General features: G+C 64.7%; 41 protein-coding genes, 1 tRNA gene and 1 pseudogene. 24 read left to right on the forward strand and 19 right to left on the reverse strand.

Going from position 1 to position 49,844, the window contains the following annotated elements; all coding sequences use genetic code 11:
- Positions 1–42: 42 nt before the first annotated feature.
- The 4 genes from CFR72_RS10625 to CFR72_RS10640 are packed head-to-tail and all read right to left on the reverse strand — an operon-like array spanning position 43 to position 5,402.
- A complete protein-coding gene (locus CFR72_RS10625) occupies positions 43–1,755 on the reverse strand; it encodes an ABC transporter substrate-binding protein (protein ID WP_110913925.1) in 1,713 nt (570 codons plus the stop codon).
- Positions 1,752–2,372 (reverse strand): SCO family protein, encoded by a 621-nt coding sequence (locus tag CFR72_RS10630; protein WP_171790026.1) that lies wholly within the window; start codon positions 2,370–2,372, stop codon positions 1,752–1,754. The genes CFR72_RS10625 and CFR72_RS10630 overlap by 4 nt, the downstream gene beginning before the upstream one ends.
- Positions 2,372–5,161 carry a DNA polymerase I gene (gene polA / locus CFR72_RS10635; protein WP_110913926.1) on the reverse strand — a complete coding sequence of 930 codons (2,790 nt, stop codon included), beginning with the start codon at positions 5,159–5,161 and terminating at the stop codon, positions 2,372–2,374. The genes CFR72_RS10630 and polA overlap by 1 nt, the downstream gene beginning before the upstream one ends.
- A gap of 16 nt (positions 5,162–5,177) precedes the next feature.
- The gene (locus CFR72_RS10640) at positions 5,178–5,402 is read right to left on the reverse strand and encodes a zinc-finger domain-containing protein (RefSeq protein ID WP_110913927.1); all 225 of its coding nucleotides are present in this window, start codon (positions 5,400–5,402) and stop codon (positions 5,178–5,180) included.
- Positions 5,403–5,473: 71 nt separating this feature from the next.
- Here CFR72_RS10640 and CFR72_RS10645 point away from each other — a divergent pair, with 71 nt between their 5' ends.
- Together CFR72_RS10645 and CFR72_RS10650 are read left to right on the forward strand one after the other, a co-directional pair.
- Positions 5,474–6,592, forward strand: a complete 1,119-nt coding sequence (locus tag CFR72_RS10645; protein WP_208630017.1) for an alpha/beta hydrolase — start codon at positions 5,474–5,476, stop codon at positions 6,590–6,592.
- A gap of 58 nt (positions 6,593–6,650) precedes the next feature.
- Positions 6,651–6,727, forward strand: a tRNA-Arg gene (locus CFR72_RS10650).
- A 672-nt stretch (positions 6,728–7,399) separates the two neighbouring features.
- On the opposite strand, the gene CFR72_RS17555 is transcribed toward CFR72_RS10650, so the two are convergent.
- The gene (locus CFR72_RS17555) at positions 7,400–7,669 is read right to left on the reverse strand and encodes a hypothetical protein (RefSeq protein WP_167400355.1); all 270 of its coding nucleotides are present in this window, start codon (positions 7,667–7,669) and stop codon (positions 7,400–7,402) included.
- 268 nt (positions 7,670–7,937) lie between these two features.
- Here CFR72_RS17555 and CFR72_RS10660 point away from each other — a divergent pair, with 268 nt between their 5' ends.
- Positions 7,938–8,348, forward strand: a complete 411-nt coding sequence (locus CFR72_RS10660) for a hypothetical protein (protein ID WP_233044418.1) — start codon at positions 7,938–7,940, stop codon at positions 8,346–8,348.
- Between the two features lie 7 nt (positions 8,349–8,355).
- Here CFR72_RS10660 and CFR72_RS10665 read toward each other — a convergent pair whose 3' ends face one another.
- Genes CFR72_RS10665 through CFR72_RS18300 form a run of 4 tightly spaced genes read right to left on the reverse strand, consistent with a single transcriptional unit; the run spans position 8,356 to position 11,107 of the window.
- A complete protein-coding gene (locus CFR72_RS10665; RefSeq protein WP_110913929.1) occupies positions 8,356–9,255 on the reverse strand; it encodes a metal ABC transporter solute-binding protein, Zn/Mn family in 900 nt (299 codons plus the stop codon).
- 33 nt (positions 9,256–9,288) lie between these two features.
- Complete coding sequence (locus CFR72_RS10670) at positions 9,289–10,161, reverse strand: metal ABC transporter permease (protein ID WP_110913930.1); 873 nt, start codon at positions 10,159–10,161, stop codon at positions 9,289–9,291.
- On the reverse strand, positions 10,158–10,997 hold the full coding sequence (locus CFR72_RS10675) for a metal ABC transporter ATP-binding protein (RefSeq protein ID WP_408869972.1): 840 nt from the start codon (positions 10,995–10,997) through the stop codon (positions 10,158–10,160). Before CFR72_RS10675 ends, CFR72_RS10670 begins: the two co-directional genes overlap by 4 nt.
- Positions 10,976–11,107: a hypothetical protein gene (locus tag CFR72_RS18300; RefSeq protein WP_279629164.1), complete on the reverse strand. Its 132-nt coding sequence runs from the start codon at positions 11,105–11,107 to the stop codon at positions 10,976–10,978. The genes CFR72_RS10675 and CFR72_RS18300 overlap by 22 nt, the downstream gene beginning before the upstream one ends.
- Before the next feature lie 354 nt (positions 11,108–11,461).
- On the opposite strand from CFR72_RS18300, the gene grxB reads away from it, so the two are divergent.
- Positions 11,462–12,106 carry a glutaredoxin 2 gene (gene grxB / locus CFR72_RS10680; RefSeq protein WP_110913932.1) on the forward strand — a complete coding sequence of 215 codons (645 nt, stop codon included), beginning with the start codon at positions 11,462–11,464 and terminating at the stop codon, positions 12,104–12,106.
- 109 nt (positions 12,107–12,215) lie between these two features.
- On the forward strand, positions 12,216–12,554 hold the full coding sequence (locus CFR72_RS10685) for a hypothetical protein (RefSeq protein WP_110913960.1): 339 nt from the start codon (positions 12,216–12,218) through the stop codon (positions 12,552–12,554).
- Between the two features lie 14 nt (positions 12,555–12,568).
- Here CFR72_RS10685 and CFR72_RS10690 read toward each other — a convergent pair whose 3' ends face one another.
- Positions 12,569–12,781, reverse strand: a complete 213-nt coding sequence (locus tag CFR72_RS10690; RefSeq protein ID WP_040512651.1) for a hypothetical protein — start codon at positions 12,779–12,781, stop codon at positions 12,569–12,571.
- A gap of 172 nt (positions 12,782–12,953) precedes the next feature.
- Between CFR72_RS10690 and CFR72_RS10695 the strand changes: the two genes are divergently transcribed.
- A complete protein-coding gene (locus CFR72_RS10695; RefSeq protein WP_110913933.1) occupies positions 12,954–13,808 on the forward strand; it encodes an acid phosphatase in 855 nt (284 codons plus the stop codon).
- A 314-nt stretch (positions 13,809–14,122) separates the two neighbouring features.
- On the opposite strand, the gene CFR72_RS10700 is transcribed toward CFR72_RS10695, so the two are convergent.
- Positions 14,123–16,210: an AAA family ATPase gene (locus CFR72_RS10700; protein WP_244182253.1), complete on the reverse strand. Its 2,088-nt coding sequence runs from the start codon at positions 16,208–16,210 to the stop codon at positions 14,123–14,125.
- Positions 16,211–16,494: 284 nt separating this feature from the next.
- Here CFR72_RS10700 and CFR72_RS10710 point away from each other — a divergent pair, with 284 nt between their 5' ends.
- Positions 16,495–17,160 carry a preprotein translocase subunit YajC gene (locus CFR72_RS10710; protein ID WP_110913936.1) on the forward strand — a complete coding sequence of 222 codons (666 nt, stop codon included), beginning with the start codon at positions 16,495–16,497 and terminating at the stop codon, positions 17,158–17,160.
- A 190-nt stretch (positions 17,161–17,350) separates the two neighbouring features.
- Here the strand turns inward: CFR72_RS10710 and CFR72_RS10715 are convergent, their stop codons facing one another.
- The 3 genes from CFR72_RS10715 to CFR72_RS10725 all read right to left on the reverse strand — a co-directional run bounded on the left by CFR72_RS10715 (position 17,351) and on the right by CFR72_RS10725 (position 21,036).
- Positions 17,351–18,337, reverse strand: a complete 987-nt coding sequence (locus CFR72_RS10715; protein WP_110913961.1) for a hypothetical protein — start codon at positions 18,335–18,337, stop codon at positions 17,351–17,353.
- Positions 18,338–18,930: 593 nt separating this feature from the next.
- Positions 18,931–19,854 (reverse strand): glucosamine inositolphosphorylceramide transferase family protein, encoded by a 924-nt coding sequence (locus CFR72_RS10720; RefSeq protein WP_110913937.1) that lies wholly within the window; start codon positions 19,852–19,854, stop codon positions 18,931–18,933.
- Between the two features lie 33 nt (positions 19,855–19,887).
- Complete coding sequence (locus tag CFR72_RS10725; RefSeq protein ID WP_110913938.1) at positions 19,888–21,036, reverse strand: acyl-CoA dehydrogenase family protein; 1,149 nt, start codon at positions 21,034–21,036, stop codon at positions 19,888–19,890.
- Between the two features lie 360 nt (positions 21,037–21,396).
- Here CFR72_RS10725 and panB point away from each other — a divergent pair, with 360 nt between their 5' ends.
- Both panB and CFR72_RS10735 read left to right on the forward strand, forming a co-directional pair.
- Positions 21,397–22,212, forward strand: a complete 816-nt coding sequence (panB, locus tag CFR72_RS10730; RefSeq protein WP_110913939.1) for a 3-methyl-2-oxobutanoate hydroxymethyltransferase — start codon at positions 21,397–21,399, stop codon at positions 22,210–22,212.
- 64 nt (positions 22,213–22,276) lie between these two features.
- A complete protein-coding gene (locus tag CFR72_RS10735) occupies positions 22,277–23,623 on the forward strand; it encodes an MFS transporter (RefSeq protein ID WP_110913940.1) in 1,347 nt (448 codons plus the stop codon).
- Positions 23,624–23,741: 118 nt separating this feature from the next.
- Here the strand turns inward: CFR72_RS10735 and CFR72_RS10740 are convergent, their stop codons facing one another.
- On the reverse strand, positions 23,742–26,219 hold the full coding sequence (locus CFR72_RS10740) for a TonB-dependent receptor (RefSeq protein WP_208630016.1): 2,478 nt from the start codon (positions 26,217–26,219) through the stop codon (positions 23,742–23,744).
- A 207-nt stretch (positions 26,220–26,426) separates the two neighbouring features.
- On the opposite strand from CFR72_RS10740, the gene phoU (CFR72_RS10745) reads away from it, so the two are divergent.
- The 5 genes from phoU (CFR72_RS10745) to CFR72_RS10765 all read left to right on the forward strand — a co-directional run bounded on the left by phoU (CFR72_RS10745) (position 26,427) and on the right by CFR72_RS10765 (position 31,510).
- Positions 26,427–27,194, forward strand: a complete 768-nt coding sequence (gene phoU, locus CFR72_RS10745; protein WP_110913963.1) for a phosphate signaling complex protein PhoU — start codon at positions 26,427–26,429, stop codon at positions 27,192–27,194.
- Positions 27,191–27,979, forward strand: a complete 789-nt coding sequence (locus tag CFR72_RS10750) for a response regulator (protein ID WP_110913941.1) — start codon at positions 27,191–27,193, stop codon at positions 27,977–27,979. The genes phoU (CFR72_RS10745) and CFR72_RS10750 overlap by 4 nt, the downstream gene beginning before the upstream one ends.
- Before the next feature lie 45 nt (positions 27,980–28,024).
- Positions 28,025–29,326: a sensor histidine kinase gene (locus tag CFR72_RS10755; protein WP_110913942.1), complete on the forward strand. Its 1,302-nt coding sequence runs from the start codon at positions 28,025–28,027 to the stop codon at positions 29,324–29,326.
- A gap of 138 nt (positions 29,327–29,464) precedes the next feature.
- On the forward strand, positions 29,465–30,637 hold the full coding sequence (locus CFR72_RS10760) for an OprO/OprP family phosphate-selective porin (RefSeq protein WP_110913943.1): 1,173 nt from the start codon (positions 29,465–29,467) through the stop codon (positions 30,635–30,637).
- 411 nt (positions 30,638–31,048) lie between these two features.
- Positions 31,049–31,510 carry a MucR family transcriptional regulator gene (locus CFR72_RS10765; RefSeq protein WP_244182255.1) on the forward strand — a complete coding sequence of 154 codons (462 nt, stop codon included), beginning with the start codon at positions 31,049–31,051 and terminating at the stop codon, positions 31,508–31,510.
- Between the two features lie 92 nt (positions 31,511–31,602).
- Here the strand turns inward: CFR72_RS10765 and CFR72_RS10770 are convergent, their stop codons facing one another.
- Positions 31,603–32,055 carry an Rrf2 family transcriptional regulator gene (locus tag CFR72_RS10770; protein WP_110913964.1) on the reverse strand — a complete coding sequence of 151 codons (453 nt, stop codon included), beginning with the start codon at positions 32,053–32,055 and terminating at the stop codon, positions 31,603–31,605.
- A gap of 80 nt (positions 32,056–32,135) precedes the next feature.
- Between CFR72_RS10770 and hmpA the strand changes: the two genes are divergently transcribed.
- Positions 32,136–33,344: an NO-inducible flavohemoprotein gene (gene hmpA / locus CFR72_RS10775; RefSeq protein ID WP_110913945.1), complete on the forward strand. Its 1,209-nt coding sequence runs from the start codon at positions 32,136–32,138 to the stop codon at positions 33,342–33,344.
- 192 nt (positions 33,345–33,536) lie between these two features.
- Here the strand turns inward: hmpA and CFR72_RS10780 are convergent, their stop codons facing one another.
- Positions 33,537–34,193, reverse strand: coding sequence for an IS1595 family transposase (locus CFR72_RS10780; protein ID WP_110913946.1), 657 nt, complete (start codon positions 34,191–34,193; stop codon positions 33,537–33,539).
- A 65-nt stretch (positions 34,194–34,258) separates the two neighbouring features.
- Complete coding sequence (locus tag CFR72_RS10785; protein WP_110913947.1) at positions 34,259–36,685, reverse strand: TonB-dependent receptor; 2,427 nt, start codon at positions 36,683–36,685, stop codon at positions 34,259–34,261.
- A gap of 365 nt (positions 36,686–37,050) precedes the next feature.
- Between CFR72_RS10785 and CFR72_RS10790 the strand changes: the two genes are divergently transcribed.
- The 3 genes from CFR72_RS10790 to CFR72_RS10800 all read left to right on the forward strand — a co-directional run bounded on the left by CFR72_RS10790 (position 37,051) and on the right by CFR72_RS10800 (position 43,017).
- Positions 37,051–39,570, forward strand: a complete 2,520-nt coding sequence (locus CFR72_RS10790; protein ID WP_110913948.1) for an excinuclease ABC subunit UvrA — start codon at positions 37,051–37,053, stop codon at positions 39,568–39,570.
- A 247-nt stretch (positions 39,571–39,817) separates the two neighbouring features.
- Positions 39,818–40,720: a LysR family transcriptional regulator gene (locus CFR72_RS10795; protein WP_110913949.1), complete on the forward strand. Its 903-nt coding sequence runs from the start codon at positions 39,818–39,820 to the stop codon at positions 40,718–40,720.
- A 257-nt stretch (positions 40,721–40,977) separates the two neighbouring features.
- Positions 40,978–43,017: an FUSC family protein gene (locus CFR72_RS10800; RefSeq protein ID WP_110913950.1), complete on the forward strand. Its 2,040-nt coding sequence runs from the start codon at positions 40,978–40,980 to the stop codon at positions 43,015–43,017.
- A 97-nt stretch (positions 43,018–43,114) separates the two neighbouring features.
- Here CFR72_RS10800 and CFR72_RS10805 read toward each other — a convergent pair whose 3' ends face one another.
- Entirely contained in the window at positions 43,115–43,327 is a 213-nt protein-coding gene (locus tag CFR72_RS10805) for a hypothetical protein (RefSeq protein WP_110913951.1), read from the reverse strand.
- Positions 43,328–43,548: 221 nt separating this feature from the next.
- Here CFR72_RS10805 and pstC point away from each other — a divergent pair, with 221 nt between their 5' ends.
- The 6 genes and pseudogenes from pstC to CFR72_RS10835 all read left to right on the forward strand — a co-directional run.
- The gene (gene pstC / locus CFR72_RS10810) at positions 43,549–44,523 is read left to right on the forward strand and encodes a phosphate ABC transporter permease subunit PstC (protein ID WP_110913952.1); all 975 of its coding nucleotides are present in this window, start codon (positions 43,549–43,551) and stop codon (positions 44,521–44,523) included.
- 15 nt (positions 44,524–44,538) lie between these two features.
- A complete protein-coding gene (gene pstA / locus CFR72_RS10815) occupies positions 44,539–45,447 on the forward strand; it encodes a phosphate ABC transporter permease PstA (RefSeq protein ID WP_110913953.1) in 909 nt (302 codons plus the stop codon).
- On the forward strand, positions 45,447–46,250 hold the full coding sequence (gene pstB, locus CFR72_RS10820; protein WP_110913954.1) for a phosphate ABC transporter ATP-binding protein PstB: 804 nt from the start codon (positions 45,447–45,449) through the stop codon (positions 46,248–46,250). The genes pstA and pstB overlap by 1 nt, the downstream gene beginning before the upstream one ends.
- A 19-nt stretch (positions 46,251–46,269) precedes the next feature.
- Complete coding sequence (phoU, locus tag CFR72_RS10825; protein WP_110913955.1) at positions 46,270–46,974, forward strand: phosphate signaling complex protein PhoU; 705 nt, start codon at positions 46,270–46,272, stop codon at positions 46,972–46,974.
- A 245-nt stretch (positions 46,975–47,219) separates the two neighbouring features.
- Positions 47,220–48,230 carry a phosphate ABC transporter substrate-binding protein PstS gene (gene pstS, locus CFR72_RS10830; protein WP_110913956.1) on the forward strand — a complete coding sequence of 337 codons (1,011 nt, stop codon included), beginning with the start codon at positions 47,220–47,222 and terminating at the stop codon, positions 48,228–48,230.
- A 193-nt stretch (positions 48,231–48,423) separates the two neighbouring features.
- Positions 48,424–49,746, forward strand: a pseudogene (locus CFR72_RS10835) (OprO/OprP family phosphate-selective porin); the annotation flags it as partial.
- Positions 49,747–49,844 lie beyond the last annotated feature (98 nt).

The following is a 49,844-nucleotide window of genomic DNA, read 5'->3' on the forward strand; positions in this document are numbered from 1 at the left end:
TGAAAGGCCACATCAACAGGCCTTACAGAAGACCGCACACGATCACACGTCAATATGGGTCAGAAAACTCTTGCATAACGGACGGCAACCACAGAAGAAGATCATGTGGTACAGGGTGGTATAGAAATAATTTCCCAGCCGCTTTGACACCAGGTCCACATAGTTCATGTGGATGACAGGAACCCCGGGGGATTGCTGGGTGATCAGGTCATTGGCCTGCATCCACAATGCGCGCGCCGCGTCGGGATCGACGGTTGCACGCGCACGGTCCATCACCTGCTGCACCTGCGCGTTGCAGAAGCCGGAGATGTTGATCGAACTGTCGGAATGGGGATGGAAATTCTCGCACCCTAACAGCGTGTCGAGGAAGTTGGAGGGCGAGGGATAGTCCGCATACCATTCGCGCAGGCTGATCTGCACATGGTTGTCGGTATTTTCGATATAGGTCGAATGGATGGTCTGCGACACGCTGCGGACATGCGCGTTGTAGCCGATGGCCTGCAGCATGCCGCGCACATAGGTCCCCATGCTCATGTCCACGGCGTTGGCCGCGACGACCAGTGTCACGTCCTGCCCCGCCGTACCGCTTTCGCGTACCAGTTGGCGGGCGCGTTCCAGATCCGGCCCCCGCCATGCGGGCGCGGGATGGCCGGGGGAGGCATCGCGGGTATAGGCGCACTGCCCGTCATTGGGCAGCAGGCCGGGCGGCACCATCGAACATAGCGGCGTGCCCAGCGCGCTGCCACCGGCCAGGATGCTCATCGCCCGGCGGTCGAGCGCGTAATTGACCGCCTGACGCGCCTTCAGGTTGTTGAATGGCGGCAGATTGACGTTCATCGGCAGGAAATACAGCCCGTACAGGGGCTGTACATGCACCTGCGCGGTATAGCGCGCGCCCAGTTCGCCCAGACGGTCCAGCGGCTTGTTGCCAAAGGCCCAGTCGTACTGCCCGTTTTCCACCGCCGTGACCCCGTCCTCGTCCGACAGGCCGAAATCATAGGAAATGGCATCGACGTAACCGTCTGGCTGCGCGTCGTTGTTCCATGCGTGGAAATAGGGATTGCGCGCCAGTTGCATATGCTGCTGCGGGTCATAGGCGACGATATGGTATGGCCCCGTGCCGGGGATCGGGCTGTTGCCCACGTCATGCAGCGGCGTGTCGGCCGGCAGGATGGAGGCATGGGGGAAGGCGATCTTCTGCGGGAATTCCGCGTCGGGTTCCTTCAGGCGGATGGTGATGCGCCGGGTTGCGGGATCGGTCTGCACCCCGTCGGCCAGGGTGCAGTGCGCGGGGTCGCGCATGCAGTCGTCCGAACCGATGATCCCGCCATAGAACGAACCCGCCGTCGGGCTGCCGACGATGAAGATCCGCCGCAGCGACGCCACCACGTCGTCAAGCCCGACCTCCCGCCCGTCGGAAAAGCGCACGCCACGGCGCAGGGTGAAAATCCATGTCTTTCCCCCGTCCGGTGTCTCGGGCAGGGATTCGGCAAGGTCGGGGACCAGTTCGCTGCCGGCCGGGCCCTGTGCCTTGCGGAAGTTCAGCAGCCCGTCATAGACGACATTGAACAACCGCATGTACATGGTGGCATAGTCGATCTGCGGGTCCAGCGTCCCGGCGGACGCCCGCGACGTCAGCCGCAGCGTCCCGCCCCGGTGACTGTCCTGCTGGTCCTGCGCATGCGCCGTCCCCCCGCCGTGCAGGCAGGTCATGCCCGCCACGGCCAGGGCAAGGCCCAGTCGGAGTGGCGTCATTTCTGGGCTGCCATCAACTGCTCGATGCGATCGGCAATCTCCTGCCCCGTGGCGGTCGTGGGGATCGTGCCGGAATACCGTTCGGTCGGCGACATGATGACGATCTGCGACGCCGGTTCCATCATGTAATCCCCACCCTCAAGCGGCTGGCGCACATAGGGGGCATGATATTCACGGGCCACGGCCTCGATCATCTTGGGCGATCCCGTCATGCTGAACAGGCGCGGGCCAAAGCGCAGCGTGTAGGTGCGCAGCACGTCGGACGTGTCACGCATGGGGTCGAGCGAGATGAAGATCGGCGCGACATAGCGCGCCTTTGCCGGGCCGAGGATGTCCATCGCCTTGGCCATCGCCGCCATGGTGGCCCCGCACTGCGTATCGGGGCAGTGGGTGGAGCCGAAATAGACCAGCATCCAGCGCCCGCGGAAATCGCTGTCGAGCACCGATCCGTCCGCCCCGTTGACCAGGCGGAAGGACCCGCCGACCTCGTTGCCATAGGTGGTCAGCGGCGGGGCCATCCGGTCGAAGATGCGGTAGCCCACATATCCCACCAGCGTTGAAACCGTCAAAATCACCACCGTGACGATAAGGATAAACCTGTCGCGTTTACTCAGCATCAGTGTGCGTCCGCCCAATTCGTTCCGGTCCCGGTCTCCACCACCAGCGGCACGGAAAGGGTCGCTGCGGATTCCATGACCTGCTTTACAAGGGCGGCGAGACGGTCCGCCTCTTCGTGCCGCACCTCGAACAGAAGTTCGTCATGGACCTGAAGCAGCATGCGTCCGTCAAGCCCTGCCTCACGCATTTCGTGAGGAATCCGCACCATCGCACGCTTGATGATGTCGGCCGCCCCCCCCTGAAGCGGGGCGTTGATGGCCTGGCGTTCGGCGTAATTGCGCCGTGCGGCGTTGCGCCCGTTGATTTCAGGCACCCAGCAGCGCCGCCCGAACGGTGTCACCACGTATCCCCTGGCGCGGGCCTCGTCACGTGTGCGCTCCATGTAGTCGCGGATGCCGGGATAGCGCGCGAAATAGGCGTCGATATAGCCCCGTGCCTCCCCCGGCGGGATGCCAAGCTGCCGGCCGAGGCCAAAGGCGCTGATGCCATAGATGATGCCGAAATTGATCGCCTTCGCCCGGCGGCGCGTCAGCGGGTCCATCCCTTCAAGGGGGATGCTGAACACCTCGGACGCGGTGCGGGCATGGATGTCCTGCCCCAGCGCGAACGCTTCCTTCAGCGCGGGGATGTCCGCCACATGCGCCAGCAGCCGCAGTTCGATCTGCGAATAATCCGCCGACAGCAGCACATGGCCCGCAGGCGCGATGAAGGCGCGGCGGATGCGCCCGCCCTCCTCGGTGCGTACGGGGATGTTCTGCAGGTTGGGATCGTTCGACGACAGCCGCCCCGTCGTCGTCACCGCCATCTGGAAGGAGGTATGCACCCGCCCCGTTTCGGGATCGACCTGGTTGACCAGCGCATCGGCATAGGTGCTCTTGAGCTTGGCCAGTTGCCGCCACGCCAGCACCTCCGCCGGGAGGTCATGCCCCTTGTCCGCAAGGTCCTGCAGCACCGACGAATCCGTCCCCCATGCGCCGGACTTCATGCGCTTGCCACCGGGCAGGCCCATCTCGTCAAACAGGATCTCGCCCAACTGCTTGGGGGAGCCGACATTGAACTCCCGCCCTGCAAGGGTGTGGATCCGCGCCTCGATCGTGGCCATGCGGCCCGCGAATTCGACCGACATGGCGCGCAGGTCGCTGGCATCGACCGCAATCCCCACCCGTTCCATGTCCGCCAGTATCCCCACCAGCGGGCGTTCCAGTTCCTCATACAGCGCCAGCGCCTGGTTGGGGCGCAGCAGCGGGCGCAGCACCAGCCACAGGCGCAGCGTGACATCCGCGTCCTCGGCGGCATAGGTGGTGGCGCGCGCGATATCCACGCGGGTAAAGGGCACGCGGTTGCGCCCGGTGCCCGTCACCTCGTCATAGGGGATGGGCGTGTGGTCCAGGTACAGCCGCGATAGTTCATCCATGCCCTGCGTATGCTTGCCCGCGAACTGGGCATAGGAAATCAGCATCGTGTCGTCGATGGGCGTGGGTTGCGGGGCACCCGCGCGCACCAGCACCTCCAGGTCGAACTTGGCGTTCTGGAACACCTTGAGCACCGACGGGTCCACCAGCAGGTCCGACAGGCACTCCAGCGCCACGGCGACATCCATCTGCGTGACCGATGCGCTGTCCATCAGGTCGCCCTCATGCGCCAGCGGGATGTAGCACGCACGCCCCGGCCGCGTGGCCAGCGAAATCCCCACCAGTCCCGCGCGCAGCGGGTCGAGGCCATCGGTTTCCGTATCCACCGCGCACACGCCCGCGGCCTGTGCCTCCGCCACCCATGCGCGCAGCGTGTCGGCGTCGGTGACGGTTTCATATTCGCCATAGGGCGCATCGGGCGCGGCGAGGGGGGCTGCCGCCGCATCACCGGAAACCGTCGCATGGACCGGGGCCGCGCGCCTTTTCGCCGCCGCCGCACCGGTACCCGTGGCGGGCAGGCCGATGCGCTGCATCAGGGAGCGGAAGCCCATTTCCTCCAGCCACGGGCCGAGTCGCGCCTGGTCCACGTCGCAGCAGGCCAGATCCGACAGCGGGACGGGGCAGGGCGCGTCCTCGCGCAGGGTGACAAGCTGGCGCGACAGGCGGGCCATGTCCGCATGCGCGATCAGGTTGTCACGCCGTTTCGACGCCTTCATCCCCGCCGCCGCATCAAGGATGGCGTCGAGGGAGCCGTATTCCTCCATCAGCGTTGCTGCCGTCTTCGGCCCGATTCCCGGCACGCCGGGCACGTTGTCCACCGGGTCGCCGATCAGGGCCTGCACGTCGATGACCTGCGCAGGCGCGACGCCGAACTTGGCGCGCACCTCGGCCTCGCCAATGGGTTTCTGCTTGATCGGGTCCATCATCTGCACGCCGGGGCGCACAAGCTGCATCAGGTCCTTGTCGGAGGAGATGATGGTGCATGTCCCACCCGCATCCGTCGCCTTGCGCGCATAGGCCGCGATCAGGTCGTCGGCTTCCCATCCCGCCTCCTCGATCGCAGGCACGCTGAAGGCGGCGGTGGCGTCGCGCACCAGCGCGAACTGCGGGCGCAGGTCCTCCGGTGGTTCGGGGCGGTGGGCCTTGTACTGGTCATACAGGTCGTTGCGGAACGTGTGGCGTCCCGCGTCGAAGATGACCGCCAGATGTGTTCCCGCATGTTCGCGCAGCAGGCGCGCAAGCATGTTGGTGAATCCGAATACCGCATTGACGGGCGTTCCGTCCGGGCTGGTCATGGGTGGCAAGGCGTGGAAGGCGCGGAAAATGAAACCGGAGCCATCCACAAGGATCAGGCGGACCTGCGCGTCAGTGTGCATCTGGATCAGGGGTTTTTCAGTGCGTATCGCCGCTGGTTGCCTCGGGGTTGAGCACGAACAGGCGCGAGCAGTAGGGGCAGAACGTCTGGTGGTCCGCGATGCGCAGGAACACGCGCGGATGGCCCAGCGCGCCAAGGCCGCCGTCGCATGACAGGACGCGCGAATCGACCACGATCGTCTCGATCAGGCCCAGGACGGGATGGGGCGTCGGGTTGGGCTGGTGTTTGGTCAGGTCTTGCATTTCGATGAACCTCGGGCTTGTTGTCCGGACATGGAGTGCGATGCCCCGGCAGACCCGTGGCGTCGATGATGATGATACGCAGGATTGCCGTGCTTTCAAACCTTCGCCTGTCACGCCTGCTTTATCCGGCGTTCCTTCTGCTGCTGGCCGGATGCGCGACACATGATGCCCCGACGCCCGTCCCGCCGTCCCGCCATGCGGACCTTGGCCGCCTTGTGCCGCCCGACCGGGTGATGGACGTGCCCGGCACGGGGCAGGTGCCGATGCGTGTGTGGCGCGCGACCGGGACGCCGCGCGCGGTGGTGCTTGCGCTGCATGGCTTCAACGACAGCCGCGATGCGTGGGAACGCCCCGGCCCGGTGCTGGCACGGCAGGGGATCACGCTCTATGCCCCGGACCAGCCGGGATTCGGCGCGATGCCGGACCGTGGCGGATGGGCGGGGACGGACGCGCTGGTTGCCGCCGCCCGGGCGGAGGCCGCGGCCATCGCACGTGAAAATCCCGGCCTGCCGCTCTATGTGATGGGCGAAAGCATGGGCGGGGCTGTGGCGGTATGCATGTCGGCGCAGGATGGCGCATCGGTGGAGACGCACGCGAATGTGTCGGCAGCCCCCCCCGATATCGCGGGCTATATCCTGCTGGCGCCGGCCGTGTTGGACCTTGGCGCGGGGACGGATGCGACGCTGAAGGCGATGGCCACCCTTGCGCCGCAATGGCGGCTGACGGGACGGGAACTGCCGGTGCATGTGACCGCATCCGACGACATTCTGGCGCTGGCGCGGCTGTATTACGATCCGCTGACGTTGCGCACGACACGCACGACCGCGCTGGCGGGACTGGCGACGCTGATGCATCGCGCGGCGCATGAGGTGGGGCATATGCACGGCCCCGTCCTTGCGGTCTATGGCGGGCGGGACCAGTTGGTGCCACTTGCGGCGATGACACGGGCATGGGCGCACCTGCCGCCCGGCGCGCGGCGTGACTTCATCCCCGCGGGCTATCACCTGCTGCTGCGCGGGCGGCAGGGGGACAAGGTCATGCGTGACATCGTGTCATGGATCGAACGCCCCGACGACTTCCTGCCGTCGGGCGGGGATATCGCGGCCAGCACATGGAACGACGCACGGGACGGCCATGCGCAGCCCCCCTTCTTCCTGCCCGCGCAGATGGACGGGCTGGTGCGGAAGTGAAAATGCACGATTTCAGGGCTGGCGTTCGCGGCCCCGACAGGGTATGCAGGGCGGCAGTGGACTCGTAGCTCAGCTGGATAGAGCGTCGCCCTCCGAAGGCGAAGGTCGAAGGTTCGAATCCTTTCGAGTCCGCCAATTCCTTGATTTTTCTCAGTTTTCCGCCAAGGTTTGTGCATCTCCGGCCGGGTTTGACAATCCGCCCGTCAGAACAATGGCATTCCCGGCAAGCTGCACCTCCTGTCTCGACCAATGAGGCATGAGCACTGCCGGTACCCGGATCCTGGCCAGGCGCTCATGGTCTGGCACTGCATCGCGTCATGCATACAGTCGGATGCATTAAGTAAATCTTCGTAACGAATATCTGGCCGCATGGGGCGATAATGTTTCAGCATCCTTGAACAAATGCTGAAGTTCCATGTCCCGCATCCGTCCATTTGTCGCATCTGTATGTCTTTTGTTGCCTCTGGGTCTGGGCGCATGCCACGGGCAGCATCGCGAAACCGACTCCCGCTGCCGCAGGGGGCCTCTGTCCCATCCGCCAGATAGACCGCCGGACATGGGGCAGGGCTTTCGTGGTGGCGACATGACCGGAGGCATTGCGGATGGTCCCGGCGGAATGTCCGGCATGAGGATGCCGGGAAGCGGCATGGCAGGCATGGGCAATGATGGAATGCGCGGTGATGGCGGCGGTTTCGGGGGCCATATGGGGTCACCGCCGGATATGGAGCGGTCAGCCGTCCCATGCGATCCACCCCCCGCACCTCGGGAAAGGCATGCTGCACCGGAACCGCCGGCAGGAAACGCAAATCAGGACGTGGACGTCTCGAAAATACAGATCGGCGGTAAGGGGTGATGTCGCGTCACTCCCTCCGGATTATGGTGGCCGCCGGATGTCTGCTGCTGCTTGCCGCCTGTGCTGAACATCGGCCACCGCTCGACGATGATGGCCTGCCTGTCACCGATGGCTCGGAAGATGGCGGCCCTTCCCATGGGGGGCGCGGTGGCCCGGGTGGGGGTGGCATCTGGTCGGATGTCCTGCATACAGCCATGCAGACCGGCATGGGTTTTCTTCATCATTAGAATTATCAGGTCGTGCCCGGTCGCATGGATTGCCGCCTTTTGATCGAAAAAGGCGGCGTCTTTCGAAGCTTTTTGAAAAAAAGCTTCACCAAAAACTTCTGGCTCATTCCTGCGGCATTTTCACGGGTCCGCTTTTGGTGGGGCCTGCGTGAAACTCCTTCCCGTGTGGGTGGTTAGGGCTGCATCCGGCAGGGTCCCCCCTTCCGGTTCCGGATGGGGTGGACCATGCACTCATCTTTACGTCCCGCAAGAAGGATGAAAAGCGATGCGTTATCCCCCGCTTGGGCTGGCATGGCCCATGGTCGTGACGTTTGTCCTTGCCACCGGTCCCGCACTGGCACAACCACGTACCACCACCGCGCCCGCATCGTCACCCCAATCGGTGGCCCAGGGCGCCGTTGAGGGCGCGCCGGGGGCGCGACTGGCCGGGTATCTCAATTTCTGCATCAGCAACGGCCTGCTGCCGCATGGGGAAACGATGGCGCTGCTTGACCATACGATCGCCCGGTCCAATGCGGTCTTCAACGACCATCGCGGCGACATGGATTATGCGCAGGGGACGGCGGGCATCCTGCAACCCGCGAACCCCAACGGCATGCGGATCACGGACCTCGACATCCCGCAGCGGCGCGGCCTGTGCGATCAGGTCCGGCGCAAAGCCGCCGCCGCAGGGTGAAGGCGCGTCAGTGCGAGGTCAGCATCGCCGGGACCATCAGGTCCACGTCATGGCGGATCATGGCGATATAGTCCGCCGCCGGCCCATCGGGCGGGGACAGGGCCTCCACATACAGCGTGCCGCCCGGACGCGCGCCCGTGGCGGTGGCGACCTGTTTCACCAGTCGCGGGTCGGCGGCATTTTCCATGAAATAGGTGCTGACGCCCAGCGTGCGGATCTGGCGGATCAGGGCGGCGACATCGGCGGCGGAGGCCTCGGTCTCGGTTGACAGGCCCTGCGGCGCCATCAGCGTCACGCCATATTCGCGCCCGAAATAGCCAAAGGCGTCATGCCCCGTCAGGACCCGGCGGCGTTCGGCCGGCACGGTTGCGATCCGTTCACGGATATACCGGTCAAGGTCGCGCAACCGGACGAGGTAGGCGTCCGCATTCGCGCGAAAGGCGTCCGCATCCTCCGGATCGACCCGGATCAGCGCGTCGCGGATGTTGCGCGTCCAGATTTCCACGTTCGGCACGCTGTTCCACACATGCGGGTCGGTCACGTCGTGCCCGTCCTCCCTCATGTCATGCACGGGGATGCCATCGGATACGATGACGGGCGTGCCATGGTATCCCGCCGCGCTGGCAAGGCGGACGAACCACGTCTCCAGCCCCTCGCCGCTGAGGAAGATCACGTCCGCCTGCTGCAGCTTCCCGGCATCGGCGGGGGAGGGTTCGAATTCGTGCGGGTCCCCGTCGGGTGGCACCAGCGAGGTGACGGTGGCATGCGTGCCCCCCACCTGCCGCACCACATCGGCCAGCACGGTGAAGCTGGCGACGGCATGGACCGTGCGGGCCATGGCCGCATGCACCGGCGCAAGCCCCGCCACAAGGGCGGCGCAGGCCAGCGGCAGAAGGCGGAGTTTCATGTCAGGGTGCCTTTTCCAAGCGCGTTCGGGGGATCAGTTGCGTGTCAGGCGTGGGGCGAACAGGCGCGATGCCAGCCCCATCGGCGCCAGCAGGAGCGAGACGCCATAGAACAGGCTGCATGTCAGGATGATGGTCGGCCCCGACGCCATGCGGCAGTGAAACGACACCAGCAGGCCGCCCAGTCCCGACAGGGCGGCAATCGTGGCGGACAGCGTCATCATGACCCACAGCCTGCGTGTCCACAGGCGCGCGGTCGCGGCGGGCAGCATCATCATCCCCACCGCCATCAGCGTGCCCAGCGCCTCGAACCCGGAGACGAGGTTGAGCACCACGAGGAACAGGAACAGCATGTGGCATGCCCCGCCCCGCCCGCCCACAAGCCGCATGAACCCCGGATCGACACATTCCATCACCAGCGGCCGCCACACCACGGCCAGCATGCACAGCGTCACCGTGGACACCCCGCCCATCAGGCACAGCGTCGGCGTGTCGATGGCAAGGATGGTGCCGAACAGCACATGCAGCAGGTCGATGTTCGACCCGTGGGCCGAGACGATCAGCACGCCAAGCGCAAGGGACGTGAGGTAGAAGCTTGCGAAACTCGCATCCTCCGACAGGCGGGTATGGCGGCTGACCAGACCGGACAGCAGCGCCACCCCAAGGCCCGCGACAATCCCGCCCAGCCCCATCGCCGTCATCGACAGTCCCCCCGCCAGCAGGAAGCCGATGGCGGCACCCGGCAGGATCGCGTGGCTCATCGCATCGCCCACCAGGCTCATGCGGCGCAGTTGCAGCAGCACGCCCACCGGCCCGGCCCCAAGCCCCAGCGCAAGCGACGCGACCAGCGCGCGCCGCATGAACCCGAAATCCGCGAACGGGGCGATGAACAGGTCGTGCAGCGTCATGCCCACAGGTCTCCCGGTGATACGCCCCGTGGCCGCGTATCCCCCGCCGCACCGGCATCGGGCGCGCTGTCCGCCCCCATGGGGCAGGCAAAGACCGCATTGCCGCCATAGGCACGTTCCAGCAGCGCGGGCGTCAGGACCGCCTCCGTCGGCCCCCAGTGGGCCGTGCCCTGTGCCAGCAGGACGACATTGGGAAAGTGCTGCGTGATCTGGCGCAGGTCGTGCAGGACCGCGATCACGGTCCGCCCCTCGTCACGCCAGTGATCGACAAGGTGCAGCAGGTCGCGCGTCGTCGGCGCGTCCAGCGCGGTGAAGGGTTCGTCAAGGATGATGACCCGCGCATCCTGCATCAGCAGTCGCGCGAACAAAAGGCGCTGGAACTGTCCCGCCGACAGGTCGCCAATGCCGCGTTCTTCCATCCCCGACAGGCGCACATGGCGCAGGCAGTGCGCGGCACGTTCACGCAGGCCGGCGCTGACCGCGCCAAACGCCCCGGTCACGCGCCACGCCCCCGACAGGACAAGGTCCGCCACACATAGCGGGAAGGTCCGGTCGATGTCGCGGGCCTGCGGCAGGTAGCCGAAGTCGCGCGGATGCTGCCCGCCATAATCGATACGCCCCGCACGCAGCGGTATTTCGCCCAGCAGCGCGCGCACCAGCGTCGATTTGCCCGCCCCGTTGGCCCCGGCGATGGCCGTCAGGCTGCCGGGGGCGAACGTGCCGCTGACATGTTGCCAGACCGGCGTGCGGTCATACCCCGCGGCAATGTCATGCAGCGTCAGTCCGCCCGCCATGGCGGGCATGTCCGTCCGGGTCATGGCAGGCGCGCCGCCCATGCAATGGCCATCCACAGCAGCCCGATGGGCACCCCCATCCACGCCAGGCGCCATGCCCATGACCGGGCCATCCATGTCTGGAGCGTGCGTGCGGGGGGAGGGGGCTTCACCCCGGGCTGTGTGGTAATGGGCCTGTCATTCCGCGCGGTGGGAGACGATCCGCGTTTATTGTTATATTATAACGTTTTCACATTACACCCCCGACCGCCTTCCGGTCAAGGCGCGCGCCACATGCCCCCCGACGGGGGCAGGCCCGTGGGGGCGGGTTTTGCGTGTGGGGGGAATGATTGCGTATCACGCAGGCCGCCTGCATAGTGCAGGCTGTATCCTGCTTCCAGTCGGGCGCGGCAGGTCTCGTCATAACGCACTGATATATTTTGATAAAAGTTTTCGGGTGACGCCTTTTTCAAAAGGCGGCGTCTTTCGAAGCTTTATGGTCTGGCAACAGGAGATGAAGGGTTAGGATGCGACTCTATAGCTATGATCACTGTCCCTTCTGCGTAAAGGCGCGGATGATCTTCGGGCTGAAGAAGATCCCGGTGGAGGTGATAACCCTGCTCAATGATGACGTGGCGACGCCCACGCGCATGATCGGGACGAAGATGCTGCCAATCCTGGAACAGGACGGGCGGTACATGGGCGAAAGCATGGACATCGTCGATCATGTGGACGCCATGGATGGCCATCGTATCCTGACGGGGGCGATCAGTCCGCAGGTGGGGGAATGGATACAGGCCACGAACGCCGTCGCCTTCCGCCTGATCCTGCCGCGTGACGCCGCCGCCCCGCTGGAGGAATTCGCGACCACGGCGGCGCGGGCCTATTTCATGCGCAACAAGGAAAGGATGGTCGGTCCCTTTGGCGCGCTGCTTGATGACAGCGCGGGGATGATCGCGCAGGTCGATGCACGCCTGCGTGCGCTCGCCCCGCTTGTGCGTGCGCCCGATGCGGTCAATGGCGCACTGTCGGTCGATGATATCCACCTGTTCGCCCTGCTGCGCAGCCTGACCATCGTCGCGGGCCTGACCTGGCCGGAGGCGGTGGCCGGATACTGCCGCACGATGTCGCGGGCGTGTGGCGTGCCGCTGCTTGATTCCATCAGCGCATAGGCGCGTTGCGTGTGAAAGTGACCCACGTCATTGAACCGCGTCGCATGGTGGTGGTTTGTGATGCAGGGCCAGCGATATATGGCCCGCCATGAATGATCAGGAGACCGCCATGCCGCGTTTCACCGATGACACCGACCGCCCCGGCGACATGGGCGGGGGCAAGCACGCAACCGCCCGCCGCCTGGCCGAGGCCGGTATCCGCGCCGAGCAGGCCGGCGACCAGGCGCGCGCCGACGAACTGTTTGACGAGGCCGAGCGCACCGATCCCGAAGCGCTGGAAAATGTGCTGATGGAAAATCCCGCCCCACGCAGGCGCGTATCCGGCCGGGGGTTTGGCGACGACGCGGCGATTGCCCGCGCCGGGCGCGAAGTACGCCCCGATTCCGATGCGCCGTCACGCGCCGGGATTACCGACAACGGCAGCGGGGCCGATTCAGAACGCCGCTGAGGGCGGCGCGGGGACTACATCGACGGTCCCCACATGCCCAGCACGAACAGGATCGCGCCCAGCGCCATCATGACGATATGGAACATGACGTCGCCCGGCATCGCGACCAGCGGGTCCATGTGCGCGGAGCGTACGAACTGCACCACCACCAGAATCGCGCCACCGACGCACAGTGCGATACGAAGGGGGCTGATATTCCCCGGCAGCAGCGATGGTTTGCGGTTCATGTCGTGTCCATTGGCAGATATCGGGCCATCATGGCACATAAATTCCCCATTTTGAACCATTCCGGATGACATGGGCCCATGCGCGCGCGCGGCAGGGCGGATTTCATGCGACCTGTTATTGGGAATATGAAATAAAGCCCGTTCGTCGATTCTGAAGGAATGATGGAACAGCATGGACAGGGGATTTTTGTCACGGCGCAGGCGCGCGCGGCGCCGGGGGACATGCGGCGCGCGCGCCATGGTGTGGGCCTGTATGCTGGCGGGGGGCATGGCGCTGTCATCGGCTCATGCCCATCGCGCGGCGCCACCGCCATCGCCCCCCGGGCCGCCATTGCCGGACGGGCGGATTTTCCTGCCGCCGCCGCCAGCCCCCGAAACCGCCAGCAACGCCTCCGACGCCAGCATCTTTGCCGATACGCGCGTGCAGGAAGGCAGCGGGCGCTGGAAACTGGCGCAGCGTGATGCCCGCCATGGCGTGGGGCATATGCTGTCCGCCTTTTCCTGCGCTGCGGGCTTCACCCTGTCGCCCACCCACCTGCCCCGGCTGGAGGCGCTGCTGACCCGGCTGGAGGCACGGGTCGAACCCGTGGTCGCGCAGGAAAAGGCGCAGTGGAACCGCCCGCGCCCCTATTCCGAAATCGAACTGCCGCTGTGTGTGGCCGACCGGGGGGAGGTGGCGCGCACGCCGTCCTATCCCTCCACCTATGCCACGCTGGGCTGGATGACGGGGGCGGTGCTGTCGGACCTGCTGCCGACGCGCATGGCCCAGATCATGCGACGGGCGCGGATCTATGGCGAAAGCCGCGTGATCTGCGGCGTGCACTGGCACAGCGACATCACGGCGGGATGGATGAACGGGGCGGTCCTGTATACCGCCATGCGGGGGGAGGCGGATTTTGCCCGTGACCTCGACGCCGCCCGCGCGGAAATCGAGGCCCTGCGCGACCATCAGCCCGCCCATGTGCTGCCACCGGATGCCAGTGAATGTGCCGAGGAAGAAGACGCGGCCGCCCATCCGCCCCAATAATGCACCGCCGTTGTGTGCAGGGAACACCCGGGCTCTGCCCGGCCCCGGCAGGGAGGGCGCCCCCTGCACCCTGACCTGTCTAAGAAGTCGTGGTTTCCAAAGGGTAATACCCTTTGGTGGGGGTTCGTGGGCAAAGCCCCTGAAGGTGCGATGCAGTCGGTGCATGGGCCATCCGGGCTCTGCCCGGCCCCGGCAGGGAGCGCGCTCCCTGCATCCTGATCTGTTTAAGAAGTCATGGTTTCCAAAGGGTAATACCCTTTGGTGGGGGTTCGGGGGCAACGCTCCTGAGCGTGCACCGCCATGCGGGACGTGGCCTACATTGCAAACCCGATTGTCTGGCTGCCTTCGCGTCCCTTGATTTCCGCCGCCAGCAGGTCGAGCATCGCCTGTGGTGTGGCAGGTGTGTCGAGCAGCGCCTGCCTGCGCACCACAAGGGCGAAGTCAGAGGGCGTCAGCGTGCGCAGCCGGGCCAGTCCGTCTGGCGCGGGCAGGTCGAAGAAGCGTTCGAACGCATGGCGCGCCTGCTGTGGCGTGAGATAGTCGAAGCGCGCGCGCAGCAGGAAGCGCCGCATGCTGGCAGGGTCAAGGCGCGAGGCGAGGTTGGTGGTGCACACGAATGGCAGAGGGTGGCTTTCCATCCATGTCAGCATCTCGTTCACCTGGCTGACTTCCCAGTTGCGCTCGGCGGAGCGGCGATCGCCAAGCAGGCTGTCCACCTCGTCGAAAATCAGGAAGGCATTGGTGTCGCGTGCCTCGGCAAAGGCGGCGGCGATCTTCTGCTCGCTCTGGCCGACATATTTGTCCAGAAGGTCGGAGGCGCGTTTCTGCAGTACCGGAAGCTCCATCATGTCCGCAAGGTAGCGGGCATACGCACTTTTCCCCGTCCCCGGCGGCCCCGACAGCAGGAGGGAGACCGCACGCGGCGCCCCCGGCCGCGACAGGCGCGTGGCCAGTGCCGCAAGGTCGCAGTCGGCATTGACCAGCGATGCATCATACGGCGCGTCCCCCCCCGGCGGCGGCATGACGACCCGGCCTGCCGATGCGGCCTGCGTGATGCCGGTGGCGATGGTGCACACCATGGTCGAATCCCCGCCCGCCAGCCGCGTCGAACGCAGCGCGTTGCGCAGGATCGCGGGCGGCGCGGGAATGGCGCGCGCCAGCAGGGCGGCGGCGTCGGGCGTCAGGGGGACGTGTTCTTCCTGCGCCATGTCCTGCCACAGGCGCGTGCGCACCGCGACGCCGGGCTGGCGCATCTCGATGCACAGGGCCATGCGCCGCGCGATGGCGGGGCCAAGCATCTCCACATCGTTGGCCGTCCAGATCACCGGGGTGCCCCCCTGTTCCAGCAGGCGGTGGAAAAAGACACGGCTGTAGGATTGCGGGGCCTCGAACAGGCCGGTGGTGAACAGGTCCTCCGCCTCGTCAAACAGCAGGACGGAGGACGTGTTGCGCAACATGCGCGTGCTGCACCGCAGGTCCGCCAGACGTTCATGGCGCGACGGTTCGTCGCCGCTGCTGTCGGCCTCGCCCACCGGGTACAGCGTGGCGCCGACATGGGCGGCAAGGGTTGCCGCGAATTCGGTCTTGCCCGTGCCGGGCGGGCCATACAGCAGGATGTTGATGCCCGGCGCATGGTCGCGCACGGCGGCGGCCAGCACCCTTGCCGCAATTTCCGCCTGCTCGCCCAGATGGGCGAAGGCCTCCCACGGCAGGGTGGCCCCGCGTGGCTGCCCCAGCAGGAGGGAGCGGATGTCGCCCACCACGCGCGCGCGCCGGTTCATCAGCGCCATCAGGCGCGGCAGCAGCGTGATGTCGCCGTCCTCGTCCACGCTCATCAGGCCGCTCATGCGCAACTGCCCCTCGGGGGCGAGGGCGGTGGCGATTTCCGGCTCCGGCCGGTTGAGCAGCATGTGCAGCAGCGAGATGTCCTCGCACAGGAACGGCCCGCGGGAGCGGTTTTCGCACAGGTCGTCCCACAACTGCTCGAAATGGCCATTGAGGCGGTAGCACATCGCAAGGCCAAGGATGTCGGTCGCCACGTCATCCAACCCCGTCGCGCGGCGCAGTTCCGACAGCCATGCGTCAAGGTAGCCGCCCTGTCCCCCCTGCGTGTCGCGCGCCTCCTCCAGCGCATGGCCCAGGCGTTTCCATTCGGTGACGGTGGGCGGCGTGTCGCCATCGCGGCGGACCATGGCGGGCAGCGCCTTGTCCGGCAGGCCAAGGTCGGGCTGTGCCTGCACCGCGCAGCGCACCAGCGATCCCGCGTCGCGCGCGCCACGGTGGATCGCACCATGCAGCGCACACAGCATGTCCAGCAGACGGCGCATGTCCCCCTTTACCCGTGACGGGCGTGCGGCGGTCACGCGGCGATGGGCCGGGCGTCTGCTTTTGGCAAGCGGCATCGGGTCGGATCTCCTGCTGTTGGGGATGGAATATACGGACCATGGCGACAAATGTCGTGCGAAAAGGCAGCCCCCCGCGCCCCTCGGGTCTGGACTGCGGCCTGCGCACCGAACCGCGGGCCATGCGTGGCGTTTTTGACGCAGGAAGGGGGAAAAACCGTATCCGACATGGTTTGTCTTAACCCTTATGTCGGCACGATACGATACTGGATCAAGACCTTGCCCGCCACGGTGGGGAAGGCAGGCATTTACAAGAACCTGAATTGTGGACGGAAAAGACCTCTATGAAAATCAAGACCCCGGCGGCCCTGCGTTCCCTGCGGCCTGCCTCTGTTACCGGCCTTGCGGCGCTGTCGCTTGGCATGATGGCGCTGGTTGCGGCCCCGCGCTGCGCGCAGGCCGATCCGTCGATCATCGTGGGGAACCAGGTGTCCTCCGCCACGGTGGAAACCGTGGATCATGAGGCGGGAACGGTGCTGCTGCGCGATCATACCGGTGACCTCGTGACCGTGCGTATCCCGCCGGAGGCCCGCAATGTCCCGCACCTGCAGGCCGGTGACAAGATCAATATCCGTTTTTTCAAGACGATGGCCGTCTCCATCGTCCCGCCCGGTACGGAACCGCCGGAATCGACCATTACGTCGGCCAAGGGGTACGCGGGACTGCACCCGCATGGCATGCTGGTCTCCAACCGTCGCGAACGGGTGCATGTGCTGGCGGTTGACCCGGCGCAGCACCTGATCACGTTCGACGATGCGGACCAGATCACCCGGACCGAGGTCGTGCAGCAAAAGGCGATGCAGGATTTCCTGAACACCGTAAAGGTGGGTGATACCGTCGATGTCACCGTGACCGACGCCGTATCGTTCGAGGTGATGAACCGCGTCATCGCCCCGTCCGCCACCGTGCAGCAGGCCCCCGGGCAGACCACCCCGCAGCAGGCGCCCTGAGGGTTGCGGGAATGACGGATGGCCCCTTCCGGTTGTGGGAGGGGCCGTTTTTTGTCAGGTGGTTGTTTGCACGCAAGCGGTTGATGAAAAGCATAAAGGTTTTTGGGGTGTCGCCTTTTTTTAAAAAGGCGACGTCTTCTGAAGCTTTTTGAAAAAAGCTTCACCAAAAACTTTTAGTCGTAAATAAGGTCTAGACCTGCCCGGACAGGGAATAGCCCGACACCACGCCGTCAAGCATCGCATCAAGCCCGTCCTGCAACAGCGGGTCCACGCCGTGGGCGACATGGGCGCGGGCGCGTTTCTTGATGCTGTTGGCCACGCGCAGGTTGATTGGCTGTGCCGTGCCTTCGCGCAGGACACTGGCGACGGAGACCTGGCGTTCATGGGCCGCGCGCACCAGCAGGAAGGCGATGTGGTTCAGGATGTTGCCGAATTCGAACCGGCCAAAGCGCGACCGGCAGCGCGTCATCTCGCCCAGCACCTCGATATAGCGGTCAATCACCGGGCGCGTGGTGTCGTGGCGGAAATGCAGGGTGTGGTATTTCGCCGCGCGGGCATGTTCGATGCGCGCGTCCTCCCATTCGCCCAGTACCTCGTTGCCGGTTTCGACCATGCTGTGCCGTGCGCGGGCGTCGAGGCAGGTGGACACGAAATCCCCATGCGCCGTCGCATCCCATGTCAGGCCCCTGCCCATGCGGCCTTCGCACAGGGCGAAGCGGAAGCGCCGCTGGCCGTCGATTCCGTACAGGATGGCGGTCCCCCACCGGCACAGCGGGTCGGTGCCCAGCACCATGACATGCGATGTGTCGCCACGACGCATGTGGTGCTGCCATGTCAGCACGTCGAACAGGCTTTCATCCTCCGCCACGCGGTCGATATGGGCATGGATATGGGCCATGAAGCGCGTGGTGGGCATGCCCGCGACACGCGGGGCGGCGAAATCGATCCGCCACCATGTCGCCGCGCGCAGCAGGTGAAAGGCCAGTGCATTGCGCAACACCACAAGTTCCTCGTCCACACCGACCTGTTCGCACAGGGCGGAGACCACGCTGAAACGGTGCGTCAGCATGCTGACCTGGCGTGACATCGGCGTCCACGGGTTGAAATAGTCAACCAGGACCTCCGGACGGGAATGGGTCAGGTGCCAGATGGCCCGGGTGCAGTGGGTTTCGCGCATCATAAGATCCTTCTTGGCCCATGGGGTCCGGTCCGGTGGGCAGGGAGGGTCAGGAGCAGGGTGGCAGGGGCATGGCCGGTCACGCATGGCCCGCAATGGTGGGGATGTGGCGAATGGTGGTGTCCCGCGCGCAGGTGCGCCTGCCGCATGGATGCCGGGGTCGTGTGTGCGCGACGGATGGCGTCGCGGCCAGCATCGGCCGGGCAATAACCCGGAGGCGTGATGCCTGACCATGTTTATTGATAACCATTCTTAACATCAAGTTAAAAATAGGACAGGTCGCACTTTCTTACGTGGGTGCGACCAACGGACGGTCCGGGCCTGCCTGCCGGATGTCCATGCGGACAGCACGATCTTTCGTGATACGGGTCCGCCTTCCCCCCGCATGTGGCGCATGGGGACGGCACTGGCGTCACGTTCCGGGGCACCCCGGCGCAGTATAAACGATCCGGGTCCGTTGCCTTTTTGTTGGAAGGGGAATGGTTATACCATTGGTATGGTGCCGGTTTTGAGAAAAGTTCCACGATCCCCCGGATTTCTACTTAGGAGATGGAAAATTCCTGTCCCGGCAGGCACCCCGGACGTTTATTCACCTATCCACCTGTTCCCTGCCGCCACAGGCGGCGCAGGACCAGTCGGTCCAGTTCCACCAGCGCCCGCCCGACGATGGACGGATCGGTATGCTTGGCGTCGAACAATGTCACCTCGCCGGCAGCAGACAGGGTGTGCATCCCGTCGTTGAACGGGGCGAAGGTCGCGGGCGCGTGCAGGGGGGCACTGGCCCGGGCCTCGAAATGCTGCGGCGTCAGGGTGGTGACATGCAGCGGCGTGATCGCCCCGCCATAGGTATGGGCGCAGTCCTGCGTCGGCAGTACCAACCCGTCTTCGGTCACGACGGGCGTGCCGCCGGGGCGGGTGCTGCGGATGTCGCGGCGCACGGGATTGCCCGGGTGGGGATGCCACGGCCCCATCAGGCGGTCGGCCCATGCGACATGCAGCAGGCTGATGCGGTCGGTCGCGGACTGTCCCCACGGGGCATGGAACATCCACCACCGTCCGTCGTGGAAAATGGGGGAGGCATCGACCGCGGCGCCGGGGAATGAGAATTCGGGCACCCGTTCCCAGCGATAGGGAAAGTCGGTGGCGCGATACAGGTTCTGCTGCCCCGACCGGCCGGATTCGGGCATCATGTAGAGCGTGCCGTCGGTATCGCGCACGATCACGGGATAGGACAGGTGCCACGGTTCGACCAGCACCGGGCAGTGTTCCACAAGCGTCAGGGCACGGTCGAACACGAACACGTCGATGCGCCCGATTTTCACGCGGTAATCATACGCCTCGGCAAAGACATACAGGCGCCCGTCCTGCCAGATGCCGAACGGGTCGGCGATGAAGCGGAACGGGCCGGGATTGTCGATCCATGTGACCGGGTGCGCCCCCACGCCATCGCGCAGCACCTGCGCCATGGGTGCATTGATGATGCCCGTGCGCCAGATATCGGTCCGTCCCAGTCCCAATGTCGTATCCTTTCGTGGATCATGCAGGCGATGTCAGGCCCCGCGTGCCAGCGCCGTGCGTCCCGACAGCATCAGCGCCGTGTCGGATTGCGGGGTATGGATGCGCCCGCACAGGACATCGCGGTAATGGCGTTCCAGCGGGTTGTCCTGCGACAGTCCCGGATTGCCGATCGCCGCGATGGCGCGTTCGGTGGCGCGGATCGCGTTCTCCGTCATGACATATTTCACCATGTTCGCCTCGGCAAGGCTCAGCGTCCCGTCCTCCTCCCGCGCCAGCGCATGCGACAGCAGCGCCGTGTTCGGCAGCAGCAGGGCCTCGATCTCGCCCAGCAGCACCTCGAAGCGCGGCAGCGTCGCCAGCGGTCTGCCAAGGCCGGAGGGCACGCGGTCATGCAGGAACGACACCAGCCATTCCCGCCCCGACCGCGCCACCGCGTCATACAGCGCCGCAATCACGATGGCATGCCAGATGGCGACGAAACTGTCCTTCTCCTGCCACGCCTCCGGCGCGCGCAGGTCCGCGATCGCGTCATCGGGCAGGCGCACATTGTCAAAGATGACGGTGTTGCTGCCGGTCGCGCGCATGCCCATCTGGTGCCATGTCTTCTCGATCCGGATGCCCGGCGTGCGCATGTCCACCAGTACCTGCCCGGTGCGGAACGGTTCCTCCTCCGTGCTGACCCAGACGAGGCCCCAGCGCAGGGCGGTTGAGCCTGTGGAATAGATCTTGGTTCCGTCCAGCCTCCATCCGTCCGCGTCGCGGCGGATGCGTGTCGCGGGACGTCCCCCGCGCGACGGCGTGCCAAGGTCAGGCTCCACCCGCAGCGCATTGAGCAGCGCGCCCTCGCGCACCGCGCTTTCGCCGACCCTGCGGCGCAGGTCCTCGGGCCATGTGCCCGATGCGGCGATGGCGGCGTGCTGCAGGTACTGCATCCCCACGATCAGCGCCGTGGACGGATCGCCCTGCGCCAGCGCCGCCACGACGGTCACGATATCGCGCAGCGGCGCCGCCTGCCCGCCAAAGGCACGCGGGACGCTCAGCCCCAGAAGGCCGGCCTGCTGCAACTCGGCAAGGTTTTCGGTCGCGATTTCCCCGCTGCGGTCATGCGCGGCCGCGCGGGTGGCGAAACGCGCGGCAAGGTCGTGCAGGTCGGCCTGCGTGCAGGGGAGTGTCATGGTCATGGCCCTGTGTGCGGTTCATGGGTGGGGACGTATGGTAGGGGGTGCGGGCGGTGTTGGGCACCCTTTTTCCGGGTGTGGCCCCTTTCGAAGCTTTTTGAAAAAAGCTTCACCAAAAACTTTTATGAATTCAGGGCATGTTCCATAATATGTGGAGGGAATAATTCTATATCCTTCCCAAAAATCACCATAATATTCAAAAGTCTTTTTGCTTCTTTTTCTTCAGAAAAAGAAGACCCTTCCCTCATGCATCCCCCCTGCCAATCCCGTGTATTTACAAGGACGTTCGTGCTGCGATATCCGGATGCAGCGGCGCGTGGCCTCTTGCGGGGTTCCATCGCGCCCCATTGGCAGGAGGCTTCATTGAGTACCACCACACAGACCCGTCGCCGAACCATCCGTGACGTGACCAAGGGCGAGGTGCCGGGCGTATGGCTGACGGCCTATACCGCGCCGGTGGCGCAGCGGCTTGATGCGCATGTGGATGTCATGCTGGTGGGGGATTCCCTTGGCATGGTGGTCTATGGCCTGCCCAGCACGGTTGGCGTCACGATGGACATGATGATCGCCCATGGCGCGGCCGTCATGCGCGGGTCGCACCGTGCGCTGGTGGTCGTGGACATGCCGTTCGGGTCGTACCAGGAATCCCCCGCGCAGGCGTTCCGCAATGCCGCGCGCATCATGGCGGAGACGGGATGCGGCGCGGTCAAGCTGGAAGGTGGCGCGGAAATGGCGGAGACGGTGCGCTTCCTGACGCAGCGCGGGGTGCCGGTATGCGGGCATGTCGGCCTGATGCCGCAGGCGGTCAACACGACGGGCGGTTTCCGCACGCAGGGGCGTGATGCGGCACAGGCGGCGAAGGTCACGGCCGACGCCCACGCCATTGCCGACGCCGGGGCGTTCGCCGTCGTGATCGAGGGCACGGTCGAACCCGTGGCGCGCGCGATTACGCAGGAACTCGCGGTGCCGACCATCGGCATTGGTGCCTCGGTGGCCTGCGACGGGCAGGTGCTGGTGGTTGACGACCTGATCGGGGCGTTCGGCGATTTCACCCCCCGCTTCGTCCGCCGCTATGCCGAGGTGGGGGCGATGATCGACGATGCCGCCGCCCGTTATGCCGATGACGTGCGCAACCGTCGCTTTCCCACCGATGCGCAGTGCTTCGGAACCCGCCGGTAAGGAAGGATCGACGGGTGGTGGGAAGCGTGCCATGCTGATGCCTTGCTGAAGCAGAGACGGTGCGGTGCAGATCCTTCCCCTTTCCCCTGTCGCGGCGGATACGGCGCGAACGCCCGCCTTTGGCGCGCGTGAACTGCTGGCGTTCGGGGCGGGAGACCTTGCGTTCAACATCATCTGGGGGCTGATGCTCAGCTACCTGGAATATTTCTATACCGACATCTGCCTGTTCCCGCCCGCGTCCGTCGCCCTCATCCTTTTGTGCGCGCGCGCCATCAGCATCGTGGCCGACCCGGTGGTGGGCATGGTGATCGACCGCCGTCCGGCGGGACGGCAGGCGCTGCCGCTGCTGCGCGCGGGGCTTTTGCCGTTCGCCTTCATGATCGTGCTGGCCTTCGTGCCGATGGGCGGGCAGGCGGGGGTGGCGCGTTACGTGTGGGCCTGCGTCACCTATATGGGCCTGTGCGTGACCTACAGCGTGACCAACACCGCCTATGGCGCGCTGACCAGCCTGATTTCCGACGACCCGGCCATCCGCCTGCGCCTTGCCAGCGCGCGCATGGTGGGGGCGGGGTGTGGTACGCTCTTGATCGCGGTGCTGGCGCTGCCGGCGGTGGACTGGCTGGGCCATGGCGACAGGCGGCACGGCTTCATGCTGTTCATGATGATTGTTGCGGTGGTGGTCGCCGCCCTGCTGGGGCTTGTGGCCACGCTGTGCCACGAACGCGCCCGTGCGCACCGCGACCGCCTGCCGGTGCGGGTGCTGGCGCGTGCGCTGCTGCGCAATGGCGGGTGGCTGCGCCTGACGGGGGCGATGATCCTTGTGATGCTGGGATCGACCTTCATGTTCGGGGCGCTGGTCTATTACGTGCGTTTCGTGCTGGGTGGCAGCGACCATGACGCGGGCTGGATCCTGGGCGCGATGAACGTGCTGGGCCTGTGCGGCAGCGCGTGCAGCGCGACACTCGCCCGGCGGTGGGGCAACCGGGGCCTGATGGGGGTGGGAACGTGCCTGTGCGGGACGTGGCTGATGCTGGCGTGGCTGTGCCCGCCGTCATGGGCGGTGACGGTGGCGGCGATGTGCCTGTTCGGCCTGTGCCTTGGCCTGTGCAACCCGGCCTGCTTCGCGCTGCTGGCCCAGTATGTGGAGGACGGTGCGCGCGCAAGCGGCGTGCGTACGGCGGGGCTTGCATGGGCGCTCAATTCCACGGCGTCGAAACTGGCCTTTGACGGCGGGGGCAGCATGCTGGCGTGGCTGTTGGCGGGATACGGGCTGGTTGCGGGCGACCATGCGCAGGCGGCGGCCGCGCGCGCGGGCATCGGGGTCGGGTTCCTGGACATTCCGGCCTGTGCCTTTGTCGCCGCCGGGGTGGCCGTGCTGCTGCTGTGCCCGCGTCCGGCCAGGGATGCCTAGAAACTGTTGATAAAGGAATAGAAGTTTTTGGTGAAGCTTTTTTCAAAAAGCTTCAGAAGACGTCGCCTTTTTAAAAAAAGGCGACACCCAAAAACTTTTATTCATTTCCCCTAACCGTTCAGAACCCGGTGGAGGCCGTGAACAGCACCGCAAGGCCGCCGCCCAAGTAATAGGTCGGCGTCTGTCCGGCGATGGTGGTGCCATGCACGCCGGTCGTGTCGCGCGCGTTGAAGGTGGGGGTGGCGACACCGGACAGGTAATGCTGGTTGGTGATGTTGATGAAGTTCATGCGCAATTCCGGCCGCGACAGGAAATAATGGCTGTCCATGCGGTATCCGAACGCAAGGTTGCCGGTGGTATGGTCCGACAGGCGTTCGTCATTCATGAAGGTCGCATACTGGTGGCCGACATATTTCACGTCCGCCATGCCAAAGAAATGCCCGTCGTCATAGCTGATGCCCGCTGACGCCTGCAGCGTCGGGCTGTTGACGGCGGTGCGCCCGCGCGTGCGCAGCAGGTCGCCATTGACGGAAATGTCGTCGTCGATGGTGGCATGCAGGTATTCCCCCGACAGGTACGGGCTCCAGTGGTGCCACGGATGGGTGCCGATCTCCACATCCACGCCGCGCGTCGTCTGCCCCCCGCCATTGAGGGTGGAGGCCACGGTCGCATTGTTCACGTCGATGGTGGTCTGGATCTCGCGGTTGGTGAAGTCGTAGTTGAACAGCGTCACCCCCCCCATCAGCCACGTCCCGGAATAGCGGTAGCCCAGCTCCTCCGACACGGAATACTGGTTCTTCACCCGGTTGGGGTCGAGTGCGCCTGTAATCGGGCTGTAGGTGGTGAACAGCGCGGATTCGTCGGGCGTGCGGAAACTGGTGGTGGTGTTGAAGAACACCTGGTGGCGCGGCGTGATCTGGTAGCTGATGGCCATGCGCGGCAGCGGGATGGACGTGTTGCTGCCGACATTGGTCTGGTTCCACGCGGCATCGGTCGTGCTGCAGTGCCGGTCGAGCATCACGTCCTTGAACCCGACCTCAAGGTGCAGCTTCTTGTGCAGGAACGTCATCCGGTCGCCCACGTACAGGGCGTTGGTCTGTGCGATGGAATGGAAGCCGCCCGCCTGCAACTGCCGCCCGTCGGGGGTCAGGATGGTGCGGCTGATGCGGTCCACCCAGATGTCGGGGGCATATCCGTTCGCACTGACGGCGGTAAAGGGCTGTTTCTCATTGTCGTCGGAATAGTCGTACCATGCCCCCAGCACGAGGTCATGGTTGGCGATGTGCCAGTCCAGCGTGGCGTTCACCCCGGCGCGGTAGCTGTTCTGCGTCCAGTTCGCGCGCACCAGGTCATCCACGCCCGGAACCCCGCGCGGTGTCGCCTGCCCCTCGGCATACATCCCCGCATCCGCCAGCGTCGTGCCCGACGGGTCGTTGCCATAGCTCCACTGCGCATAGGGCGTCATCTTCAGCCGCAGCCCGTGCGTCAGGTTGAAATGCGAGGGGGCGGCGACATAGAAGATACGCTCCGGCTGGCGGTACAGCGGCGCGTAATCCGCCCCGCCCGCCGCGTCATCGGGGTCAAAGGTGCGCGCAAGGTTGTTTGCCGCGCCATACGGCCCCGACTGTTTCCAGTCCGCCTTGTCCACCAGCGGGTAGTAGCTGGAGACCATCGTGTTCCATGTCCCGATGAGGGAGACGCGGTTGTCATCGCCCCAGTCGCGCAGGAACTTGAAATCGATATGCTGGCGTTCGTCATGCCCCGGCCCGCGCCAGTTGTCGGTATAGCCGTGGGAGTAGGAGACGAAGCCGCGGATGCCGGTATGCCCGATGGTGCCCGTCTCCAGCCGCAGGAATTCGCGGTTGGTGTTGTATGATCCGTATGACACGTCGGCATAGCCACCGGCACGTTCCGCCGGGTCGCGGAACGTCATTTCCATCAGGCCGCCCGCCGCGTTGAGCACGGGGGCGTCAAGGTCCGCCGCCCCCTGGGCGAGGGAGACGGTCTGGTAATTCTCCGTATCCGCGAACTGCCCCGGATAGCCGTTGTAATAGGCGATGTCGTTGAGCGGCATCCCTTCGAGCAGGTAGCCGATCGAATCCCCGCCCATGCCGCGCACGTTGATGTTCGTTTGCGGCGAGAAGCCGAGCGGGTCGGAGGTCGCGACATTCGCGCCCGGCAGCATCGCGACCATGTCGAACGCCGTGGCGGAGGGGGCCTGCTTGTCCATGAAGTCGGTGCCGATGGTGCTGACGGATTTCGGGGCCTTCTCCTCCCGCAGCAGGCCGCCGCCGGGCTGGTGGCCGTGGGGATGCGCCTGGGTTACGGAAATGTGTTCGTGCGCGGGGGCGGGCATGGCGGCGTTCGGGTGCGGCGTGGTGGCGGCCGCGTGCCGGGCGCCCGCGCGCGATGCGGTGGCGGGCGTTGCGGCAGGTGTTGTGGTGGATGTGGCCGCAGGGGCCGTCGCAGACGTCGCGGGGGCCGCCCACGCGGTGTCATTCGCCCCGCCAAGCACCGCCATGACGGCAGCCAGCACATGGCGCGGTGCGGCGCGGGTCGGTGCCGGATGGTGCTGCAAAAGGACGCGGCGGGTCATGGGGCGGCGGTTTCCTTGGCAAAAGACGTTTGAAAATGTTGATGTTTCAGAAATATGACAATAGCGCCGTCCCCGGCTTTCCACCTTGGAAGAAACGCGCAGGCGATATAATATACCTGCCATCAGGTCCGTAAGCCCTGAAATCATGGTGAAATATGCGCCGTACCGATCGGGCGCATGGCGGACGCGGAAATGGGACAGGGGCTGATGGGACAGGAATCCACACATATCGTCAGCAGTTTCGAACAGGAACTTGAACGGTTGCGCGCCATGATGGTTCGCATGGGCGGGCTGGTGGAACGCCAGACATCGCAGGCGGTCGCCGCCGTGGTGGACCATGACGAAAACGCCGCCGCCGCCGCCCCGGAACTCGACCCGCAGGTCGATGTCCTCGAACGCGATGTGGAGGCGATGGTCATCCGCATCCTCGCCCTGCGCTCCCCGGTGGCGGGCGACCTGCGCGAGGTCGTCTCCGCGCTCAAGATCACGGGCGACATGGAACGCATCGGCGACTGCGCGGCCTCGGTCGCGCGGCGGTCGCTGCGCACGGAACTGCTGGGCACGCGCGTCTCGCTCAGCGGCCTGCGTGGCATGGGACGCCTGGTGCAGGACAACCTGCGCCGCGCGATCGACGCCATGACGCAGCGCGACCCCGAAAAGGCGTACGAGGTGTGGCAGTCGGACACGGCGGTCGATGAACTCTATACCGCGATGTTCCGCGAACTGGTGACGTACATGATGGAGGACCCGCGCAATATCGGGCCGTGCACGCACCTGCTGTTCATCGCCAAGAACCTGGAGCGCATCGGCGACCACGCCACCAACATCGCGGAGCGTGTGTACTACACCGTGACCGGCGACATCCTGCCGGTCGTGCGCCCGCGCGGCGGGTTTTCCGGCACGGCGGCCACCCCCGACGACGCGGTGCGGGAGGAGCTGGCAAAGAATGGCGTGGGAGGGGATGACGCGCCGTGACGTCGCTGTCCACCGCCACCCCTGCCGCCGAATCCACCGCCGAACCCCGTGCGAAGATCCTCGTGGCGGAGGATGACGAGGCGCTGTCCGTCCTTGTCACCTATAACCTGGAGGCGGCGGGATACGAGGTCCGCGCCGTGGCCGACGGGCTTGATGCGCTTGAACAGGTGGGATCGTGGCAGCCCGACCTGCTGGTGCTGGACTGGATGCTGCCGGGCCTGTCGGGGGTGGACCTGTGCCGCAGGCTGCGCGCGCGCGGCGGGGCCATGCGCGACATGCCCGTGCTGATGCTGACGGCGCGCACCGCCGAAAGCGACAGCGTGCATGCGCTCGATACCGGGGCGGATGACTACCTGACGAAACCCTGCGGGATGGAGGCGCTCAACGCCCGCGTGCGCGCCCTGCTGCGGCGCAGCGTGCTGAATACGGGCGGCGCCCCCACTGCCGCGCCACAGGTCGATGCGACGGCGGTGCTGCGGTTCGTCGATGTCGTGCTTGATCCCGTCAGCCACCGGGTCACGCGCGCGGGCCGCGTGCTGTCGCCCGGCCCCACGGAATACCGCCTGCTGGAATTCTTCATGCGCAATCCCAACCGCGTCTTCTCGCGCGAGGATCTGCTGCGTTCGGTCTGGGAACGCGGGGTGCATGTGGAATCGCGCACGGTCGATGTCCATATCCGCCGCCTGCGCCGCATCCTTAACGAAGGCGACCTGCCGGACCTGATCCGCACGGTCCGGGCCAGTGGCTATGCCCTTGATGACATGTCCGGTGACGTGACGCCCTGATGACCGCCCGGCCACGGATGGTCTGGCCCGGCACGGTGCGCGCCCATGCATGACCTCCTTGCGGGTGTCGTGCTTGGCGGTGGGGGATATGCCCTGACGCGCGCCATGGTGTCGCGGGCCGTGCGATGGTACCGGGGGCGGGAGGACGACGTGCCCCCCGACATGATGCCACGGGATATGGAGGCGGACGCGCAGGCCGCCATTGTCACGGACCGCCCGGCGGGCCGCCTGCTCCGGCGTGATGACCCGGCGCGTGTCGATCCGCTGGCCACGCTGCCACATATGCTCGACCTGCTGCCCGGCGCATGCATCGTCTTTGGCCCGCGCGGGGACCTTGCCCATGCCTCCACCTCGGCGCGGGACATGTTTGGCGACACGCTCGGCGCGATCGTGCGCCATCCCGCGACGCAGCAGGTGCTCGAACAGCTTTCGACCACGGCGGAGACGACCGTGACACTCGATGTCCCGGTGCGCCGGGTCGTGCGCGTGCTGCTGCGCCGGATCGCGCCGAGCGTGCCGGGCGCGCGCGGGGTTGTCGTCGCATTGCTGGAGGACCGGACGTGGCAGGATGCGCTGGACCGCATGCGCGGCGATTTCGTCGCCCATGCCAGCCATGAACTGCGCACGCCGCTGGCCGCGCTGTCGGGGTTCATCGAAACCCTGCGCGGGCCTGCCGCCAATGACGCGCCGGCGCGCGCGCGCTTCCTTGGCATCATGGCGGGACAGGCCGAACGCATGCTGCGCCTGCTGGATCGGCTGTCGTACCTGTCGCGGGTGCAGATGGTCGAACACCAGCGCCCACGCACGCGCATCGACATCGCCCCCGTCGTCGCCCGCGCCATGGACGAGGCCCGCCCCCTGCTGGAGGGCGCGGACATTACCTGCGCGCTCGACGTTGCGCCCGATACAGCGCCGGTCATGGCCGATGCGGACCAGATCGTGCAGGTGATGCTCAACCTCGTGGGCAACGCCATCCGCTATGCCCCCGGTGTTGCGGGGCGCAGGGCGCGCGTGGATGTCACGGTGGCCAACGCGCCGGGGCGTGACGGGGGGGCGCATGCGCCGTGGCCGTGCGGCGGGGGCGTCGTGGTGTGCGTGCGTGACAATGGCCCCGGGATTCCCGCGCGTTACCTGCCGCGTGTGACGGAGCAGTTCTATCGCGTGCCGGGACAGGTGCAGCAGGGCACGGGCCTTGGCCTTGCGATCGTCAAGCATATCGTTGACCGCCATGGGGGCCGCCTGCAGATCGAAAGCCGCGAGGGGGAGGGCACGGCCTGCACGCTGTGGCTGCCCCCGGCGGAGGACGGGGCGCGTGACCGGCGCGGGGATGCCGTGGCCGCCGCCTGAAGGTGCATGCCTCACATTTGCGCTGCGGTCGTGCGTGACGTTTCGCACGGTGATGACGGGATGTTATGACCCGCCCGTCGGGGAATGTGTGGGGGAGTGCGGGTTCCTGTGTCGGGTCGGTGGAAAATCGTATCGGGGATGTGCCTGCTGCTGCTGCCCTGCGCGCAGGCCCATGCGCAGGCCGTCCCCACCGTGACCCTGCCGGGCATTACCATCCGCCCCTATGCCACGGACCAGTTGGATGTCGGCGGTTTCGCGCAGTCCGCGCCCACACCGATGGGCACGGGCGCACGTGGCGCGCGCCTGCGCAATGGCGTGCGGATGAACATCCACCAGCAGGTGGAAATTGGCGCGATCTGGGATTTCGGCCCCGCCCCCAACGGTCCGATGCGCCTGTTCGAGGGGCAGGTGTCCTATGTCGGGCTGAAGCATTTCGTCTTTACCGCCGGGGTGTTCAAGCCCAGCTTCGGGCTTGAATCCATGCAGGCGCAGGGCGACACCATCTTTGTCGAACGCGCCAGCATTTCCACCGTGACACGCAACCTTGCCGCCGGGATCGAACGCCAGGCGGTGCAGGCCGAAACCTATGGCCGGCGCTATCACCTCGCTCTGTCCGCCACCGCCGGGACCGCGGGGCCGGGGCAGGACGGCAACCAGCGCGGCATGGCGTTCCGTCTGGTGGGCCTGCCGGTGCGCACGCATTCGCTGCTGGTGCATCTGGGATTTTCGGGGGAATGGGCCTTTCGCCCCGCCGCCATCAGCGGCAGCGACCCCGCCGTGTCACTGTCCGACAGTCCCGAGATCAATCCTGGCACGGTGTCGAAATACCTGCATACCGGCAGGCTGTATGCCGACAGCGCCGGGGCCTTCGGCGTGGAGGCCGCGGTGGCGTGGAAGCGTCTGCTGTTCCAGGGGGAGGGGTACGATATCCTCGTCAACAGCCACATGCCCACGGCGGGCGGGAAGTTGCGTTTCCATGGGTGGTATGGCGACCTTGCCTATACGCTCAATGGCCGCCCGCGCGCGTGGAAGGGGCGGTCGGCCGCGTTTTCATCGCCGACATGCGACCGTGCGCAGCATGTGGCGTGCAACGGGTACGGCGTGCTGGAGGTCGCGGCGCGGTATTCGCAGGTGGACCTGCATTCCGGGGCGGTCCATGGCGGGAACCAGAAGATCGCGGCCCTTGCCGTCAACTGGTGGCCCACCGACATCGTCAGGGTGACGCTGGAATATGAATACGGGCAGGTCACCGGCAGCACCAGCGCGGAACGGTTCGAGGGGATCATGTCGCTGTTTCAGGTCAAGTTCTGATCCAGGCCAACCCGTTGATGAAAAAGGGGGGCGCGTGTCGCCCCGCATGGCACGGAAGCCGCGGGGTACAGGCGCGCGGCGCCTGATGGATATCTGCAATAAAGATGGGAACTTTCCAGATAGCCATCGCGATGAATACACAAGACATGCCATCCTGACCTGTCACGGTGGATGGCGACGGGCAGGTTCATAATGACGGGGATGTCGTCATGTATAACTGTTCCTCGTAATATATGACATGATATGGTGATTTCATGAAGCTGCATATATATGCGGCTTCATACCGCATGGAGATGAGAATTGCGTATTGGGCGGCATGGGATTATTATCATGCAGCCGGTGATATTATTATGATTTTTTTGTATGAATGGTGGCAAATTGGATAAAAAACTCATCCAGAACTCTGAAATCATGTCCCTGACGACGGATATCGTTTCAGCTTACATGGCCAATAACAGCCTGCCGCCGGAGCGCGTGCCGGAACTGATCCGCAATGTCTTCACTGCCCTTGGCGCCACCGCCGATGGCTGGCAGGACAAGGTGGAGCCACAGCAGCCTGCCGTGCCGATCAAGAAATCCGTCTTCCCCGACTACATCATCTGCCTTGAGGACGGGAAAAAGCTCAAGATGCTCAAGCGGCACCTTGACCGTGCCTATGGCATGACCCCGGACCAGTACCGGGAAAAGTGGGGCCTGCCGCCGCATTATCCGATGACCGCGCCCAACTATGCCGCCAAGCGCTCCGCCCTTGCGCAGCAGAGCGGACTTGGACGCAGCATCACCAGTGCCTCCGCCACGCCTGCCGCCGCGCAGGCGGACGCGGAAGCACCCGCGCGTGCGCGGGGCCGTCGCAGGAAGAACACCGGGGACTGAGTTCCCGCAACAGGTATCCGCGAACGGGAACCTTCAGGTGCCGCCTTTTCCATGGGAAAGGCGGCATTTCTTTTGACCCGCGCGACGCGCCCTCAGGCGGCCGGGGGCGGCGGAGCGTCCAGGAAGCGGCGTTCATGCGCCGTGATCGCCTGCGCCAGCGTATAGCTGTCGAGCACCCCCATGAACGAGTCCAGCGCCTCGTCCAGTACGCCGCGCAGCGAACATCCCCCCACCAGCAGGCACGGCCGCGTCCCCTCCACCGGGGGTTGCATGCAGGTCACAAGGCCGAGGTCTTCCTCGGTATAGCGTACGACATCGCCAATGCGGATTTCCTCCTCCGGGCGGCCAAGGCGCAGTCCCCCCCTGCGGCCACGCAGAGTCTCCACAAAGCCGCCACGGCCAAGCCGGTGGATGATCTTGACCAGGTGATTCTCCGAAATGCCATAGGCCTGTGCAATCTCGTGGATGGAGGTCAGGCGGTCGGTATGGATCCCCAGATAGATCAGTGTCCTCAGGGCATAGTCTGTATGCAGGGTTAAACGCATGGGCGTGAGGTATCCAACATTGACATCCTTTTCCAGCATTATAAAAGATGTGCGAAACAGACATCTTATTGGAGACTTCCATGGCTTCCCCCCTTGATGACAGGACCCGCGCCATCATCAGCGCCTGCGTGCCCGCGCTGGAGGCGCACGGTCTTGCCATCACGACCGAGATGTATCGCCGCCTGCTGGCCAACCCGGACATCCGCGACCTGTTCAACCTGTCGCACCAGCGCGATGGCGAACAGCCACGCGCACTTGCGCTCGCGGTGCTGGCCTATGCGCGCAATATCGAAAATCCCGGCGCGCTGTCGGGCATGATCGAACGCATTGCCGAAAAGCATGTCGGGCTGAACATCCTGCCGCAGCATTACCCGTATGTGGCCGATGCCCTGCTGGGTGCGATCGCCCATGTGCTGGGCGATGCCGCGACGCCCGAAATCATGGAAGCGTGGGGGAAGGCGTACTGGTTCCTGGCCGAAATCCTGATCGGGCGGGAGGAACAGATCTATGAGGCGCATGCCGCCGCCCGTGGTGGCTGGGTCGGATGGCGGGCGTTTCGCGTGCGTGCGCGCGTGCCGCAGGCCGAGGGCGTGGTTTCCTTTGAACTGGTGCCCGAGGACGGCAGGCCGGTGATGCGCCACCAGCCGGGGCAGTATCTCAGCTTCCGCCTTGACGTGCCGGGCCATGGGTCCGAACGCCGCAATTACAGCATTTCCTCCGCGCCGGATTCGGGTCATTACCGCATCAGCGTGCGCCGCATTGATGGCGGCGTGGTGTCCGACTGGCTGGATGATACGGTGCGCGAAGGCGCGATCGTGCAGGTTTCCGCCCCGGCGGGGGACTTTACCCTTGCCTGCCCGCCAGCGTCGCCCCTGGTCTTCCTCAGCGCGGGTGTGGGCCTGACGCCGTTCATCTCCATGCTTGGCGCGCTGGAGGAAAGCGGGGCGCAGGTGCCGGTGCGCTATATCCATGGGACGCGCACCCCCGCGACGGAGGCGTTTGGCGCCTATATCCGCGATCTTGCGGCGGCAGGGAAACTGACGGCGGATATCTTCTACAGCCGCGAAGCGCCCAAGGGGGAGGACGCCCCCGCCGGTGTGACGCGGCACGAAGGGCGGGTGACGCCGCAATGGCTGAAGCAGCAGGTGGATGCAAGGGCGACGTGGTACATCTGCGGGCCGGATGGCTTCATGCGTGACATGGTCGCGGCATTGCGGGAGGCGGGCGTGCCACGCGAACGGATCCGTTACGAATTCTTCGGCTCCGCCGCCGATGCGGTGCTGGTGTAAGGGTCGGTACAGAAAAACGCCTGCCCCATGATGGTGGGGCAGGCGTGGTCTGAAATCACCTTGATATTAATCAGGATAAAAGTTTTTGGGTGCCGCCTTTTTTTTAAAAAGGCGGCGTTCTTTGAAGCTTTTTGAAAAAAGCTTCACCAAAAACTTTTGGGGCTGGCATAGGTAAGCATTGTTTGGGACGGTTCACGCAGGCAGTTTAGCCCATTGAGTGAGGATTTTCAGGAGTTTTGCAGGCGAGCGGATGTTGAAGAGCCACTCGCACTCGGCCAGGAAGAGATGGAAGTCCTTGCGTGGTATTCCATTGTATCGACGCAGATGCCGTTTCGCCTGGCTCCAGAAATTCTCGATGCCATTGATATGGTTTCTGCCCAAGGCAAGATGCCTGCTGTGATCGATGCGTTCGTGATGAAATTCCGAGACATCCAGTTTGTCGTAAGCGTGCCAGGAATCGCTGTAGACGATTGAATCCGGCTGCACTTTCTTTCGAATGATCGACATCAGCGTCTGATGTCCTGCATTGGGGATCATGACGGCATGGACGCGGCCATGCCGTTTCAGCAGGCCAAAGACAGCCACTTTTCCGGCAGCACCCCGGCCCCGTTTTCCTTTGCGATGTCCACCGAAATAGCTCTCATCGACTTCGATTTCACCTGAGACCGGTGCCTCATGAGCAATCTGTTCCGCGATGATCTCTAGCAATTTGCGGTAATACAGGGTCGCTGTATTGCGATTGACGCCGACAAGTTCGGCGGCACTCCGGGCGGGTGTGCCCGCAACGAAGTGCTCCAGAAGACGCTTTTGGATGCTGACAGGCAGCCGGCTGCGACGACGTACTTTCATGCGACACATCAAGCCTCTGTTGGCTTACCTATGCCAGCCCCAAACTTTTTTAAATTTCCCGTCGATCAGAAGCTTGCCCCGACCGTCAGGAAGAACATGCGCGGTGCGATCGGATAGGCGGTATACTGGCCGCTGGCATAGGTGGTGTTCAGCGTGGACCACCCGCGCGTGCCCGTCAGGTTGGTAATGTTGCCCTGGATCTTCAGGCCCTGCACATGCGGGATGTTGCGGATGGTGTATCCGGCATTGATGCTGAACAGGGCATAGGACTTGGCCGACAGGTCGTTGGTGAAGGTGGTGTAGCGCCGGCCGATCACGTCGCCGATGAACTGCCCGTAGAAATCGCCCCAGTTGGTGGAGGCCACGAACTTTTCGGTCCAGTTCGGGATGCCCGCGACATTCTTGCCCGCCGTCGGCACGATCGTGGTGCCGGTCGCGTAATTGTCGTTATAGACGGACTTGTTATACGAAAGCGCGTTGTAGAAGGAGAAGTGTGGCCCGAACTGCGCCGTCATGGAGAAGTCCATGCCGTCGGTGCTGACCGAACCCACGTTCGTCAGGATGCTTGCGCTGCCGATGATGTAGGACACGTTGCTGTTATAGGGCGAGGAGGCGACCGACAGCAGGCGGTTTGAATAATGCACGTGGTAATATTCAAGCTGTCCACTGATGTTCGTCAGCGGCCCGAGATGGACATGGCGGTTGGTGCGCAGGCCGGTTTCATATGTCCATGCGGTTTCCACCTTGCCGTGCTTCTTGAAATCCTCGAACGCGGCCTGGCTGGTCATGCCCCACGGGCTGGCATTGCCATAACCCGTATCCTGGAAGGAGCGCATGTTTTCCTGGATGTTCGCGAACCACTGTTCATGCGGCGTGATGTTCCACAGCGCACCGAACGCGGGCAGGAAGGGCTTGGCCGTATTGATGTTGCCGCCGGGAATGGTGCGCGCGGTCGAGGGCGAGAGCGATCCCGGCAGGGCCGCGACCGGCAGGGTGCCGTCGGTATAGACCAGTTCCGACTTGAACCCGGCGCTGAGCATGAAGTTCTTGGTGATCTGCCAGCTATCCTGCAGGTGCGTCGTGATGGTGTTGGTATAGAACAGGTTGGTGTACTGGTGGATCAGCGGGTTCTGCTGCCGGTCATAGGGGCTGGTGGGATCGTTGATGTCGAATGCGTACCAGCGCCGGGCCTGCGTATTGTCGTTGCGTTCGTACCAGCCGCCAAGTTCGATGTTATGATGGCCCACTTTGTAATGCAGGGTGGACATGATGCCGCCGCGATTGTCCCAGTATTCGGTCGTGCGCGTCGCCATGCCCGAACCGCCGAACACGCTCGAAAGCTGGGTGGAGGAATCATTGGGGAAATAGGCGCTGAACAGGGTCGGCAGGCCGGCGGCGCTGATCGGGCCTGCGACGACGCCTTCGCCCATGTCATGGTGGTAATAGATCTGGTTGTCCCAGTGCAGGTTGGACGAGAAATCATGCGTCCACTTCACATAGGCAAGGAAATCCTCGCGCTGGGCGTCGGAATAGTAGTTGCGGTAATTGTTGCCAGCCGCCGTATAGGCAGCGGACCCGTTATAGTAATTTACCGCTTCCTTCAGGTTCGGATACAGGAACGGGCGGACATACATGCTGCCGCCGGCGGGTTCGACAATCCCGTCCTCGTTCGGTTCCACCTTGTCCGACCAGTCGAAGAAGGCCGTGACCTTGTCCTTCGACCCCTTGTGGACGAACTTGGCGTTGACCTGGTTGCCGCCCTGGTGGCCCGCGAAATCCCACGCCCGCGCATCCTGCCGCGCCCATGAGAAATAGGCCGAGTTGCCATTGCCGAAATCACCCGTATCGACACGGGCAAAGGTGCGGAAGGTGGACCAGCTGCCGAATGTCTGCGAAATCTGGCCGCCCGCCTTGTGCATCGGGTCCTGCGTCGTGAATTCCAGCGAACCGCCAAGGTTGGAGGTCGAGGCCGTACCCAGCGCGCCAGCACCTGTCGCGACCGAGGTGGAGGCGATATTCTCGCTCAGCGCCGCGCGCTGTGGCGACAGGCCGTTATAGTTGCCATAGGACTGGTCGCCCAGCGGGACACCATCAAGGGTGAAGCCAAGCTGGTTCTGGTTGAAGCCATGGATGTACAGCGACGAATTCTGTTCGTTGTTGCCCCATGGGTCGGCATTTTCAAAGACAACGCCCGGAAGAATCTCAAGCGCCTTGACCGGGTTGATACCCGGCAGGATGCGCTGCAACTGGGTGTGGTTGATGCTCTGCTCCGAACGCGTGCGCCGGGCGGTCGCCATGATCTGCTCCACATTGCCGGTGGAGTATCCGTCTTTATCCTTCTTTGTTGTCGCACTGGTCTTGTGGGGGGTGCGGATAGACTTCTTCTGCGCCGCCGGTGTCTGTACCGTCTGGGAATGAGCAACGGACAGCGCGATGGTAGAGCAGAACAGGCCAAGGGCAATACGACCACTACGGATCAGCTTGGGTGGCACCTGGGATTCTCCTGAGTGAAAAGGCAGGAGATGATCTATCTGCACGGTTGCGTTAATTCATGTGAAGCTTTCATGACATTGCGCGCGTGCAACACCGGATTTGTGAAATGACCACAAAGGCGCCCGAAAAGGTGCGTCGGGACGTCACCCGGACATTCGTTGCGACTCCATTTTCGGAAATCCTGTGACACTGTCATAATTTTGTAACAATGTGGGATCGTACGACCGCGCTGGTCTGTTGCAACATGACGGGTGGCATGTCCGTGCCATGTGCGGCGGCGTGTCCGCGGCCATGTGCGTGGCGGGGTTGAACGGGGGGGCAGGGGGTGGGATCATGGCGCGATCCACCCGCCGGAGTACGCACCATGCCGTCATCGCCCCCGCCGTCACCACTGGACCGACAGGATTTCGTACGCGTGCGCGGCGCGCGCGAACATAACCTGCGCGATGTGGATATCGACGTGCCGCGCGACACCATGGTGGTGTTTACCGGCGTGTCGGGGTCGGGCAAGTCGTCACTGGCGTTCGGGACACTGTATGCGGAGGCGCAGCGCCGCTACCTTGAATCCGTCTCCCCCTATGCGCGGCGCCTGTTCCAGCAGATGCCGGTGCCCGATGTCGATACCGTCGATGGCCTGCCCCCCGCCATCGCGTTGCAGCAGCAGCGCGGCGGCAGTTCGGGGCGTTCGTCCGTCGGCAGCATCACGACGCTGTCGAACCTGTTGCGCATGCTCTATTCCCGCGCGGGGACCTATCCCCCCGGCCTTGCACGGCTGGAGGCGGAATCCTTCTCCCCCAACACGCCGATGGGCGCGTGCCCGCGCTGCCACGGGCTGGGACGCGTCCATGACGTGACGGAGGCCACGCTGGTCCCCGATGACAGCCTGTCGATCCGCGACCGCGCTGTCGCCGCGTGGCCCACCGCGTGGCAGGGGCAGAACCTGCGCGATATCCTGATCACCATGGGCATCGACGTGGACTGCCCCTGGCGTGACCTGCCGCGCAAGACGCGCGACTGGATCCTGTTTACGGATGAAACACCCACCGTCCCCGTCTATCCGGGCCTGACGCATGCGCAGGTGCAGGCCGCGATCGCCAAGGGGGTGGAGCCTGCATACCAGGGCACCTTTACCGGTGCGCGGCGTTACGTCACCCAGACCTTCGCCAATTCACAGAGCGAGACCATGCGCAGGCGCGCGGCGTCGTTCATGATCTCCACCGACTGCCCGGTCTGCCATGGGCAGCGGCTGAATCCAGATGCGCTGCGCGTGACGTTCGCGGGAATGAACATCGCGGCGATGGTCGCGCTGCCGCTGGGGCGCATCCGCACCGTGCTGTCGGGGGTTGCCGACGTGGCCGCCAGCACGGATGACGACGCCATCGCGATCGCCGCGCGCAGCATCGCCGCCGACATGGTCGCGCGCATCGACGTGCTGGCGCAGCTTGGTCTGGGATACCTGCAGATGGATCGCGGGGTGCAGACGCTCTCCCCCGGGGAATACCAGCGCCTGCGCCTTGGCACGCAGATCCATTCCAGCCTGTTTGGCGTGGTCTATGTGCTCGACGAACCTTCATCGGGGCTGCATCCTGCGGATACGCAGGCGCTGCTGGCCGCGCTGGACCGGCTGTGTGCTGCGGGCAATTCGCTGTTCCTTGTGGAACACAACCTCGACGTCATCCGCCATGCCGAATGGATTGTCGATGTCGGGCCGGAAGCGGGCGAGCGCGGGGGCGAAATCCTGTATTGCGGCCCGCCAGACGGCCTGCGCGATGTCACGGCGTCGCGCACGCGCGATTACCTGTTCGCCGCGTCGCAGGTGGTGGTCCATACGCCGCGTACGCCGCAGGGGTGGCTGGAACTTGCGGATATCCGCTGGAACAACCTCGACGGGCTGGACGTCGCCTTTCCGCTGGGGGCGTTCACGTCCGTGACCGGGATCTCGGGGTCGGGGAAATCCTCCCTCGTCAGCCATGCGCTGACCAGCATCGTCGCACGTGCGCTGGGGCAGGCCCTGCCCGTGGCGGAGGAGGAGGAGGACAGCCAGGCCCCCACCCCCGAACTCCGCCAGCCCGAAGGGCGCGTGGCCTCCGGGCTGGAGGGGATCGACCGCCTTGTGGTGATCGACCAGAAACCCATCGGCCGGACCCCGCGCTCCAACCTTGCGACCTATACCGGCCTGTTCGATGTCGTGCGCAAACTGTATGCCCGCACCGACCTTGCCCGCGCGCGCAGATATGATGCCGGGTGGTTCTCCTTCAACCTGGCGAAGGGACGCTGCCCCCACTGTCAGGGGGCGGGGTCGGTGATGGTCGAACTGCTGTTCCTGCCCAGCGTCTATGCCCCGTGCCCGACCTGCCATGGCGCGCGCTACCGGCCGGAGGTGCTGGAGGTGACCTACCGCGATCGCTCCATCGCCGATGTGCTGGCGATGAACGTGGACCAGGCGCTGGATTTCCTGTCGGACGTGCCCAATGCGGCGACCTGCCTGTCGATCTTGCAACGCAGCGGCCTTGGCCACCTGCGTCTGGGCCAGCCTGCGACCGAACTGTCCGGTGGGGAGGCGCAGCGCATCAAGCTTGCGACCGAGCTTCAGAAACAGCGGCGGGGCCATACGCTCTATGTGCTGGACGAACCGACCACCGGGCTGCACCCGTCCGACGTGGATCGCCTGTCGGCGCACCTGCATGAACTGGTGGACCAGGGCAATACCGTGATCGTGGCCGAACATGACATGCGCATGGTCGCGGGCGGGGACTGGGTGATCGACATGGGGCCGGGTGCGGGGGAGGACGGCGGCACGGTCGTCGCCGCCGGGACGCCCGCCGAGGTGGCGAAGGCCGCGCGGAGTGCGACGGCACCGTTCCTTGCGCGGTATGTGGGGTAGGATCTTCTTTTCTGTAGAAAAAGAAGCAAAAAGACTTTTGATCAATCCGGGAAAGAAGCAGCCTGCCGGGACTGTGTTCAAAAATTCAAAAGTTTTTGGTGAAGCTTTTTTCAAAAAGCTTCAGGAAACGCTGCCTTTCTGGAAAAAGGCGGCATCCGAAAACTTTTATGAATTCATCCTCCGACTGTCCCGGAACATACATCTTCTATAAAACAGGGACGTTACCCCTGACCCGACGGGAGATGCCGTGTTCCTGCGCCAGTTGACCTACCTGATCGCCCTAGAGCGTTTCCGCCACTTCTCCCGTGCGGCGGAACATTGCGGCGTGTCGCAGCCTGCGCTGTCGGCGGGGATCAGGCAGCTTGAAAACGAACTGGGCGTATGCGTCATCCATCGCAACCGCCGCTTCCTTGGCCTGACAGAGGAGGGGCGGCGTGTCCTCGCATGGGCCAAGCAGACGCTTGCCGCCCTTGATGGCCTGAAGCAGGAGGCCGCGTTTGCGCAGGACGTGGCGGGCGGGTCGCTGTCGATCGGGGTGATGCCGCCGGCATTGCTGACCATCCCGCTGCTGCTGGAAAGTTTCCGCACCGCCATCCCCAGCCTGCATCAGGAAGTACGCTCCGCCGCGGCGGGCGACATCGCGCGCATGCTGCGTGAGCATGAGGTGCAGTTGGGCGTGACCTACCTTGACCAGGTGCCGGTGGGGGGCGCGTTCGACGTGCGGCCGCTTTATGCGGAACAGTACGTGCTGGCGGGTGCGATGTCCGCCCCCGTGCCCGACGGGGCCGAATGTGACTGGGCGGAGGTCGCGTCCATTCCGCTGTGCCTGTTCACCCGCAACCTGCGCAGTCGCCAGATCATTGATGCCGGGTTTCGCGACGCGGGCGTGACCCCCACCATCATGCTGGAGACGGATTCCATCAGCCTGCTGCATTCCGAACTGCGTGCGGGCCGCCTGTGCAGCATCCTGCCGGTCGCGGCCCTGCCGGAGAGTGTGGGCGGCGCGGGCCTGCGCACCTGTCCCATCGTGCCCTGTGTTGCGCCGGAGGTCGCGATCGTACGCCTGCGACAGCCCAACCCGTCCGCCGTGCTGACGCGGATATGGGAGGTGTGCATGCGGTTGCGGACCGATGACGTGTTCTGTGTGTAAGGGGAAGGGTCTTCTTTTTCTGTAGAAAAAGAAGCAAAAAGACTTCTGATCCATTAAGGTAAAAAGGCAGCCTGCCGGGACCCTGTTCAAAAAATCAGAAGTTTTTGGTGAAGCTTTTTTCAAAAAGCTTCGACAGACGCCATCTTCCTGAAAAAAACCGGCACCCGCAGACCCGCCCTTCATAACCCCTCCTTATCATCTCATCACGACAAACGATTGGACCCGCGCGGGGCCGCGTCTGCATGGTCGGCCCCGTCATGACCGCGCGCGCCCACGATCCCGATACGTTGTCCGCCCTCCTGCCGTCCTTCGTGCGGAAACTGTCGTGGCTGTATGCGCCCTCGCTTGCGGATTTCGCCTTTGCCCTGCGCACGGCGTTTGCCGCGATCCTGTCGCTGCTGATCGCCATGTGGATGGAACTCGACAGCCCGCAATGGGCGCCGCTGACGGTGTGGGTGGTGGCGCAGTCCTCCCGCGGGGAAAGCCTGGCGAAGGCGCGCTGGCGCGTGGCGGGGACGCTGCTGGGGTCGGTTGCGGCGATGACGCTGATTGCGGCGTTCCCGCAGGCGTCGGGCCTGTTTTTCTGCGCGCTGGCGCTGTGGATCGGCCTGTGCTGCGCGGGGGCGACGCTTCTGGACAATTACCGCGCCTATGGACTGGTGCTGACGGGCTTTACGTCGGCCATCATCGCAACCGGTGCGATCCTGGAACCCGACCATGTATTCGACATCAGCGTCGCGCGCACCAGTTACATCGTGCTGGGCGTTGTGTGCGAGGCGACGCTGGCGATCCTGTTCATGCCCTCCGTCGGCCCCCATGCGCGACAGGCGCTGCATGCGCGCCTGATGCGGGCGTTCGCCAACACGACGCGCACGGTTGCCGACCTGCTGGAGGGGGAGATCTCGCCCGCCGCGATGGGGACGACGCTGGGTGAACTGGTGGCGTTCAACAGCCAGGTGGAATTCAGCGAGCTTGAACTCGAACCTGGCAGCCGGACGGGCGACCATGCGCGCGCGGCGCTTGCGGGGCTGCTGGCGCTGCTGGCGCGTGTGCGGGGGGTGTCGCTGCTGCTGTCAGGTGGGGTGCAGGCCCCGGAGGTACGGCGCGATGCACGGGAATATGTGCGCGAACTGTGCGCGCTGCTGCGCGATGGCGGGGCGGACCCGGCGGAGATGGCCGCGCGCGTGACGCGTCTGCAGGCGCTGTGGCACGCACGGCAGGCAACGGCGGCCCATCCGGCGCTGGGCGCCCTGTTTGTGGAACTGCTGGCGGATGTGGGGCAGGTCCTGTCTGAAATCCGCGCCAGTGACAATCCGGTGCGCCACGACCATTTCCGCTTTCGCGTCACGTCGCGCCGGCATGCGGTGGAGGCGCTGGAAAACGGCGTGCGCGCCTGCTGCGCCATCCTTGGCGCGTGGCTGGTGTGGGAGGTCACGGCATGGCGGCAGGGGGCGGCGTTCATTTCCTTCCTTGCGCTGGTCTATGGCCTGCTGGCGACGCGCGAAAACCCGGTCATCGCGGGCATGCCCTTCTTCAAGGGGGGGCTGTACTGCGCGGCGGTGGGGACGGTGCTGGCGTTCTGGGTCATCCCGGCCATCACCGCGCCGGAAATGCTGGTGTTCGCGCTGCTGGTGCCCATGACCATCGGCGGCCTTGCCGCGCGCAATGCGGCGACGGCGGGATATGCGTTTTCATTCAACATGTTCCTGCCGGTGCTGATCGGCCCGATGAACCAGGGACGCTATGACGAGGTCGCGTTCCTCAACGGGACGCTGGCGTTTTTGTGCAGCATCCTGTTCGCCATCCTGACCTATCGCATGGTCGTGCCGTTCCGCATCGATTCCCACATGCGCCGCACGGCGGCATGGACCGCGCGCCGCCTGCGGGGCCTGGGCGCGGGGCGCAACCGCATGGCCGCGCACCAGTGGCTTGCGGCCTGCGCGGGCAGTCTGGTGCGCATATTGCGCAATTCCACGACCGTCCCGCCGGAGATGGTCGAGCAGTACATGCGCGCGGAACTGCGGGCGATGACGCTGGGGCTGAGTGTCATTGCCCTGCGGGATGTGGCGCGCCGCAACGACCTGCCCCCCGCCACGCGGCAGGCGCTGGCGCTGTTCCTGCGCCGGTGGCAGCAGGGGCGGGCGGGCGAACATGGCACCCTGCGGATGATCGAGGGACGGGTCGCCCATACCCCCGTGCCCCCACAGGCCGCGCAGGAACGGCAGGTCGTGCTGTCATGCCTTTACCTGGTGCGCACGCTGCTGGCCCCGGGGGAAAAAGGCACTTCATCGGAATAAAAGTTTTTGGTGAAGCTTTTTTCCAAAAAGCTTCGAAAGACGCCGCCTTTTTGAAAAAAGCCGGCACCCAAAAACTTTTAATGATTTTACGTTCTTTTCAGGCGTGCAGCCCATATGTCTGCGCGGTGGTGGCCATGCGCATCAGGGTGCGGGCATCGGCGCGCGCGTCCTCCATGGTGGCATAGCGGCGGCCGTTCATCTGTGTGGTGCGTTCATGCAGGGCGCGGAAACTGCACGGCCCGTCACGGTAGTCGCGCAGGACGACGCCAAGGGTGATGCCGTTGATTTCAACGATGCTGGATTCGAACATGTCCTGCCTGCTGTGCTGATGACTGGTGCACCTCGGTGCATCCGCGCCCGCTATGCCGGAGGGCATGCGTGGGGGCAAGGCGAAATAAATGAACTTTACATGACAGTAGAGGCGCATGGGTGTGTCATAAAAACTTAACACAGATGCGGCAGGATTATTATTGATCCGCGCTATTGCCATTGTCTAACCCTGAGGCTGCGTTTTGCATATCAGGAAAAGACATGGCCCAATACATGGCCCCCACCACCATTGATGAGTCCACCAGGGCGGCCGTGGCGTCGGACCGGCGTGGGGACATCGTGTTTGCGATGGTCGCGCGCATGGCGGGATGGCTGATCCTGCTGGTCATGGCCGGGATCATCATCGTCCTTGTCGCTGGTGGCTGGCGCGCACTCGCCAGCTTTGGTCCGCAGTTCCTGACCAGCACCGCATGGGACCCCGTGACGCAGCATTTCGGGGCGGCGACGTCCATCTTCGGCACGCTGGTCACGACGCTGGTCGCCCTTTTCTTTGCCGTGCCGTTCGCGTTTGGCGTGGCGTTCTGGCTGGTGGAAATGGCGCCGCCCGCGCTGGCGCGGGTGATCGAAACCGCAGTACAGTTGCTGGCGGCCGTGCCGTCGATCATCTTCGGCATGTGGGGTTTCTTCATCGTCGTGCCGTTCATGGCCCACCATGTCGAACCCGCGACCAAGCACCTGCTGGGCCATGTGCCGGGCATCCGCCTGCTGTTCAGCGGCGCGCCCTATGGCACAGGGCTTCTGACGGGGGGCGTGGTGCTGGCGCTGATGGTCACGCCCTTCATCTGTTCGGTGATGACGGACGTGTTCACCTCCATCCCCGCCGTGCTGAAGGAAAGCGCCTTCGGCCTTGGCGCGACCCGGTGGGAGGTGATGCGCAAGGTCGTCGTGCCATGGTCGCGCCAGGCGGTGATGGGCGGGATCATGCTGGGTACCGGCCGCGCACTGGGCGAGACGATGGCCGTCACCTTCGTCATCGGCAACGCCAACCACATGGGATGGTCGCTGTTCGCGCCGGGCAACACGATTGCCTCGCTGATCGCGCTGGAATTCCCCGAAAGCCCCGCCGGGAGCCTGAAGCTGTCGGCGCTGCTGGCGCTGGGTGCGATCCTGATGGTCATCTCGTTCATCACGCTGGCCTGCTCGCGCATTTTCCTGCGCCGTGACGCCGCGGAATAAGGAAAGGGCGCAACCATGGTGACCCCGAACCCGGCCCCCACGCAGGCCAGCATGCCCGCCGGCAGCGGGTGGCAGAGTGGCGGCGCGCAGGCGATACGCCGCCGCATCACCGACCGCGCGGTGGGCGTTGCGTGCATCATTGCGACCGTCGTGGTCGTATACCTGCTGTTTTCCATCCTGTGGACGCTGATCGTGCGCGGTGGGGCAGGGCTGTCATGGCCGACCTTCACCCACAGCACGGCCGCCCCCGGCACCGGCGGCGGCCTGGCCAACGCCATCGTCGGCAGCCTGGAACAGACGGGGCTTGCCGCGCTGATCGGGACCCCGCTTGGCATGATGGCGGGTGTGTACCTGTCGGAGTTTTCGCGTGACGGGCGCATCGTCTCGCTCGTGCGGTTTGTGTCCGACATGATGCTCTCGGTGCCCTCCATCCTTGTCGGGCTGTTCGTCTATCTGATCTTTGTCGAACCGGCGGGGCATTTTTCGGGATGGGCGGGCATGTTCGCCCTGACGATCCTGTTCATCCCCGTCGTGGTCCGCACGACGGAGGACATGCTGCGCCTTGTCCCGCGTGCGATGCGCGAGGCGGCCTATGCGCTGGGCGCGCCGAAATGGCGCGTGATCCTGAGCATCTGCCTGCGTGCCGCCCGCGGCGGCATCATGACCGGCGTCCTGCTGGCGCTGGCGCGTATTTCGGGCGAGACCGCGCCCTTGCTGTTCACCTCGCTTGGCAACCTCAACTGGTCCACCAGCCTCAATGCCCCGATGGCCAGCCTTCCCGTCACGATCTACCAGTATGCGGGATCGGCCTATGACGACTGGGTGCAGATGGCGTGGACCGGCGCGCTGCTGATTACCGCCGCCGTCCTTGCGACCAGCATCCTTGCCCGCTGGTGGCTCCTGCGTAATGGATCCGTAAAATAATGAATACGATCGTCATGGATGATGTGGCCCCCGCGCCCACGGATGTCGCGACCCCTGCGCTGTCCATACGCAACCTTGATTTCTGGTATGGGACGAACCATGCGCTGAAGAACATCTCCCTCGATTTTCCCGAACGCCAGGTGACCGGCATGATCGGGCCGTCAGGGTGCGGAAAATCCACGCTGCTGCGTATCCTCAACCGGATGTATGACCTCTATCCGGGGCAGCGCGCGACGGGGGAGGTGATCTTTGACGGGTGCAACATCATCGCGCCGGGCGTGGATGTGAACGTTTTGCGTTCGCGCATCGGCATGGTGTTCCAGAAACCCACCCCGTTCCCGATGTCCATATATGACAACATCGCCTTTGGCGTGCGCCTGCATGAACGCCTGTCGCGTGCGGAGATGGACCAGAGGGTGGAGGACGTGCTGCGCCGCGTCGCCCTGTGGCCAGAGGTGCGCGACCGCCTTGGCGCGTCCGCCGCCGCCCTGTCGGGCGGGCAGCAGCAGCGCCTGTGCATCGCGCGCACCATCGCCACCCGTCCGGAGGTCATCCTGCTTGATGAACCGACCAGCGCGCTTGATCCCATCTCCACCGCGCGGATCGAGGAACTGCTTGATGAACTCAAGCGCGATTTCTCCATCGCCATCGTGACGCACAACCTGCAGCAGGCGGCGCGGTGCGCCGACCGGGTGGCGTTTTTCTATATGGGGGAACTTGTGGAGGTCGATACGGCGGACCAGATGTTCACCGCCCCGCACAAGAAGCAGACGCAGGATTACATCACGGGCCGCTTTGGCTGAGACAGGAAATATCGAGACCATGCCGAACGAATCAGCACATACGGTCCATAGTTACGAGCAGGAGCTTGAACACCTGCGCTCCCTCATCAGCCAGATGGGCGGACTGGTGGAACGCCAGACGTCGCAGGCCATCGCCGCCGTGGTGGACCATGACGAGGACGCCGCCATCGAGGCCCCGGAACTCGACCCCCGTGTCGATGACCTCGAACGCCAGACCGAGGCACTGGTGATCCGCCTGCTGGCGCTGCGTGCGCCGATGGCAGGCGACCTGCGTGAGGTTGTCTCCGCGCTCAAGATCTCGGGCGACCTTGAACGGATCGGCGACTGCGCGGCCTCGATCGCGCGCCGGGCGCTGCGTGGGGAACTGCTGTCCTATCCCGTGTCCGTCACCGGGTTGCGCAGCATGGGACGTCTGGTGCAGGAAAACCTGCGCCGCACCATCGACGCGATGGACCGGCGCGATCCCGACCTTGCGCGGGAGGTGTGGCAATCGGACATGGCGGTGGATGAACTCTATGTCTCCATGTTCCGCGAACTGGTGACGTACATGATGGAGGACCCGCGCAATATCGGGCCGTGTACGCACCTGCTGTTCATCGCCAAGAACCTGGAGCGCATCGGCGATCATGCCACCAACATCTGCGAACGCGTCTATTACGCCGCGACGGGGCGTATCCTGCCGGTCGTGCGGCCGCGTGGCGGCATCGCGGATCAGGATATTTAATTTAAAAGTTTTTGGTGAAGCTTTTTTTCAAAAAGCTTCGAAAGACGTCACCTTTTTGAAAAAAGGCGACATCCAAAAACTTCTATTTTTCCGGGCGGTTTCTGCATGGGGGTGGGGTTTCATAAAACTGTCATGAAACTGTCACGGATATATAATCCCGCCCCCTGAATCCGCCGTTATATTTGCCCGCGTCCGCTGGATATTCACCTGCATATCCGGTCGTTGTATTGGGGAACAAAAGTATTATGTACTTTCCTGTCCGATTTCTGGCGCTCGCCCTTGCGGCAAGTGCTGCTCCGGTCCTTGCGCATGCCGCCGACATCACGGGGGCGGGTTCCAGCTTTGCCGCGCCGATTTACGGTGCGTGGGGCGCGTACAGCCGCAGTTCGATCGGGGTCAGCCTGAATTACCAGACCGTCGGCTCCAGCGCGGGCCAGAACCAGATCCTGGCGAAGACCGTGGATTTCGGGGCCTCCGACGTGCCGATGGACGCGCAGAAGCTGGACGCCGCCCACCTGTTCCAGTTCCCGACCGTGATGGGCGGCATCGTGCCCGTCGTCAACGTGCCGGGCGTGCCCGCAGGGGCGCTGCAGCTTGATGGCCCGACGCTGGCCGCCATCTATCGCGGTGATATCGAGCAGTGGAACGATCCGAAGATCGCGGCCCTGAACCCCGGCCTGAAGCTGCCCGATACGGCCATCGCCACCGTGCATCGCGCGGACGGGTCGGGCACGACCGCCGTGTTCACGTCCTACCTTGCGCGCGTGTCGCCCGAATGGAAGGCCGCGCAGGGCTCTGGCGCGTCCATTTCCTGGCCCGGCGGGATTGGCGCGCGTGGCAATGATGGCGTGGCGGCATCGGTGCGCAATACCGAAGGCGCGATCGGTTACGTGGAATATGCCTTTGCCGCCAACACCCACATGGCGACGGTCAAGCTGAAGAACCACAGCGGCGCGTTTGTTGCCGCGGGCCTCGACAGCTTCAGCCGCGCCGCCGAAGCCGCCGACTGGAAGGGCGCATCGCATTTCGCGGTGGACCTGATCGACACCAACGGCGCGGGCGCGTGGCCCATCGTGTCGCCGACCTATGTCCTTGTCTATGTGCCGGTGGCGCAGGCGGAACATGGCGCGGCCGTGCGCAAGTTCTTTGGCCATGCCCTGCAGGATGGTGACAGGGCGGCGAACCGTCTGGATTACGTGCCGGTGCCCGCCAATGTGAAGGCGGATATCCTGCAGAAGTGGGACAGCGCAAAATAATAAAAGTTTCCGGCGGAGCTTCTGATCGAAAAAGCGTCACCCGGAAACCGCGAAGATCACCGTGGACCTGCCCCGAAAAGGGCAGGTTTTCGCGCATCTGCGACTGTCATAAAAGCTTCATGAAACTGTCTTGGAAACATAACACACAGTAAAGCGCGGACGGACTACACCACAATCATCTTTTATTTACGGAATGAATAAGATGATTCGCCGGCCTGCCGTTTCGTTCTTTCTGGCTTCTTCCGCATTGTGGGGCGTCATGCCCGTCGGGCAGGCCCGCGCGACATCCGCGCAGGATGCACAGATCCAGCAGCTTCAGCGTGAGATGCTGGAAATGCGGCGCGAGATGTCCGGGCAGATCAGTGCCCTGCGCCAGCGCCTTGTCCGGGAGGAGGGGCGTTCGGCCGCCACCACGCAGCAGCGCACGCCGCCGGTGCGCCATGCCATGGCCCGGCCGTCTGGCGCGCCGATGTCGCCCGCCATGGCCAATGACATCGCGATCGGGGGCGACACCAGCCTGGGGATGAACGGTTCCGTCAGCGGCATGCTGCGCTCGTCCGACGTGGGCACGCCGCCGTCCGACCGCGGGATCGATTCATCGTGGAAATCGTTCCGCGCCGCGACGGAAAAGGAGGAGGCCGTCCATTTCGGTGGCATGATGATCGGCTTCCCCGGCGGCCGTCCCACCATCTCGTCCGAGGACGGGGCCTATGCCCTGCAGATCGGCCTTGCGTTCCACGAGGACGTCGGCGGGTTCATGGGCATGTCCCCGCGCGCGGGCGAAAGCAAGGGCCTGTTCCCGGGCCTTACGGAAAATGCGCGCCGCCTGCGTATTCCCATCTCCTTCCGCTACAAGAACTGGATTGCGAACATCACGCCCGATTTCGGCGCGGGCAGCGCGGACGGTTCGGTGACGCTGTATGAGGCGAACCTGAATTACGCGGGCATCCACAACACGGTCCTGACCGCCGGTTACTTCCAGCCCCGCGTGACGGAGGAAGATTCCGAAAGCTCCAACGAATTCGAGATGATGGAACGTCCCGCCATCACCGACATCGTGCGCAACATCGCCGCGGGCGACGCGCGATTCAGCCTTGGCGGCCTGCATTATGCCAAGCGCTGGTGGATCGCGGGTTACGTGACGGGCCAGACCTATGGCAACCGCTCCTCCGCCGTGGTCAGCGACAGCCAGACGGGGGCGACGTTCCGTGTCGCGGGCCGTCCCTATGTCTCGCGCGATGTGGACGTGCATGTCGGCATGTCCGCCATCAGCGCGTTCAAGGTGAACGAGACCGCCAATGGCCGCGTCTATTCCCCGAGCGAGGCGCCCGAGGTCAACCTGACGACGACGAAACTGCTGAGTGCTACGGTCGGCAATGCGGGCACCGTCTGGTCCGCCGGTCCCGAACTGGGCTTCCGCTGGAAGCGCCTGGTGCTGAAGGGCGAATATTACCATATCGGCGTGCAGCGCAAGGGCACCGAGGCCACGGGCAACATGCCCGCCGCCAATTTCGAGGTTCTTCCGCATTTTTCGTGATGGGTATCTTGTACTGTGGTTCTGGAACTGGAAAATCCTGAAAGTCGCCCACTTTCATGGATATTCCCCAGTGTCAC

It is taken from the genome of Gluconacetobacter entanii (assembly GCF_003206495.1).
Taxonomy (GTDB): domain Bacteria; phylum Pseudomonadota; class Alphaproteobacteria; order Acetobacterales; family Acetobacteraceae; genus Novacetimonas; species Novacetimonas entanii.

Bases quoted from the DNA above. Each gene is read 5' to 3' on its own strand.
- polA (WP_110913926.1), bottom strand. From the start codon at position 5,161: ATGCACACTGACGCGCAGGTCCGCCTGATCCTTGTGGATGGCTCCGGT.
- CFR72_RS10660 (WP_233044418.1), top strand. From the start codon at position 7,938: ATGCGTTATCCCCCGCTTGGGCTGGCATGGCCCATGGTCGTGACGTTT.
- CFR72_RS10665 (WP_110913929.1), bottom strand. From the start codon at position 9,255: ATGAAACTCCGCCTTCTGCCGCTGGCCTGCGCCGCCCTTGTGGCGGGG.
- pstB (WP_110913954.1), top strand. From the start codon at position 45,447: ATGAATACGATCGTCATGGATGATGTGGCCCCCGCGCCCACGGATGTC.
- CFR72_RS10790 (WP_110913948.1), top strand. From the start codon at position 37,051: ATGCCGTCATCGCCCCCGCCGTCACCACTGGACCGACAGGATTTCGTA.
- CFR72_RS17555 (WP_167400355.1), bottom strand. From the start codon at position 7,669: ATGATGAAGAAAACCCATGCCGGTCTGCATGGCTGTATGCAGGACATC.
- CFR72_RS10675 (WP_408869972.1), bottom strand. From the start codon at position 10,997: ATGGGCGGCGCGCCTGCCATGACCCGGACGGACATGCCCGCCATGGCG.
- CFR72_RS10630 (WP_171790026.1), bottom strand. From the start codon at position 2,372: ATGCTGAGTAAACGCGACAGGTTTATCCTTATCGTCACGGTGGTGATT.
- CFR72_RS10710 (WP_110913936.1), top strand. From the start codon at position 16,495: ATGAAAATCAAGACCCCGGCGGCCCTGCGTTCCCTGCGGCCTGCCTCT.
- CFR72_RS10765 (WP_244182255.1), top strand. From the start codon at position 31,049: ATGTCCCTGACGACGGATATCGTTTCAGCTTACATGGCCAATAACAGC.
- CFR72_RS10695 (WP_110913933.1), top strand. From the start codon at position 12,954: ATGGACAGGGGATTTTTGTCACGGCGCAGGCGCGCGCGGCGCCGGGGG.
- CFR72_RS10670 (WP_110913930.1), bottom strand. From the start codon at position 10,161: ATGACGCTGCACGACCTGTTCATCGCCCCGTTCGCGGATTTCGGGTTC.
- hmpA (WP_110913945.1), top strand. From the start codon at position 32,136: ATGGCTTCCCCCCTTGATGACAGGACCCGCGCCATCATCAGCGCCTGC.
- CFR72_RS10780 (WP_110913946.1), bottom strand. From the start codon at position 34,193: ATGAAAGTACGTCGTCGCAGCCGGCTGCCTGTCAGCATCCAAAAGCGT.
- CFR72_RS10755 (WP_110913942.1), top strand. From the start codon at position 28,025: ATGCATGACCTCCTTGCGGGTGTCGTGCTTGGCGGTGGGGGATATGCC.
- grxB (WP_110913932.1), top strand. From the start codon at position 11,462: ATGCGACTCTATAGCTATGATCACTGTCCCTTCTGCGTAAAGGCGCGG.
- CFR72_RS10625 (WP_110913925.1), bottom strand. From the start codon at position 1,755: ATGACGCCACTCCGACTGGGCCTTGCCCTGGCCGTGGCGGGCATGACC.
- CFR72_RS10690 (WP_040512651.1), bottom strand. From the start codon at position 12,781: ATGAACCGCAAACCATCGCTGCTGCCGGGGAATATCAGCCCCCTTCGT.
- phoU (WP_110913955.1), top strand. From the start codon at position 46,270: ATGCCGAACGAATCAGCACATACGGTCCATAGTTACGAGCAGGAGCTT.
- CFR72_RS10800 (WP_110913950.1), top strand. From the start codon at position 40,978: ATGACCGCGCGCGCCCACGATCCCGATACGTTGTCCGCCCTCCTGCCG.
- CFR72_RS10760 (WP_110913943.1), top strand. From the start codon at position 29,465: ATGTGCCTGCTGCTGCTGCCCTGCGCGCAGGCCCATGCGCAGGCCGTC.
- pstA (WP_110913953.1), top strand. From the start codon at position 44,539: ATGGTGACCCCGAACCCGGCCCCCACGCAGGCCAGCATGCCCGCCGGC.
- CFR72_RS10740 (WP_208630016.1), bottom strand. From the start codon at position 26,219: ATGACCCGCCGCGTCCTTTTGCAGCACCATCCGGCACCGACCCGCGCC.
- CFR72_RS10715 (WP_110913961.1), bottom strand. From the start codon at position 18,337: ATGCGCGAAACCCACTGCACCCGGGCCATCTGGCACCTGACCCATTCC.
- CFR72_RS10685 (WP_110913960.1), top strand. From the start codon at position 12,216: ATGCCGCGTTTCACCGATGACACCGACCGCCCCGGCGACATGGGCGGG.
- pstS (WP_110913956.1), top strand. From the start codon at position 47,220: ATGTACTTTCCTGTCCGATTTCTGGCGCTCGCCCTTGCGGCAAGTGCT.
- CFR72_RS10805 (WP_110913951.1), bottom strand. From the start codon at position 43,327: ATGTTCGAATCCAGCATCGTTGAAATCAACGGCATCACCCTTGGCGTC.
- CFR72_RS10700 (WP_244182253.1), bottom strand. From the start codon at position 16,210: ATGCCGCTTGCCAAAAGCAGACGCCCGGCCCATCGCCGCGTGACCGCC.
- CFR72_RS10725 (WP_110913938.1), bottom strand. From the start codon at position 21,036: ATGACCATGACACTCCCCTGCACGCAGGCCGACCTGCACGACCTTGCC.
- phoU (WP_110913963.1), top strand. From the start codon at position 26,427: ATGGGACAGGAATCCACACATATCGTCAGCAGTTTCGAACAGGAACTT.
- CFR72_RS10645 (WP_208630017.1), top strand. From the start codon at position 5,474: ATGATACGCAGGATTGCCGTGCTTTCAAACCTTCGCCTGTCACGCCTG.
- CFR72_RS10640 (WP_110913927.1), bottom strand. From the start codon at position 5,402: ATGCAAGACCTGACCAAACACCAGCCCAACCCGACGCCCCATCCCGTC.
- CFR72_RS10770 (WP_110913964.1), bottom strand. From the start codon at position 32,055: ATGCGTTTAACCCTGCATACAGACTATGCCCTGAGGACACTGATCTAT.
- pstC (WP_110913952.1), top strand. From the start codon at position 43,549: ATGGCCCAATACATGGCCCCCACCACCATTGATGAGTCCACCAGGGCG.